Consider the following 56,318-nt stretch of genomic DNA (forward strand, 5'->3'; position numbering starts at 1 on the left):
ATCCTCCCAAAGCTACACGGGCTCTGCCGTAGCGGAACGCTACGGCAGAGCCCGTGTAGCTTTGGGAGGATTGACCCCGGGTTTTTAGAAGCTGTAGCCCAGGCCCATCAGGAATAGGTCGGCGTCGCGGTGGTAGTCGGAGACGACGCGGTTCCAGGTCACTTCGCCCACGACGCGCCGGGTCAGGTGGTAGCGGGTGGCGATGCTGATCAGGCCGGCCTTGTGCGAGCGCTGGCCGTCCGCGTCCGGTACTTTGGCGTTGAAGTAGAAGCCGGCGCCGGCGCCTATCTCGACTTTGGGACTCACGGAACGAATCAGCCACAGTTGGCTGGCCACGCCGTTGCGCTTGCTCTGCGCGGTGCTGCCTTCGTTGATGGCGGTGACGGTCCAGTCGACGTAGCGGCCAATCGCGCGGCGGTATTCCAGCGCGGCGATGGTGGCACGCTCGGAATCCAGGCTGTTGGTGATGCCCTGGCCGGCCATCAGGGTGATGGCTTCGTCGGTGCTCGGTCCTTCCAGGTGCAGTTTGTCGCCCTTGACGCCGCTGAACTGGTAGCCGACGCCCAACACCAGCAAGGTGGTGGAGTCTTTGCCGCTGCTCGGCGAGATGTGGTTCAGCTGGACCTGGTTGTACCAGCGGCTGTTCTCATAATGGTAGGTCGCCTGCAGGCTGTAGATGGCGGCCCAGCCATGGTCGTTGGTGTATTTGGTGCTGCCTTTGCTGTGCAGCTCGGTGGTGTCGAAGTAGTAGTACTGGCCGGCGCCGGCGCCGAAGTTCCAGCCCGGCTCATTGTAGCCGCTGCGCACCCATACTTGGCCGGCGACGCCGTCGCGGTGATGGTCGGTCGGGTGGCCTTCGTTCCAGTAGCTGAGGCTGAAGCCCAGGTAGTCGCCCACCGGATGGGTGTAGGCGACCCCGCCGGTAAAGGTGTTTTCCTTGGTTTCTTTGACGCGCAGGCCGCCGGCATAACCGGTCAACTCCTGCGCCGTAACGGCGCCCATGGCGGTTAGCGCGATCGCGCCAAGCAAAATACGCTTCATTAATGAATTGATTTTCAGCAAAAGGCCGAGTGTACCGGAAATCAAAAAAACGCGTTTTACAATACCGCAAAATGCGGTCTTGCCTTTGTGTTAAGGCTGGACGGCGACCTTGGTGATGTAATACTCGGTTTCACCGAAGCATTGACTTGGCACGCCCTTGTGCTGGGCGTAGGTGAGGATGACGCGCTTGCCGGTGGCGTTGGTCAGGTCGCGCGCCACGCTTTCATCGCGCACGCTGAATTCGAATTTCTCGGGGATCGCGCCCGGCATCGAGGTCAGCAGGATTTCGCCTTCCCAGGTTTTGCAGACCCAGCCGCGGCTGGAAAATTTCTGCAGATAGCCGGCGCGTTCGCCGTCCGAGTACGACACGTGCAGCATGACCCAGGTGTAGGCGGCCAGCAGCAACAGGGCGGCGGCCAGCAGGCCGATAACGTACAGGATGATGCGTTTGGAAGTGATCATAAGCGTTCTGGGTTAGGCAACGTTTCTCATCTTATCATGCGGCGTCGCGGCGTTTGTGCCGTACCGACGACCACAGCGAAATGGCGATGAAGGCCACGCCCGACAAGCCGGTGAACCACTCTGGTATATGGTATTTGACGCTGGCCAGCATGATCAGCGCCAACACGCCGATGGCGTAATGCGCGCCGTGCTCCAGATAGACATATTCGTCCAGCGTGCCCTTGTGCACCAGGAACACGGTCAGCGAGCGCACGAACATGGCGCCGATCGCCAACCCCAGCATGATGACCACCACGTCGCTGGTGATGGCGAAGGCGCCGATCACGCCGTCAAAGCTGAACGAGGCGTCCAGCACTTCCAGGTACAGAAAGCCGCCGATGCTGCCCTTGGCGACGCTGGCCAGCACCGGTGCCACGCCGGCCTCGGTGGTGTCGTCGTCGTCCTGCGGTTCGTCTTCTTCCAGCAGGCTGGAAATCCAGCCTACCGCCAGATAGACGATGACGCCCACCACGCCGGCCGTCAGCACCTTGTATTGTTCGGCGTTGTCGACCAGCGCCACGCAGCCGAACACCGCCGCCAGCGCCAGCAGCACCGCCAGGCTTTCGGTGCCGTGCTGGTTCAGTTTTTTCTCCATCCAGCCCAGCCAGTGCAGTTGCTTATGGTCGTCGAACAGGAAGTTGAGGAATACCAGCAGCAGGAAGGCGCCGCCAAACGCCGCCACCTCGGCATGGGCGCCGGTCAGGTAGCGCGAATATTCTTCCGGAGTGTTGATCGCCATTTGCCACACCGCCACCAGCCCCTGGCCGGTGGCGACCGAGACGATCAGCAGCGGGAACAGCAGCCGCATGCCAAATACCGCCACCAGGATGCCGACCGTCAGGAACAGCTTGCGCCAGAATTCATTCCAGTGGCGCAGCACCGAGGCGTTGACCACCGCGTTATCGAACGACAGCGACACTTCCATGATGCCCAGCACGGCGGTGATCCACAGCGCCTGCGCCAGGCCGCTGACACCACCATGGTTGTAGCCCCACCAGCCGGCCACGGCCATGAGGATGAAGGTGACGGCAAAGGAGATGCGGAAGTGTTGCATTGATTGTCTTTATTGAAATAGTGGCAATGGCTTGAATTTTATATTACTTGCTTCCGCCGCTGGGGAGGCATCTGCCATAATGTCGCCACAAAAATGTTAAGGATATAACGATGGACATCGCCTACCTCGTCACGCCGCTGGTCACCTGGATCACGGTGGGGCCGATCAAGTTTCTGATTAATAGCATCAAGGCGCGCCGCTGGGCGTTCAACCTGGTCGGCAACGGCGGTTTCCCGAGCAACCATAGCGCGGTGGTGTCCAGCATGGCGACCCTGATCGCGCTGCGCGAGGGCATCGGCCATCCGGCCTTCGGGGTGGCGGTCACCTTGTGCTTTATCGTGATTATCGACGCCAACAGCCTGCGCCAGCACGTCGGCAAGCAGGCGGCGGCGATCAACCGTCTGGCCAAGGATGACGGTAACCATAAGTGGCTGCGCGAGCGCATGGGCCACACGCTGGTGGAAATCGCCGGCGGCCTGTGCACCGGCATCGCCATCGGCCATCTCGTCAACGCCATCTTCGGCCGCGGCTAAGTCTTCCTCCGGGGCCGGCGACTGTCCGGCCCTGTGTCCCTGTGTCCGCCAACGGACATATCTCCCGCGCGGTTTTTACCGTTCATCCCCGTATTTGGCGTTTCAGCCACAAATTCTGCGGTTTGTCGCACTGTGATTGACCTGATAACGACGGTCAAGGATACTCTGCGCCCTGTAGTCTGGCTAATATTACAAAGCACCTCACGTGCCACTTCCTGGAGAACTTTATGTTGCGCAAAACCCTGCTTGCTCTCGCCATTGCCTCTGCCCTGGTTGCATGCGGCAAATCAGCCAAAGAGCCTGAAAAAGCCGGAGCCAGCGCGTCGGCTACGGCGGACGCGGGTAAGGACGACAAAAAGGTGACCCTGCAGATGGCGCCGGAAGATACGCTGACCGTCGAGTCGGACGCGCTGGCGTCCGGCCCGGTCATCACCGGCTCGATCCAGCCGGAGCGCCGCGCCGACCTGCGCGCTGAAGTGGCCGCTATCGTGGTGCAGGTGATGAAGGAAAACGGCGAACCGGTCAAAAAGGGCGATCCGCTGCTGCGCCTGGATGAAACCTCGATCCGCGACAGCCTGACCTCGGCCGAGGAAGCCACCCGCGCCGCCGAGCAGTCGCTGGCCCAGACCCAGCGTATGTACGAGCGCCAGAAAACCCTGCTGTCGTCCGGCATGGTGTCGACCTCGGCCATGGAAGACGCTGAAATCCGCCGCAACAACGCCCAGAGCGATCTGGCGGCGGCTCGCTCGCGCTCGGTGGCGGCACGCCAGCAACTGACCCGCACCGTGGTGCGCGCGCCGTTTGATGGCATTGTCAGCGAGCGCAAGGTGTCGAACGGCGATACGGCCCAGGTCGGCAAGGAGTTGATCAAGGTGATCGATCCGAACAGCATGCGCTTCGAGGGCATGGTTTCGGCCGACAAGATTGGCGTGGTCAAAGTGGGGCAGCCGGTGCTGTTCCGCGTCAACGGTTATCCGGACAAGCAGTTTAACGGCAAGGTCAAGCGTGTCGATCCGGCCGCCAACGCGGTCACCCGCCAGGTCGAGGTGCTGGTTGATTTCGCCGACAGCGTGCGTCCCGGCGTGGCCGGCCTGTATGCCGAGGGCCGGGTCGAATCGCAGACCAGCAACACGCTGATGGTGCCGCCATCGGCGCTGGTGCAGGCCGGCGACAACAATTATGTGTGGCGCGTCAAGAATGGCACGCTGGCCAAGGTGCCGCTGACCATCGGCACCCGTGACGAGCGCAGCGGCCGCTGGCAGGTGCTGGCCGGCTTGCAGGCTGGCGACATGGTGGTGCGGGTGCCGGCCTCCGGCTTCAAGGATGGCCAGAAGGTCGAGCTGGCGGCGCCGAAGGCGGTGGCCTCGGCGTCGAGCGGCAAGGTCTCGGAAAAATAATAGGGGATATCAGCCATGTTCTTATCGGATTTTAGTGTAAAGCGGCCCATCGCCACGATCGTGCTGATCGTCGCCATGATGTGCCTGGGCTTGATGGCGCTGAACAAGCTGCGCGTCAACCAGAACCCGGACGTGGAAGTCCCGTTCATCGTGGTCAACATTCCGTATCCGGGCGCGTCGCCGGAAACGGTGGAGCGCGAAATCATCAACCGCCTGGAAAAATCGCTGAACTCGATTACCGGCGTGACCGAGATTAACTCGACCGCGCAGGAAAGCTCGGCCAGCATCTTCATCAAGTTCACCTTCACCAAGAACTTGATCGAGGCGTCGGACGAGATCCGCAACGCGATCGCGGCGGTGCGCTACAAGCTGCCGACCGAGATGCGCGAGCCTATCCTGCAACGCATCGATCCATCGGCGCAGCCGGTGATGCAGCTGGCGCTGTCGTCCAGCACGCAATCGCATGCCGAGATTTCGCGCCTGGCCGAGGACAAGCTGGCCGATCGCTTCCGCAGCATCGACGGCGTGGCCGCGGTCAACATCGACGGTTCGCTGAAGCGCGAGCTGAGCGTGCTGCTGAAGGCGGAAAAACTGCGCGAGTACAACGTCTCGGTCAACGACGTGGTCAACGCGCTGCGCAACCAGAACACCAACGCGCCGGTCGGCAAGGTGCGCGGCGATCTGGATGAGAAGAGCATCCGCCTGGTCGGCCGCATCGAGCGTCCGGAAGAGTTTCAGCAAGTGGTGGTCAAGCGCAATGGCGACGAGCTGGTGCGCCTGGCGCAAGTGGCCACGATTCAGGATGGCTTTGCCGAGGTGAACAGCCTGAGCGTGCGCTCCGGCAAACCCAACGTCGGTATTTCGGTGACCCGCTCGCGCGACGCCTCGACCGTGACCGTGGCCAAGAAAATCCGCGAGATGTCCAAGGAAATGCAGAAGGAAATGCCAGCCGGCACCAAGCTGGAAGTGACCGAGGACGATGGCGAAAACGCCGAGTCCAGCCTCAACAACGTGATCGAGGCGCTGGTGTTCGGCGCCGGCCTGACCATTTTTGTGGTGTACGCCTTCCTGAACTCGTGGCGTTCGACCCTGATCACCGCGCTGTCGCTGCCGACCTCGGTGCTGGCGGCCTTCATCGGCGTCTGGCTGTGCGGCTTCACGCTGAACTTCATGACGCTGCTCGGCCTGTCGCTGGCGATCGGCGTGCTGATTGACGATGCCATCGTGGTGCGGGAAAACATCGTGCGCCACATGCAGATGGGCGCTGACCGCCGCACCGCCGCGCTGCGTGGCACGGCCGAGATCGGCATGGCGGTGGCCGCCACCACTTTCTCGATCATGGCGGTGTTCATTCCGGTCGCCTTCATGCCGGGCATCACCGGCGAGTGGTTCCGTCCGTTCGCGCTGACCGTGACCTGTTCGGTGGCGGTGTCGCTGCTGATCTCGTTCACCCTGGACCCGATGCTGTCGGCGTTCTGGGGCGATCCGCCGAATCACCATCACGCGCCGCGCAAGGGGATTGAAAAGTATTTCGCCAAGTTCAACAACTGGTTCGACCACCAGGCCGACCGCTACGGCAATGTGATCGCCTGGGCGCTGCACCACCGCCGCGCGATGGCGGTGATCGCGGTCGCCACCTTCGTGGCCGCGCTGGTCCTGCAGGGCAAATACGGCGGCGCCAGCTTTGTGCCGGCGTCCGACTGGGGCACCATCGCCATCGATGTGCGCACGCCGTCGTCGTCGTCGCTGGAATACTCGCGCCTGAAGCTGGAAAAGGCGGCCGTGATCGCCCGTTCGATCAAGGAAACCAAGGAAACCAATAGCTACGTCAACCTCAGCGGTGGCCGCATCTATGTGGACATCGGCAAGAAGACCGAGCGCAAGCGCGGCGCCATCGAGGTCGCCAAGGAATTGCGCGAGAAGCTGGCCGGCCTGGTGGGCGCCGAGTACACCGTGCTGGACGACCTGAGCAATGGCGCCCGCAAACCGGTGCAGATTGAATTCACCGGCACCGATTCGCGCAAGCTGATGGAAATCACCAACGCCTTCATGGACCGGCTGCGCAAGGTGCCGGGCGCGGTCGACGTCGGCCTGTCGGAAATGGATCCGAAAGACGAGCTGCAGATCGTGCTGAACCGTGGCCTGGCCAATTCGATGGGCATCGCCGCTGGCGACGCCGCCAACGCGCTGCGGGTGGCGTTTGCCGGCATCGAAGTCGGCGACTGGGTCGACCCGACCGGCGAATCGCGCGACGTCGCGGTGCGGCTGGCGCCGGAAGACCGCACCAGCGCCGAGAATATTGAGCGTCTGCCGATCAGCGTGGCCGGTACCAACCAGATGGTGCCGCTGGATCAGATCGCCAGCGTTACGATGGGCAAAGGCCCGTCCACCATCAAGCACAAGGATGGCAAACGGGTGATTTCTGTCAGCGCCAACGTCGAGGGCCGCTCGCCGGGCGAGGTGACCAATGACGCCATGAAGCTGGTCAAGGACATCGATTTCCCGCCCGGCTACGGCCTGGCGCTGGGCGGCGCCGGCAAGGACATGCAGGAAGTGTTTGGCGCCATGGGGATCGCGCTGGTGGCCGGCGTCGGCCTGATGTACCTGATTCTGGTGATGCAGTTTGGTTCGTTCACGGCGCCGATCGCGGTGATGCTGTCGTTGCCGCTGTCGCTGATTGGTGTGGTGCTGGGCCTGCTGGCCACCAACAGCACCATCAACCTGATGAGTCTGATTGGCGTGATTATGCTGATGGGCCTGGTGGCGAAGAACGCCATCCTGCTGCTGGACGCGGCGCGCAAGCGTCAGGAGGAGGGCTTTGGCCGCGAGGATGCGCTGATGTATGCCGGTCGCATGCGTCTGCGCCCGATCCTGATGACCACCTTTGCGCTGATCGCCGGCATGATGCCGGTGGCGATCGGGCTGGGTGAGGGCGGCGAGTTCTACCGTCCTATGGCGATCGCCATCATCGGCGGCACGATTACCTCGACCCTGCTGACCTTGCTGATGGTGCCGACTTTCTACGACAGCATCGAGATCAGCAAGGACCGCATGCTGGCCAAGTTCGGCCGCCGCGCCGAGCGCTGGTCGGCCGCGCCAGCCCTGCTGGTGACGCTGATCGAAGCGCTGCTGACGCTGACGTTGCTGCGCTTCTGCTACCGCATGGTGATGAAGCTGGTGCACAAGCTGACCGGCCGTGGTGGTCCGCAGCCGCCAGCCGAGCTGCCGGAGGAACAACGAAAGATTGCATAAATTGATAGTTGGTTAAACAAGAAAGGAGCCCATGGGCTCCTTTTTTACGCCCTGAGTGCAGAGCATCTGCTCGGTTTCAAGATTTTAATTAGTATTCGCGCTCTAACGTCTTGCCTTCTGGATTCTTTTATTTGTGTAGTATGCTGCTGGCCTTCCCGTACCAAATTGGCTACCGGACCCAAAAAAACCATTTATAAAGCGAGACTTTCATGCAGCACAAATATCTCCCTCTGATCATTGCCGCCGCGCTGAGCGCGGTTACCGCCGGCGCCCAGGCATCCGGTTACCGCTTCGGCTCGCAGAGCGTGTCCGGCCAGGGCACGGCCGACGCCAACGGCGCCGAAGCCGCCGATGCATCGACCATCTTTTACAATCCGGCCGGTCTGACCCGTCTGGATGGTACCCAGATCAGCGTTGGCGCTACCGCTGTTGTGCCTCACTCGACCTTTACCGATTCGGGCTCGACCCACTTCACCGGCGCCTCGACCGGCAACGTCTCGGCCAGCGGTTACGTGCCGGATGTGGTGGCGGCGCCATCGATTTACGCCAGCAAGAAGCTGAACGACCGCTGGACCGCCGGCTTTGGCATGTTCGTGCCTTATGGCGCCCAACTGGACTACGGTAACAGCTGGAGCGGCCGTTACGCGCTGAGCAACATCAAGCTGGAAGCCATCACGCTGAACCCGTCGGTAGGGTTCAAGTTGAATGAACATCATGCGTTTGGCTTCGGCATTGACGCTGAGTTCATGAAGGCCAAGCTGGGCCAGGCGGTGGACGTGCCAGGCTCGGTGGCCGCGCTGTCGACCGCCGCCAATGCCGCCACCGCGGCCGCGCTGGTCAAGCAGATCGCCGCGCTGGGCGGCAATCCGGCATTGCTGTCGACCGCCGGCGATGGCCACGGTTCGATGGACGGCCAGGACTGGGGCTGGGGCTTCAATCTGGGCTATATGTACACGCTGGACCAAAACACCCGCTTCGGCCTGGCCTATCGCTCGTCGATCTCGCACCAGCTGAAGGGCAGCACCGTGTGGGACTTCTCCAGCGTGACCAGCGACCCTATCGTCAACAAGATCCTGGCCGCCGCTTCGCATAAAACCAATGGCGCCGCGCTGGTGACCCTGCGCACGCCGGAAACCGTGTCGGCCAATGTGTTCCATCAGTTCGATGCGAAATGGGCCGGCATGGCGGACGTGACCTTCACCCGCAACAACCGCATGGGTGATCTGCTGATCCAGTTCCCTGGCACCAGCGAAGGCGCGGAAGTGATCCGTCAGCAGTGGAAAAACACTGTGCGGGTCTCGCTCGGCACCAACTACGCCTACAGCCAACAGCTGACGCTGCGCGCCGGTATCGCTTACGACCAGTCGCCGGTGAAGAATGCCGAGCTGACTCACCCAGCGTTGCCGGACAGCGACCGCATGCAGTATTCGGTGGGCGCGAACTGGAAGCTGAGCCCACGTTCGTCGATCGATCTGGCGTACAGCTTCCTGGACTTCAAGGATGCGCCGATCAACTACACCAACCAGTGCAACCCACTGTCGACCAGCTGCACCGGCAACGGCGAAACCACGCGCGGTACCTACAAGACTTACATGTCGCTGATCGGTATCTCGTACAACTACAAGTTCTGATTCGTCAGCAACGGGTAAAAAAAAAGGGCCATCGGCCCTTTTTTTACGTCTGCTGCTTAGTTAGTCTTACGCCGCCTTGCGGTCGCTGTCGATCGCCGGTTCGGCGTCGCTGTTGAATACCGCCAGATCGGTCTCGCCCAGCACGCGGCTGGTGACGGCGCCGGCGGTGACCGAGCCGCTGACGTTGAGCGCGGTGCGGCCCATGTCGATCAGCGGTTCGATCGAGATCAGCAGGCCGGCCAGCGCCACCGGCAGATTCATCGACGACAGCACGATCAGCGCGGCAAAGGTGGCGCCGCCGCCGACGCCGGCCACGCCCACCGAACCAATGGTGATGATGGCCAGCAGCGGCGCGATGAAGCTGAGGGTGAACGGATCGATGCCCACAGTCGGTGCGATCATTACCGCCAGCATGGCCGGATAAATGCCGGCGCAGCCGTTCTGGCCGATGGTGGCGCCAAACGAGGCGGCAAAGTTGGCGATGCCTTCCGACGTGCCCAGGCGCTGGCTCTGGGTCTGCACGCTCATCGGGATCGCGCCGGCGCTGCTGCGCGAGGTGAAGGCAAAGGTCAGCAGCGGCAGGATTTTCTTGGTCCAGCGCAGCGGGTTCAGGCCGAGGCCGCTGACGATCAGCAGGTGCACGCCAAACATCAGCAACAGCGCGCTGTACGAGGCCAGCACAAAGTCGATCAGGTGCAGGATGTCGGTGTAGCTGGAGCTCGACACCACTTGCGCCATCAGCGCGAACACGCCGTACGGAGTCAGGCGCAGCACCAGCGTGACGATGCGCATCACGATCGCATGCGCGACCTGGATGAAGCGTTCGAACGAGGCAAAGATGTCCGGTTTCTTGTCATGGATGCCGGTGGCGGCGATGCCGATGAACACCGAGAAGATCACCACCGCGATGGTGGAGGTCTTGCGGCCGCCGGTCATGTCGAGGAAGGGATTGGACGGGATAAAGCTCAGCAGCATGCTCGGCAGCGAAATCGCCTGCGCGGTCTCGACCTTGCCCTGCAGGTAGACGCCGCGCGCGATGTCGGCGGCGGAGGCGGTCAGGCCGACCGCGCTCAGGTTGAACGCCTTGGCCATCAGAATGCCGAGGCCGGCCGCCACCAGGGTGGTCACCATCAGCGTGCCGACGGTCACGGCGCTGATCTTGCCCAGCGAGTTGATGCCCTTCAGCTTGAGGATGGCGCCGATGATGGACACCATAATCAGCGGCATCACAATCATCTGCAGCAGCTTGACGTAGCCGGAGCCGACGATGTCCAGATAATCGCCGGTGGTCTTGACCTCGGCCGAGCCGGCACCGTAGATGGCTTGCAGCGCCAAGCCCAGCAGAACTCCCAGCCCCATGCCCGTGAACACCCGCACCGAGAACGAGGCATGCTTGCGCTGCTGTGCGTACAGCAGGCCCAGCAAGGCCAATGCCGCCACCAGATTGAGAATTACGTTGATCGCCATTGCTATCCCTTTAACTACTAAGTTGTGACCGATCGTGCATTTTATCTGTGATATGGGGTTGTATATACGCGTTTTAGCGAATATTTAGTGATAAGACTATGCAAAATTCATATATAGACTGTTGTAAATTCTTTGCCATTTGGAAATTTTCTTAAACTATTTTACTTGTCGGCGTACAATTTACTTTCCGTTACTTATCTGGAGCGTCACATGGTCGGCACAAACATGAAAGTTGGTACCCGGCTGAGCCTGGGGTTCGGTCTGGTGCTGACCCTGCTATTGCTGGTTGCCCTGCTGGGCGTATACAACATGAGCATGATCCATGACAAGCTGGACAGCATCGTCAACCAGAATACGGTCAAGACTCAGCTAGTCAATGATATGTCGGAGTCGGTGCATGTTGTCGCCCGGGTGTCACGCAGCGTGGTGCTGCTGAATGACGTGGCGGCGATCCGCTCCGAACTGGAAAAAGTCACCAAGGCGCGCGCGGTCTATAACGCGGCGGTCGAGCAATTGGCGAAGATGCCGGCCACGCCCAAGGGCGTCGAGATCCGCGATCGCATCGCCGCCCAGGCCAAAACGGTGCGGCCGCTGAATGACAAGGTGTTCGAGCTATCGCTGCTGAACCAGGATGCCGAAGCCACCGAGCTGCTGATGAAGCAGGCCGGTCCCGCCACCCAAGTCTGGCAGGAGGCCATGGATGAATACGCGGCGCTGCAGAAAGCCACCAACGAGACCGACGCGGCGGAGGCGCGATCCGCCTACCAGTCGGCGCGCACGCTGATGCTGGTATTGAGCGGGCTGGCGATTGTGGCCGGCGCGGTGGCGGCGGTAACGATTGCGCGCGGCTTGCTGCGCCAGCTGGGCGGCGAGCCGGATTACGCCGCCGCGATTGCCGGCCGGATCGCCGCCGGCGACCTGACGGTGCAGGTGGATACCGCCAGCAATGATCAGCACAGCATGCTGCACGCGATGAAGCAGATGCGCGACGCGCTGGCCAGCATCGTGGCCGAGGTGCGCACCGGTACCGAAACCATCGCCTCGGCGTCGACCCAGATCGCCAGCGGCAACCAGGATTTGTCGGCGCGCACCGAGCAACAGGCCAGCTCGCTGGAGGAAACGGCGTCGTCGATGGAGGAGCTGACCAGCGCGGTGCGCGCCAATAACGACAACGCGCGCCAGGCCAACCAGTTGGCGCGCTCGGCCTCGGAAGTGGCGCAGCAGGGTGGGGCGACGGTGTCGCAGGTGGTGGATACCATGGGTGCGATCAACGAATCGTCGCGCAAGATCGTCGACATCATTTCGGTGATTGATGGCATCGCGTTCCAGACCAATATCCTGGCGCTGAACGCGGCGGTGGAAGCGGCGCGCGCTGGCGAGCAGGGCCGTGGCTTTGCTGTGGTGGCGTCCGAGGTGCGGACGCTGGCGCAGCGTTCTGCGTCGGCGGCCAAGGAAATCAAGGAGCTGATCGGCGATTCGGTGGAAAAGGTCGAGGCCGGCAGCAAGCTGGTGGCGCAGGCCGGGCAGACCATGGAGCAGGTGGTCGCCAGCGTGCAGCGCGTGACCGACATCATGGGTGATATTTCCACTGCCGGCGATGAGCAGAGCGCCGGTATCGAGCAGATCAATCAGGCCGTCAGCGAAATGGACACGGTGACGCAGCAGAACGCGGCGCTGGTGGAGGAGGCGGCTGCGGCGGCCGAGGCGATGCAGAACCAGGCGGCCAATCTGGAACGGGTGGTCAGCATCTTCCGGCTGGATGGTGCACAGCGCGTGGCGCCGGCCGCACCCCGGTTGAGCGCGGCCCAGCCCGCCCGGCCAGCCGCGCCGAAGCTGGCGCGCGCCGCAGCGCCCGCGCGTGCGCCGGCCAAGCCGCCAGCGCGGCTGAAGGCCAGCACTGCGGCCGGCGGCGATGGTGATTGGGAAGAGTTCTGATTCTGACTATAATCGTGGCAGGCCCGGCAATGTTGCCGGGCACTTTTATGGATACGCCGCGATGAAAGTTTTGTTTGCCCTGATGTTGGTTTCGACGGCCGCCCTGGCCGATGATGCTGCGCTGTTGAAGTGCCGCCAGCTTGAGGACGGCCCAGTGCGCCTGGCCTGCTATAACGCCATTCCGCTTGGCCAGCCGGCCAGCAACGCTCCCGCAGTCGTCATCACCGCACCGCCGGCCGCCAAACCCGATCTGGTGCAAAGCTTCGGCCGCGAAGCGCAGGCGGAACGACTGCAAACCATTGAATCTTCCATCGTCGGCGAATTTGACGGCTGGGTGTCGAATCAGCGCATTCGCCTGGCCAATGGCCAGGTGTGGCGGATTGTCGATGGCAGTGACGAGATGCTGTCGCTGACCAATCCCAAGGTCAAGCTGGAACGCGGCGCGATGGGCGCCATCTACATGGACATCGACGGCGCCAAGACCTCGCCGCGTGTCAAGCGGGAGAAGTAAGCCAGATATCGAAACTGGTCGCGCCGTCACCAGTGGCGGCCAGCCGGTAGGCGAAGCCGTGCCGGTTCAGCACTTCGCGCACGAACAGCAGGCCGATGCCCTGGCCGCCTTTCTTGGTAGTGAAGAAGGGCGTGAACAATTGATGCGCCGGCACCTCGCCCAGCAGGTTGCCGCTGTCGATCACTGACAGCCGCGCACCCTGCGCTTCGCGCGCCAGCACGAAGCTGACTTGGCGCGTCGCGCCGGCGCCCATTTCCACCGCTTCCATCGCATTCTTCACCACGTTTAGCAGCGCCTGTTCCATCAGGTGGCGGTCCATGGCGATGGCGGGTACCTCGTCGCAGCGCTGCCATGCCAGCGTGATGCCACGGCTGCGGCAGGGCTCTCGGTAAAGATAGAGGATGTCGTCCATCAGCTCGCGCACGATGACCGGACGCGGCTCCGGCGCCGGCATCTTCACCACCCGGGTGAAGCGTTCGATGAATTCGCCCAGGCTGGCGTTGCGGCGCTGCACGGCGACAATCGCGGTGCTGAAGTCTTCGCCGTCGCGCTCGGCCAGCTGGTTGCGGTAGTACAGCAGCGAGTCCAGTACCGAGCCGGTGGCGGCAACGGTGTTGTTGACCTCGTGCGCGAGTACGCGGATCAGTTTGTCGTAGGTGGCTTTTTCCGAGCTCTCCAGTTCCTCGGTCAGTTCTTCCACCAACAGGAAATGACGGGCGAAACCGCGATCGTAGAATTGTCCACGTTGGCCACGGTAGCGGCGACCATCGGCATCGGCCAGCAATTGGCTGTCGCCCAGCGGCAGCGCGTCCATTTGGGGCAGCAGGGTGCTGTCGTCGCCGGTCGTCGTGCAGTCGGCCAGCGTTTTGCCTTTTGCGTTGCGCAGGCCGGGCAGCGCCTGGGCGCTGGCGTTCAGCAGGCTGACGCGGCCGTCAAAGTCGAACACGATGACGGCGCTGGGCGTCGCTTCCAGCAGCTTGTCGAGGAAGCCTTGCTGCTCGCCGATCTGCAGACGCTCCTGGTACAGCGCGCCCAGCATGGTGTTGAACAGCTGGACCAATTCGTTGAGTTCGGCGTCGGCGCTGTGTTGCAGGCGGGCGGCGTAGTGCTGGTCTTGCAGCAGGTCGTGGAAGTGACGGGTGTAGCCCAGCGGTTCCAGCGCGCGCCGCAGCAGCCGGATGCCCAGCCACAGGCTGAGCGCGATCAGTGCTTCCAGGCCCAGCATCAGTACCGGCTGGGTGCTGAACAGCACCACGGTGATCGCCAGGAACAACAGATGGGCCGCGATCAGATAGGCGTACAGCCGCCGCCGCAAGCTCATGCGCGCTCGGTCTCGTCCGGCGCCGTGCCGAGGCCGTGGCGTTCAAGCCGGCGATACAGCGCGGTGCGGCTCAGCCCCAGCGTCTTGGCGACGCGCGAGATATTGCCCTGATGCTGCTCCAGCGCGTGCGCGATCATGTGCCGCTCCACCTGTTCCAGCGTCATGCCATCGACCCCTAGCCGCTGCGCGCCAGCGGCGCCGCCGTGCTCGACAAAATCCGCCTGCCGCAACTCGCTGCGGCCGACCAGCAGTAGCGTGCGTTCCAGCGTCTGCTTCAGCTGGCGGATATTGCCCGGCCATGGCTGCGCGCTCAGCCATTCCAGCGCCTGTGGCGTGATGGTGGCCGCCGGCAGCCCGTAGCTGCCCGCTACCTCGGCGAGGATGTGCCGTGCCAGCAGGGGAATATCGCTGCGGCGCTCGCGTAGTGGCGGCAGCCGGATCGTGATCAGGTTCAGGCGGTAGAACAAGTCCTCGCGGAACTCGCCGTTGGCCACCAGCTCCGCCAGCTCGCGGTTGGTGGCTGATACCACCCGCACATCGGCGCGCTCGGTGCGGCTGGCGCCGACCGGCTGGTAAGTCTGGTCTTGCAGCACGCGCAGCAGCTTGACCTGATCCGATCGGTTCAGTTCGCCTATCTCGTCGAGAAACAGCGTGCCCTCATGCGCGCTGGCGATATGGCCTTTGCGGTCGTGCTTGGCATCGGTGAAGGCGCCGCGCACGTGGCCGAACATCTCGCTCTCAAACAGCGACGAGGTAATCGCGCCCATATTGATCTTGACGATGGCCTGGCCGGCGCGCGCGCTGTTGCGGTGGATCGCATCCGCGATCAGCTCTTTGCCGCAGCCGCTTTCGCCCAGGATCAGCACCGGCGCGCGGGTGTTGGCGACCTGGCCGATGGTCGACAGCACCTTCAGCAGGCCCGGATGCTCGCCGATGATGGCGCTGAAATCAAACTGCGCATCCAGCGCCTGGCGCGAGGCGCGGCCGGTTGGCGCCGCTGTTTCCAGCGTGGTGCGGATCAGCTCCGCCAGCTGGGTGTTGTCCCACGGCTTGGTGAAGAAATTGGCGGCGCCGGCCTGCATGCCGCGCACCGCCAGCGCGATCGAGCCCCACGCGGTCATCAGCAACACCGGCAGCGCCGGCTGGGCGGCACGGATGTCGGCCAGCAGTTGCAAGCCTTCCTCGCCGCTGGTTTGCAGCGAGAAGTTCATGTCCTGCAGTACCAGGTCGACCGGTTGCCGCGCCAGCACGGCCAGCGCCTGCTTCGGATCGTCGGCGCACAGCGCCTGGTAGCCGGACTGCTTCAGCAGCAGGGCCAGCGAGACTTGCACCGCGCTGTCGTCGTCGATAATGAGTATGCGTTGAGGTTCCATGGTCTATTCGTAGTGCAGCGCCTGGGTCGGACTGAGGCGCGCCGCGCTCCAGCCGGGGTAGAGCGAACACAGCAAGGATAGCAGATAGATCACTGCCGCCGATAGCAGCACCGCGCCCACGAACACCGGCCAGTTCAGGGCGTCGCCCATCACCTGGGTCAGTGGCAGTTGCACCAGCAGCACCAGCGCGATCAGCATGGCGCCGCTGCTCAGCAGGATTTGCTCGGTGGCGATCTGGCGGTAGATGCTGCCGGTATCCGCGCCCAGCGCGCGGCGCAGGCCGATTTCCGGGATGCGCTGGGTGGTGTTTTGCCACAGCACGCCGAACAGGCCGAACGCCACCATCACCAGCAGGAAGGCGGCAATCACCGACAGGATCACCAGCGGCAGCGTCTGGGTGCGCATGATCGAGTCGCGCGCATCCGCCAGCGGCTCGGCCAGATAACTCCAGTCACTGCGGATCTGTTTCAGACGCGCGCTGAGCTTGGCTTCAAACACGCGCGGCGTGCCGGGTTTTATCTTCAGCATGATGTTGTTCGCAGCTTCCTTGCCGACCCCCGGCACCCAGCGTGGCAGCATGAAATAGACCGGGTCCATATACTCGCCTTGCGAGCGGAACTGCTCCACCACGCCGACCACGCGGTAGCGTACCGGCGCCTCTTTTTCGCGCGGCAGCAAGTAAAGCTGGCCGATCGGGTCTTTGCCGGGGAACCATTTATCCGCCAGCTTGCGGTTGATGACCACCGGGGCCGCGTCGGCGCCGTCATCGACTTTGGAGAAGAAGCGGCCGGCCACCAGCCGCATGTCCGTGGTGGCGAAGAAATCGTCGGAGACCGCCATGCCTTCGATGTTCAGCTTGGCACTACCATCCGGCAGCGTATATTCCTCGCTCCAGCGCGACATGACATAGGTGGAGAAGGAGCTGAACGCGACCGATTCCACTTCCGGCAGTTCCAGCAGGCTGCGCTTGATGTTGTCGAAGATGGCGGGATCGTTCGGCAGCTCGCCACCGCTCGACAGCATGGCGACCGCCCATTGCGTGCGCCAGTTGTGGCCGACCGGCAGCTGATACAACTGCCAGTGGCGCAGGCCGAAGGCGGCAATCGCGAACACCACCATGAAGGCCAGCAGAATTTCCAGGCTCAACATCATGTTGCGGCCCTTGCGTTTCCAGATCAGTTTAAGCAGATGGCGCAGCATTATGCAGTTCCTTTCAGTGCGTGGACCGGGGCCATGCGCGACATTTTCCAGGCCGGAATGACGCCCGACATGACGCCGAACACCAGCGCAATCAGCAGACCATAGCCGAAGATGGCCAGGTTCAGATGGATTTTCAGATAGGGCAGCACGCTCCAGCTTTCCATCCACCACAGCACGCCGGTGGCGCAGGCCAGGCCGATGGCGCCGCCGATCAAACACAGCAGCACGTTTTCCAGCACGAGCTGGACCACCAGCTGACGGCTGGTGGCGCCGAACGCCTTGCGCACGCCGATCTCGCTGCTGCGCTCCAGGATGCGGCCCATGTTCAGATTAATCAGATTCAGCGCCGGCAGCGTCATGAACAACAGCATCAGCACTACGATGATGGACAGCAGCTTCGGCGCGTCGCCATCGTCGGCCTGGCTGTCCAGCAGCGTGCGCGAGAACAGCGCCAGCTTGGAGTCGCCCCAGAACTGGGTCTTGTTGAACTGGTTGGGGTCGTCGTACTGCACGCGCTTGGCGGTTTCGATGATTTCGCGCTGCAGCGCCGGCAATTCCGCCGCCGAGGGCGCCATCATGATGGCGCTGAAGGAGCCGAACATCTGGCTCTTGTAGCCGGTGGAAGGCTGGCTGGTGAGCGGTACCCAGATGTCGGAAATGGCATTGACGTGCAGCTCATCCTGCACCACGCCGATCACGGTGAAATCCTGTCCCATGGCGTTGAATTTCTGGCCCAGATAGGCTTGGCCGGGGAACAGCTTGCGCGCGGTGGATTCGTTGATGACCGCCACCATGCGGCCCTGCGCGACGTCATCCTTGTTGTACAGCCGGCCTTGCAGCAGCTTGAAGTCGAGGATTTGCCAGTATTCGGCATCGGTCTGGCGCATTTGCAGGCTGCTGACGCGGTCGGGCTGATACACCGAGATGGTCAGCGCCAGGCCGGCGGCCGACACCACCTCCGCGTGTTTCAGCGGTTTCAGGTATTGGTCGACCACTTTGTAGCCCAGCGTGCCGCTGCGCCAGCCCGGCTTGTTGGTATGCGAGGAACGGTACAGCAGCATTTGCACGTAGCGATCGCTGCGGCCTTCGACGCCGGTCGGGTAGAAGGTGTTTTGCAGCAGCGCGGTGACCACCATCAGCACCACCAGCGTCAGCACGATGCACAGCAGGTTGATCGCGGTGAACAGTTTGCGGCGCATGAAGACCTTCCACGCCGTCATCAAATAATTTCTGAACATGCGGGCTCCTTATGCCACCAGCTGGCCGTCGAACACGCGCACGATGCGGCCGGCCTGTTTGGCTTCCTGCTCGTTGTGGGTGACCATGACGATGGTGGTGCCCTCGCTGTGCAGCTTGAGCAGGAGGTCCATGACTTCCTGGCCCATCTTGCTGTCGAGGTTGCCGGTGGGCTCGTCGGCCAGCAGCACTTGCGGTTGGCCGACGATGGCGCGGGCGATCGCCACTCGTTGCTGTTGGCCGCCGGACAGCTGGTTCGGGTAATGGTCCAGGCGCGCACCCAGGCCGACTTTTTCCAGCGCCTCGCGCGCCAGCCGCTGGCGCTTCTTGTTGGAGATATTGCGGTACAACAGCGGCAGTTCGACGTTGTCGATCACGCGCAGGTCGTTAATCAGGTGGAAGCTCTGGAAGATGAAGCCGAAGGTGTTGTTGCGCAGCTTGGCGACGTATTTGTCCTTGTATGAGGCGACCGGCGCGCCGGCCACGTCGATGCTGCCGCTGCCGGGTTCGTCCAGCAGGCCGATCAGGTTCAGCAGCGTGCTCTTGCCGCAGCCGCTGGGGCCCATGATGCTGACGAATTCGGATTTTTCGACGTGCAGGTCGATGTCTTTCAGCGCCAGGGTTTCGACTTTGTCGGTCTGGTAGGTTTTGCTGACTTTGTTCAGGCGTATCACAGGGTTCTCCTTTATTGGGCGACGCGGACGCTGTCGCGTTCCTTGTAGCGGCTGGTGTCTGAAATGATGAGTTGATCGCCGGCGCGGGCGCCGGACAGGATTTCCACGGCCTTGCCATCGCTGGCGCCGATATTCAGCGTGGTCTTGCGGGCGATGCCATCGCGCACCACGAAGATGTCCTGCGGGCCGCGGCCGTTGAAGGCGGGGCCATAGTCGGCCAGCAGGGTATGTTGTTTTTGCTCCGTGATGATGTTGACCTCGACCCGCAGCTTGTTGCGCAGTATGGCGTGATGCGGCTCGGCCAGCGTGACCAGCAGCTTGACGGTGCCGTTCTGGATTTCCGGCAGCACGGTCTGCACTTCGCCCTTGAGTTTGACATTGCCTTGTTCCACCAGCACTTGCTGGCCGGCGCTGAGCGCGCGGGCGTGGAAGTCGGACAGCGAGGCTTCGACCTTGTAGTTGTTCAGCTCGGAGACCTTGGCCACCAGCTGGCCGGTGGCGACACTGGCGCCTTCGTCGGCCAGAAGCCAGGTCAGCATGCCGCCGAACGGCGCGCGCACCTGGGTTTGCGCCAGTAGTTGCTGCTGTTCGGCCAGCTGCTTTTGCAGGATGCTTTTCTGCAGCCGCGCGCCTTCGATATTGCTGTTGGTGACGCGCTTGTTGTCGTCCAGTTGTTCGTGGTGTTGGCGCAGCTGGATTTCGTTGCGCTTGACATTGAGTTCGGAGGTCAGCAGGTCTTCGGCCGAGACGCCGCCGGCCTTGCGCAGGGTTTGGTTGCGGCTGAGGCGCACGCGGCTGGCTTCCAGGTCGAGTTGCAGCAGTTCGATGGCGCTGAGCAGTTGCTTGCGTTTCTGTTCCATTTCCAGCGTCAGCGCGAGGATGCGGTTTTCCTGTTGTGCCAGTTGTTCCTTGATGCTGTCGACCGCCAGCTGGATGGTGCGGCTGTCCAGTTCCAGCAGCAGTTCGCCGGCCTGCACTTGCTGGCCGAGCTTGGCATGGACCTTGGCGACGCGGGTCTGGATCGGGCTGGATACCAGTTCTTCATGCACCGGGATGACGATGCCGGAGGCGTTGATGGTGTTGGCGATGCTGCCGCTGTGGACGGTGGCGATGCTGACGTTGCTGGCATCCACGCTGGGGCTGACGGCGCGGTTGATGGCCCAGGCGGTGAGGCTGAGCGTGGCGAGCAGGGCCGCGACGACGATGACCGTCTTGCGCTTGCGGCGCGTAATGATATGAGGGCTGATAAGCGTATCCATACCACCCATAGTGCAAGCCGCGTGCCACACCATTGAGGCAGCTCTAAACCCATACAAATCAACGACCTAAGCTGAGCCAGCCTCCCCCGCCATTGCCCGCCTGCGCGCACCACCGTCCGGATACGGACACCCTCTTTGAAAGGATGAATCATGGAATCACTACAGTTTCTCGCTTGGATAATTGTACATATTGCGGTGCCAATCTTTGCTCCAATCGCTTTGCTGCCTTTATTGGCGATAGGCCAAAGGTTCCGCTCCTCTGCCAAGGAGGTCGTCTATAACGCGGTCAAGAATGGCCAACTCCTGTGGGCCGGGATCGCGATGAGTGCCGGTGCCTGCTACGAGATAGGCATATACTTGGAACACGCTTCTGCACTGGGCCGTCCGTTTGCCTGGATCGGTTTCACGCTGTGCATATTTTTCATCACATTTTCTGCGGTATTGGTCATGCTGGGGGCGATAGATGGCCTTGATGACGCTCCGCATGCGAAAGTGGCAGAGCCGACCAGAATAATGGTGGTCTCGATTTTTCTCACTACCGCGTCCGCAGTGCTATTTGGCTTTGCCCATTACCTGATTGAGCTCACCTGAGGGAGGCTGTCATGAATAAATTGCTTGATACCTTTTTTGAATACGTGGCGGTGCGCGAGCAACGAGAGCGAGTGATGACGTGGATAGGCGTGAGCTCGTTAGTGATGGCAATAGGCTACGCCGTCGCGGTAGTAGCCTACGTGAACCTGCGCTAGGCGATGCGCTTGCTCATGTTGGTGTAGCCGAAACTGAGGCCATCGATGCGGAACATGTCGGCAATCTCGCCGGTCTGCTGGAAGCCGCTGCGGCGGTACAGCGCGATGGCCGGCGAGTTCGTTGACAGCACTTGCATGTCGCCCCACGCAAGCCCCGCGCCACCCATACCCGCCGCCATCCAGCGGCGCCGACCGCGACCTGCGAAAGCCATCCCATCCGGCCGGTGTCAGTGCTTCGATGTGCATGTTTAACTGTGGGAAATTTCCAACGATTGATTTATACCAATGTGGTAGGGTGATGTCCATGGTCACGTGGAGGAGATATGCGTTCGATATGGATAGCTACCCTGTTGATTCCCCCCCTGCTGGCTCAGGCCGCCGATGAAAAAGACCAGATCATCACCGACCGTCCCGATTTCGTCGAATCCAGCAACGTGGTCGGTGCCGGCCGCTTTCAAATCGAAACCAGTGTCGCCATGGACCGCAACAAGGCCAACGGCATCAAGGAGCGCAGCTATTCCACGCCGACCCTGCTGCGCTTCGGCCTCAGCGACAACCTCGAAGCCCGCATCGAAACCGACGGCCGCATGCGCGTCATCACCGACGACCTGAACACCGGCACCCACAGCACCGAAAACGGCTACGCCGACGTCTCGCTCGGCGTCAAATGGCACGTTGCTGACGAGCAAGGTGCACGGCCTTCGATGGGCATCCTGGCCCACGTTGACCTCGACAGCGGTTCCGGCCCGTTCCGCGCCGCCGGCCGTGGCGGCTCGCTGCGCCTGGCCGCCGAATGGGAATTGCCGGACGAGATGGGACTGGGCATCATGCCCGGCATCGCCTGGCAGCACAACGACAATGGCGAGCGCTACACCAGCGGCATCTTCGGCATCGTGCTGGGCAAGAACTGGAGCGAGCGCTGCCGCACCTTCATCGAATACTCGGCGCCGCAAATCGCCCGCAGCGGCAACGGCGGCATGGTCACCACCTTTGACGTCGGCGCCTCCTACCTGCTGACCGACACGATGCAAGTCGATACCGCGCTGTCACGCGGCCTGAATAAAAACACCCCGGACTGGAGCTGGACCGTCGGCCTGTCCTTAAAATTCTAAGCTGGAGATCGGATGCGACTCACAATCAAGCAACGCTTGTTATTGATTAATCTGGCGACGCTAGTGTTCGTCAGCCTGGTCGGGGCGGTCGGCTACTACGCGGTGTACGTGCTGGACAACTCGATGGATGCGATCAGCAGCAACAGCTCGGCCATGAAGGACCAGTTGCAGGCCGACCAGGCCCACGATGCATTGCGCGCTGACGTGCTGGCCGCGCGTCTGGCCGCCGAGAAAAACGACCCGGCCGAAGTCAAGGAAGTGCGCACCGATACGGCGGAACACATCGCGCTATTCCGCAAGCTGATCAAGGAAATGGACGGCGCCAGCACCGACGCCGAAGTCAAGCAGGCCATGGATAAGGTGCGGCCGGATGTGGAGCGCTATCTGAAAAGCGCCGAGGAAATGGTCGAGCTGTCGTTGAGCAATCCGCCAGCGGCGCAAGCCAAATTCGGCGCCTTCATGGACAGCTTCCGCGTGCTGGAAAAAAGCATGGCCGCGCTCAGCGACCTGATCGAAAAAAATTCCGAACACACCAAGGAGGGCGGCGACGAGGCGGTGGTGAAATCGCGCATCCATATCATCGGCTTCGGCGTGCTGGCGGTGGTGGTGTCGCTGGTGGTGGGACAGATGCTGGCGCGCTCCATCCTGCAGCCGCTGGGCGAGGCGGTCGGCTTCGCGGCGCGCGTGGCCAAGGGCGATCTGTCGACGCAGATCACGGTGGCGGACGATGACAGCACCGAAACCGGCCAGCTTAAGCGCGCACTGCGCGACATGAACGTCAGCCTGCACGGCATCGTCAGCGAAGTACGCGGCGGCACCGATGCGATCGCGCTGGCCTCGCGCGAAATCGCCACCGGCAATCTGGATCTGTCATCGCGTACCGAGGAACAGGCCAGCTCGCTGGAGGAGACCGCGTCGTCGATGGAAGAGATGACCTCGGCTGTGCGTCAGAACGCCAGCAATGCTGGCGAGGCCAACAAGCTGGCCGCGTCGGCGGCCGATGTGGCCACGCGCGGCGGCGCGGTGATGGCGCAGGTCGTCGAGACCATGGGCGGCATCAGCAGCTCGTCGCAGAAAATCGTCGACATCATCGCCGTGATCGAGGGGATTGCGTTCCAGACCAATATTCTGGCTTTGAACGCGGCGGTGGAAGCCGCGCGTGCGGGCGAGCAGGGACGCGGCTTTGCCGTGGTGGCATCCGAAGTGCGCAGCCTGGCGCATCGCTCCGATGCCGCCGCCAAGGAGGTGCGTCAACTGATCGAGTCGTCAGCGGCCCAGGTGGGCGAGGGCAGCGCGCTGGTCGGCCAGGCCGGCGGCACGATGGAGGAAATCGTCACCAGCATTCAGCGCGTGACCAGCATCGTTGGCGATATTGCCAACGCCAGCCGCGAGCAGGAAATGGGCATCGATCAAGTCAACCAGGCGATCGGCACCATTGACAGCGCCACCCAGCAGAACGCCGCACTGGTCGAGCAGGCGGCCGCTGCCGCCGGCGCGCTGGAGGAGCAGGCCGCGCGGCTGGCTGAGGCGGTCAAAGTCTTCCGATTGGTTTAACCGTGCACCTTGGCGATGGCCTCGACCGCGTTTTGCGCGGTGCGGCGGCGCGCCAGTGCGGCCAGTGCCTGTTGCAGGTTCAGGCGGCGGGTGGTGACGGTACGTCGGATCAGTTGTTTAAGCTGCTGCGAGTGCATGACGGGCTCCTTGATTAGTCAGTGACAGTGGCGATGGTTTGCGTTGAGGGGAGCGCGCAGCCTGCGCGCTGAGGTGTGATGCGGGACGTTGGTCCGCCGCCAGCCTGAACACGCCGACCAGCTGTACCAGTTGATGTGCCTGATCCTGTTGCGCTTCTGCTGCTGCGGCGGCTTCTTCCACCAGCGCGGCGTTCTGCTGCGTGACGGTATCCATTTCAGTGATGGCGTGGTTGATCTGTTCGATGCCGGCTTCCTGTTCGGTGCTGGCGTTGCTGATTTCGCCCATGATGTCGGTCACCGATTTGACGGCGGCCACGATGCGGTCCATGGTGGTGCCGGCCTGGCTGACCAGCTGCGTGCCGGCGCCAACCTTGCCGACCGAGTCGTCGATCAAGCCCTTGATTTCCTTGGCCGCCGCAGCCGAGCGCTGAGCCAGCACGCGCACCTCGGAGGCGACCACGGCAAAGCCACGGCCCTGCTCGCCGGCGCGCGCGGCTTCCACCGCCGCGTTCAGGGCCAGGATATTGGTCTGGAAAGCGATGCCATCGATCACACTGATGATGTCGACTATTTTCTTGGACGATTCGTTGATCGCTTCCATGGTCTGCACCACGTTGGCGACCACGGCACCGCCTTCGACCGCAATGCTGGAGGCCGACTGCGCCAGCGTATTGGCCTGTCGGGCATTCTCGGTATTTTGCTTGACGGTGGCGGTCAGCTCTTCCATCGACGAAGCGGTCTCTTCCAGCGCGCCGGCTTGTTGCTCGGTACGGGTGGACAAGTCCATATTGCCGGAGGCGATTTCGGTGGCGGCGTTGACGATGGAATCGGCGCCACTGCGCACTTGGCCGACGATCTCGGCCAGGCTGTCGCGCATGCCCTGGATCGCAAACAGCAGACTGTGCTCATCGCCGGCGCGCAGCTGAATCTGCACGGCCAGGTCGCCGCTGGCGATTTGGCCGGCAATGGCGGTCACATCGGTCGGTTCGCCACCCAGCTGACGCAACAGCTGACGCGAAATCAGCCAGGCCAGCGCCGCGCCCAGCGCCAGTGCGACCAGGCCCAGCGCGATCGCCAGATTGCGCGACTGGATATAGGTTTCCTCGGCTTCAACGCGGGCTTTTTCCATATTGGCGCTCTGGTGCGCGATCAGGGCGTCGATGGCGTCCATATAGGCCAGCTGCAGGGCGCGCATCTTGCCCAGCATCTGGTCGACGGCGCCGTTGATGTCACCCTCGCGACGCAGGCGCAGCACTTCATCCAGCGATTCGTTGAACGGCTTGCGCGCTGCTTGCACGGCATTGAAGAAGTCGCGGCTCTCGCTGGTCTTGATCATGTCGCTCAGCTTGCGCATGGCGACGTCGTTTTCCTTGCGCTTTTCCATCACGGTGGCGATTTCCTTGGCCGCCTTGGCTTCATCGTGGATCAGCAGCGCATTGCGCAGCGAACGGGCGATTTTGTTGTTGTGATTCATGACCTGCTGCGCTTGCAGCACTTTGGGATAGGACTCGGTAACGATGTCGTCGGTGTTGTCGGCCAGTTTGCCCAGGCTGTAGATGCTGAGGCCGACCGTGATGGCCAGCATCAACAAGACCGCGCCAAAGCCCAGTCCCAGCCGGGTACTTACCTTCAGATGCTTGATGTTCATGTGATATTCCGTTTCGTCGAGAAAATTTCTCGCGTTCCGGGGGAACGTTGGCGGGAATAAGGCCGGAGAGGTGAGGCGACCGCTGGTGTTGGGCAGTCAGAGATGCGTTGGATTATCACCAATATACACACATTGTTCCCGTAAGGCAATTTGTTTGCCTAAAGATGCGGCAGTTCAACCACATGCTGGGGCATGGTAGCGATTCCAGTTAAACTTGGCATTCTGTTCACTATATTCAGGAATGGCGGAGACCAATGACTACAACGAGTTCCCGGCTGGCGGTGATTGATGCGCTGCGCGGCTTTGCAATCGTGTCGATCATGCTGTTGCACAACATCGAGCATTTCGACTTTTATTTTTCGCCGGCGGGCTTGCCGGCTTGGCTGAAGGCGATCGATCAGGTGATCTGGGACAGCCTGTTCTTTCTATTCGGCGGCAAGTCGTATGCGATTTTCGCGTTGCTGTTCGGCATGACTTTCTACATCCAGCACCACAACCGGGAACTGCGCGGTGAGGATTTCCGTCCCCGCTTCGCCTGGCGACTGGTGTTGTTGCTGGCGTTTGGGCTGTTCAATTCCATGTTTTATCACGGCGATATTCTGAGTATTTACGCGGTACTCGGATTGGCGCTGATTCCAGTGGCGCGCTTGAGTAGCTGCTGGGTATGGGCGATTGCGGTATTCCTGCTGTTGCAGCCATATGCATGGCTCGAAGTGTTGCAGGCATTACCGGACCCGAATGCGAAATTACCCGATCCCGCTTCCTGGGTTTATTTCGGACGCGCCAATGATTATTTCGCTCATGGTTCGGCATTTCAGGTTTGGACCGGTAATCTGACGAATGGAAAAATTGGCGTCATCCGCTGGAGCTGGGAAAATGGCCGGATATTCCAGATTCCTGCTCTATTCATGATCGGCATGTTGGCAGGACGGCATGGCGTATTTGTGGAAGGGAATCAGGCATTCTGGCGCCGGGTTTTATTGTTGGCGGTGCTGGCGTTTATTCCGTTTTATGCGCTGAAGACCTGGCCGGAGCTGTGGAAAGTAGGAGATGCATTACAGCGGCCACTGCTGGTGATTATTACTTCGTGGTCGAATGTGGCATTTATGGCGGTACTGGTTTCCAGCTTCTGCCTGCTGTTTTATTCGCAGCGCTGGCTGGCGGTATTTTCCCCACTGGGACGCATGAGTTTAACCAGTTATGTCGTGCAATCGATTATCGGCACGTCGATTTATTATGGCTTCGGTCTCGGCATGTATCAGTACACGGGCGCTAGTTTCGCCCTGGCGATCGGCGTCGTGCTGGCGCTGCTGCAGCGGCAGTTCAGCGTGTGGTGGCTGGCCCGTCACAGCCAGGGACCGCTTGAAACCGTCTGGCACAGACTGACGTGGCTCGGCAGCCATGCTAAAAATTAGCACGAATACACCAGAATTGAGCTTGTGAAGGGCGGCCGGCAGGGTTGCCGGTCGTTGCGTTTATTCATCGTCGGGAGTAATCCAGCTGATGCGGCCGTGGCCAGCTTCATTCAGCCGGACAATCAGCGCGTCGGCGGCTGTATCGGGCAGGCTGAATTCGAACTGCACATGATCCTGATGCTGTACATTATTCAGCACGGCGCCAGCCAATTCAATTTCGCGGCGAATCAGACCTTCCATCGCATAAGGAGCGCTGCAAATCAATAAGCGCTGTTTGATAATCGCGATTTTATCGGCCTTTAATAATGCCTGTGCCACACTGTCGGTATAAGCGCGCACCAGTCCGCCGGCGCCCAGTTTCATGCCGCCGAAATAACGCACCACGGTGGCTAATACGCCTTCCAGATCCTGGTGACGTAATACATCCAGCATGGGACGGCCGGCGGTTCCACTGGGTTCGCCATCATCGACGGCGGCGGATTGGCCGCCGGCTAATAATGCCCAGCATACGTGGGCGGCGCCTGGATGTTGTTCCCATAATTCGGCCACCACTTTTTGTGCGCTGGCGCGGTCTGGCATCGGCTGGACGCAGGCGATAAAGCGGCTTTTTTTAATCAACAGTTCGTGATGAACTGCCGAGTTTATGGTCTGGGGCATGGAGAGATTTCCGGCAATACGGCGGTGTAAAACCGCCGTATGGTGCCAGAAATCAGGTGCGAGCGCTATTGCGCTGTTTTCGGCGTGGGCCAATCCGCACCACAAGGACGGTATAATCCGAGCCGACTCCATCCTTCTGAAATGCCATGAATTCATCCTCTCCTGCACCCCACATCACTGACGGCGATCCGGGCGAAGATGACGAGTTATTGCGTCAATTGGGCCTGCCAGAGCGCGGCATTACTTTGGCGCGGGCCGAGGGCAGGGTGTTTCTGCGCGTGACTGGGGTTGTTGAATACGCCGGCCGCCGCGTCTCTTATGATCTGGTGCCGACTCAGGGCGTGCTGGCCAAGCCATCCAAATGGCGCAAGATGGACAGCGACACCCGCGCCGCCCTGCTGCGCGAGCGCACCAGTGAGGCGATGGCGGATGAACTGCACGCCTTTACCACCGCCTTCGTCCAGGAACTGGCCGACGCCTGCGACGATTGCGATATGGACGCCGCGCCCTTCCTGCAAGCCTTGTCGGACATGCAAATTTCCGAACCGGCCGGGCTGGTGTTCGACCGCATCCGTGCGCGCCTGACGCACGCGGTCGAGCGCGATATGGAAGAGCAGCACGCCGAGCGCACCCGCCAAAGCATCAACCTGGCCGAATATCCAGCCTCGTTTGACGTGGCGCGCCGCATCAAGCGCAAATTCATCGCCGTGCTGGGGCCGACCAATTCCGGCAAGACCCACATGGCGATGGAAGCGCTGGGCAAGGCGCCGAGCGGCGTCTATCTGGCGCCGCTGCGTCTGCTGGCGCTGGAAAACTACGAGCGTTTGCAGGAAATGCAACAACATGGCAAGCCGCTCAAGGTGAGTCTGGTGACGGGCGAGGAGCGTCGGCTGGTGCCGGGCGCCACCCACGTCGCTAGTACGGTGGAAATGCTGGACACGCAAACCCCGGTCGACGTCGCTGTCATCGACGAAATCCAGATGCTGGCAGACCGCGACCGTGGCGCCGCATGGACCGCCGCCGTCTGCGGCGCGCCTGCCAAGGTGGTGTACCTGGTTGGGGCGCCGGAAGCGCGGCGCGCGATCGAAGTGCTGGCGGCGCGGCTGGAGTGCGAGCTGGAAGTCCATCTGCTGAAGCGCAAGGGACCGTTGTCGGTCGAACCGACAGCAGTGCGCAAGCTGAGCAGTCTGCGCCGTGGCGACGCGGTGATCTGCTTCTCGCGCCGCGAAGTGCTGATGTGGCGCGACATGGTGACCGAGATGGGACTGTCGGTGGCCACGGTGTACGGCAATCTGTCGCCGGAAGTGCGGCGCGCGCAGGCCCAGCGCTTCCGCGAGGGCGCGGCTGATGTGGTGGTGGGCACCGACGCCATCGCCATGGGGCTGAACATGCCGATCGCGCGCGTGGTGATGACCACCAGCGTCAAATACAACGGCTATGAAGAGGAAGAGATTCCGGCCGCGTTGGCACGCCAGATCGCCGGCCGGGCAGGGCGCTACGGCGTGCACGAGGAAGGGTTGGTGGCCGGCTACGACAACGAGACCCACAACGTGATCCGCTCGCTGTTGCGCGAAAAGCCGGTGCCACTGAAAACCACCGGCTTCGCGGTGGCGCCGACGCTAGAGCATTTGCACCGGATTTCGTCGGTGACCAATGAGCATGGGCTGGCCAAGCTGCTGAAGCGCTTTGTGCACAATATCGACGTGCCGGATGGCTTCTTCTATCCACGCATCACCGAAGACCAGTTTGAGCGCGCGGCCTGGCTGGATACGCTGGAACTGACGGTGGCGGAGAAATTCGCACTGTCGCTGGTGCCGATTTCGTCCAAAGTGCCGTCGTTGCAGAACGCGTGGGAGAACTGGGCCAAGTCGCTGGCGCACAAGAAAATCACCCATCTCAAACCGGGCGACACGCCGCTGCATTACATGAACCTGCAGGAAGTGGAAGATGCGTGCCGGCTGTATTCGGCCTACGCTTGGCTGGCCTACCGCCAGTCGGAATACTTCCCCGACACCGAGCTGGCGCAACGCCTGTCGCGCGACGCGTCGGAGCGGGTGGATGCGATCCTGCAGGATCAGAACTCGGCGGCACGCAAACGCCAGCCGCGCAAGTTCCGCCGCTGATGTTGCGCTGATTATTCGAACTTGAAGCTGCAGTCGGCAGTGGAGCAGGTCAGCGACAGCAGGCCGGCCGGGAATAGTACCGGTTCCTCGCGGCCTTCGCCGTCGTCATCGCCCAGCCAGAAGTGGACTTGCTGATCGTCGACATAGATTTCGACGTCGATGCTTTCGCCCACCTTGAACTTACGCTCCAGCGGGTGCTCTGCACCGCGCGGCTGGCCATCGGCTGCGGCCAACTGGCTGTAAGCCGTTATTTGCTTGTCGCCACGCTGGACGAAGGTCAGGCAGGCCGCGTCACTCGGCGTTTCCGCCTGCACGCATAGCTTCATGAACGGTGCCCATTTGTCGTGCCGCTGCGGGTTATCCAGCTTGAGCTTCAGGCGGCGGATTTTATGCGGATCAAAACGGTAATAGCTGGTGTTGTAGTAGCCGCCCTCGAGGCTCAGTTGGAGTGTGTTGTCCTTGATGGCCGGCGGGTCTTCCAGCAGGTCGTCATCGATCTTGTCCGGGACTTTCATCTCGGCCTTGGCGCACCAGCGCTCGGCCGCTTCGGCGTCCTTGGATTGCACACTGCGGATGCAGAGTTCGCGTAGTGCCTTGTCCTGATTGTTGGCGGCGAATAGCTGCAGCTGCTCAAGACTGCGGTCACGCCACAGCACGGCTTGCGGTGGGCTGTGGTCTTCCTCGTCCGGCGCGGTGGGCTGGCTGGACTGTTCGCTCATCATTTCCTTCAGCTTTTCCAGCGGCAGCGGGGTTGGATTGTCGTGGATGTAGAGCATGCCCTGTTTGATCTCGATGGAGGACATCAGCTTGTCCTTTTCCAGCGTGGCATAGCCGTCGGACAGCAGCTTGCCCAGCGCGTAGGAATAAATATCCTGCGCTTCTTTCTCCACCGCCTGCTGATCCTTGTCCTTGCCATTCTTGCGCGCGAACAGCAGCGCGATGTGGCGCAGTGTGCTGGTCGACATTTCCGCCTTCAGCTTGACCTCCAGCTTCTTCAGCATGTCTGCCTCGGACAGCAGGTCGGCCGCCGTTGCGCCCGGCAGCGAGGCGGTGCCGCTGGCGCGCAGCTTGCCGCCGCCAAAGCTGGCACTGAGGTCAAGCAGTTCGACATTGGCGCCTGGCTGCGCCAGCATTTGCAGCAGCGATGAAATCCCCGGTTTATCCGCCTCGAAGTCGTCCAGCTTCATGCCGCGCTGGCGGAAAGCCAGGTGCACATCGTCCACCTGAATCTCGCTGGCGATGGTGGCGTGCTTGATGCTGATCTCATGCTGCTGTTCCGGCTTGTTCTTGGGCGGCGCGTAGGTCTCGCGGAAGCTGAAGTCTTTGAGGTTCAGGCTGCCGGCGGGCGTGAGGTTGTCGTATTTGACCTCGCCAAACTGGAACAGCCGATACCCCAGCGTGGAACCACGCTCCTGGCGCGCCGTCAGCGCAATATCGCGGAACACCAGGTTGTGATCCAGACCGTGGAATTCGACCTTCGGCCACTTGCCGGAGCTGATGGCGCCAGTGTCATCGACGCTGACTTGCACCGGCAGCGCGCTCCACGACGCCTGATCGTCATCCAGCTTGTAATCGGCGGCTGGCAGCGTGAAGGTGTACTTTGTCACCTTGCCAGCGGGGCCGGCGCGCTGGATCGTCAGCGGCTGCTCAGTGCCGAACACGGCGCGGAATGCCGCTTTCTCGGCGGCGGTAGGCGGGGTGGCGCTGGGGAGATCCAGCCGCACCGGCTTGCCTTTGCCCGGCTCCAGCCGCCGGTTCAATTCGGCCTGCAGCGCATCAAACGCAATCGTGACTTCCGGCGGCGCGCCATTCAGTGGAAAACTGGCGGCCAATGCGCCGCAACTGAAACAGGTGACCGCAATGGCGGCGAGAATAGATGTCTTCAACGGGAAGCCAGGGTAAAGATGAAATATTGCAATAATACAATGCAATATGCCCAGTAGGGATTTTGAATTGACAGGATGATATCTTTGTGGGATGTTTCGTTTCCAATTTGAGACTCAGTGCCCACGATGTCAAACGACTCTTCCGCTATGTCCCGGCGCCCTCGGGCAGCTTACATTATCGCCTTGGTATGTTTAGTCACGGCGTTATTGCAACTTGCCGCCGGGGTAGTGATACTTAAGACGCTGTCAGCTTCGGAAAGCGTCTCACCCGGGTTGAGCTTTTTGCCGTTGGCTATTTCCGTTGTGTTGAATCTGGGCACTGCTTGCGCCGTCTACCTGATGCGTGTCGAAGCGCTGGCTTGCTTTGCTTGCTTGCTGGCGAGGTTGTTGGCTCGTATGTTTAGCCACTCGATCCAGCTTGAAACTATGCTGGATCTGATACTTCTTGTTGCCTTGATATATTTCACGCTGCGGCTGTTCAAAGCGGGGATGGGCTGGCGACCTCTGCTTGTGATGCTCTTGCTCGGTGCGGCCGCCGGTCATCTGACCGTGTTGCTTGGCAATTTGCCTGCCTACTGGATGTTGGTGGGGACCGGTAGCGTATCGTTCTTTGCTGCGTTGCTGACATTGATCGGCTGCGTGGCGTTGTATGTCGCCGTGCTGATGTTGCACGCGCATCCGCAGCGGGCAAAGAAACTTTTTCTGATTGCTGCGCTTGGCTCTGGGATGTCGCTCTCGGCCTGGGATCTGCAATACGGATTTTCGGCGCCGCTCTGGTTGGGCGTCGCGCTGGCCCTCATCGGCTTTGGGCTGGCGCACCGTTCGAAAGCAAGCTGAGCATGTTGAATCTTGGTAGGCCCGTGCGGGAATCGAACCTGCGACCAACGCATTAAAAGTTCGCTGCTTGCAACTCCTCAGCCTGCCAGACCTTTTTGCAGCAGCGCGGCGACAACAGTGTTGAGATCGGCGCCTTGTTCGGTTGCCAGGGCGTTGATCTGAGCTACCAGGTCGCTATTGAGTTTGACGGCAAATGGCACCAGGCCCAGCGCCTGATCGAGACGTCGTTGTTCGCGGCGGTCAACGACGACAGCTGCCTTGCCAAATTCTGCACCACCAGGAACGACCATCTTGCCCATCAGTTTCTTGGCGTCGCTTTTTGCCATTCCGGTCTTTTTCATGAGGGTTCTTTCGTGGGGGCGTGTGAAGGGGGAGGAGAAAGTAAAAAAAGGTTATACGCCAAAGCGGATAACCTTTTTCTATACTTTTGAATTCTTGGTAGGCCGTGCGGGATTCGAACCTGCGACCAACGGATTAAAAGTCCGCTGCTCTACCAGCTGAGCTAACGACCCAAGGGCCGGAATTGTACTGCACCGCGCTCAGAAATTCAAGTCACCGCCCCATGAAGGTGGCCAGGATGGCCAGCGACAACAGGCAGCCCATAAGCAGCGAACCCAACACGTAGGTAAAAATGTCGTTTGCCTTGTCGTCGAGGATGATTTTCAAAAGAAATTTTCTCATGGAGAATCCTCCTTGTGGTGCGGTCGTTTAGTCTAGCACCGCCCTAGTCTGAAATGCACAAGTGGGTAGAAATAGAGCACCACCGCTATTGCCGCGACCGACAGCAAGATGACCTTTTTTTGACTTGGCTGTCCTTGCGCAGCGCGGTAGGTATTGATGCCAATAAAAATTGCGATGAAAAAGGCGCCCACCATGGAAAAGCCAATCGCCCAGGAGGCGAACTCTTGTTGGTCAGGGTTCGTGACGTATCCGGTGAACGCATCGTAACCAGTCGACGCCAACATCCCCAGCGTCACCCAGAACAGTTGTCCCGCCTCGACAGATTTCTTTAGCATTCTGATGAAAATAGCCCAACCGTCTGTTGCAGTCGCGACTGCGGCGATGACCAGGAAGGGCAGACAAGCCGGAACCAGCGCGTTGATGGCGTACCAGCCCGCGTGTTCTTGCAATTGCTGGAGGTAGAAAATGCTCATTGCCGCAAGCTAGCACGCCTCACTCAGAGGCCGCTCGTATTAGATCAAACATTCTTACATGTTCGACACGTGCGCCACCAATGCGGAAACCTCAGCTATGATATCGCCCTTGTCGTCAAAAGCCCCTAAAAATACGCGCTTTTGCCGCTTAAATTGTTGGCAAGGAATACGAATGAAAGTAGTTGCAGGAACTGCGGCGAGCGCCCAGCAACCGCTCGCTACGCAGTTTGGCTTGATTAATCTTCTGAAAGCGGGCGCTGCCCAGCTGATCGTGCTGCACCATTTGGCCTTCTACGGTCCGATGGCGGACTACGTGCGTCCGATTTTTCCGGCCCTGATCGACTGGCTCAGCGATAGCGCCCGCATCGCCGTGCAGGTATTTCTGGTGATCGGCGGCTTCCTCGGCGCCAAGTCGCTGGCGCCGTCGGGTTTTGCCGGCCATTCCCGCCCGATGTGGGCGATCTGGCGCCGCTACGCCAAGCTGGCGCCGCCGTTTCTGGCGGCGACGCTGGTGGCGGCGGTCGCCTCGGCCTGGGCCAGCGAGTGGATGTCCCACGATTCGATTTCGGCCCCGGCCACCCTCAGCCAGCTGAGCGCGCACGCGCTGCTGCTGCATGGCGTGCTGGGCTATCCGTCGCTGTCGGCCGGCGCCTGGTATGTGGCGATCGATTTCCAGCTGTATATATTGATGGTGGGCGTGCTATGGCTGGCCGGCATTGCCGAGGGCAAGCGTCCGCTGGCCTGGCTGATGCCGATGACGGTGGCGGCCGGCATCACGATGTCGTTGCTGCACTTCAATCTGGACGCCGATTGGGATAACTGGGCGCCATATTTCTTCGGCAGCTATGGTCTGGGCGTGATGGCCTGGTGGGCCAGCGATCCGCGCCGCAAGCCCGGCGTGGCGGTGATGTTGCTGCTGATGGCGCTGCTGCCGGCGGTGATCGGCCTGGTGCTGGAATTCCGCAGCCGCATCGCGCTGGCGGCGGTGACGGCCTGCGTGCTGTTCCTGTTCGGCCGCGAAAAGACCGCTTCCACCGGCCTTGGCTGGTCGCTGATCAACGGCATCGGCAAGATTTCGTATTCGGTCTTCCTGATCCATTTCCCGATTTGCCTGATGGTGAACGCTACCTTCACCCATTTTGTACCCGCCGAGCCACAGTGGCAGGCGCTGGGCATGTTGACCGCCTGGACCTCCAGCCTGGCCGCCGGCGCGCTGTTCCACCGCTGGGTGGAAGAGCCGCTGGGCCGCTGCATGCAGTACCTCTCAGAACAGCTCTCCACAGAGGGCGACAGCCGCGCTTTGCCAGCCCGTAGCAGCGGCGTTTCGCTGCGCTGATTTCCTCTTTCTTTGCCATTCCAGACTCCGCCGCGTCAGCCCTGACGCGGCGGAGTTATACGTTTTTTGCATGCCTTTTCACAAAGAAGTGATAACTTGGCATTGTTGCCCCAGGCGTAAGATAACTTCGTGTAGTCGCGGTAACGATTCCACGCGATTGCATTCAGCTGTTGTCATTTATAAAAAAACCAACTGGAGACTACAAATGGCATTGCATAGCACTCACCTGCGCCGGACCGTTATGGCCGCGCTGATCGCTGACCTGTTGCTGGCTACCGGCGCCCAGGCACAGACTACCGATAATCCCGTCGATTCCTCGTCCACCGTGGTGGTTAGCGGCATCCGCGCCTCGCTGTCGTCGTCGCTGAATACCAAGCGGCTGCAAGATGGCGTGGTGGATGCCGTGTCCGCCGAGGACGCGGGCAAGTTCCCCGACACCAACATCGCCGAATCGCTGCAACGCGTGACCGGCGTGCAAATCCAGCGCAACGGCGGGGAAGGGCGGTATATCTCCGTGCGCGGTCTCGGGCCGGAGTTCAACAACGTGCTGGTCAACGGCCGCACCATGACCAGCGACACCGGCGGCCGCGAGTTCTCGTTCGACCTGCTGTCGTCGGACCTGATTTCCAAGGCGCTGGTGTACAAGACGTCGCAGCCTTTCTTGCCCGAAGGCGGCATCGGTTCCACGGTGGATATCCAGACCGCGCGTCCGCTGTCCGGCAAGGCCGGGCACAGCTTTGTGGTCAACGGTTCCGGCTCCTACGATTCCAACTCGGAAAAGAAAACGCCCAACCTGAGCGGCATGTATTCGTTCGCCAATCCGGAGCGCACTTTTGGCGTCACGGCCTCGCTGTCCTACACCGACCGCGCCTCCAAGCAGAACAAGGCGATTACCGACGCGTGGAACTACCGCGACGTCTCGCTCATCAACGGCAACCTGAATTCCACCGGCCTGACCATGGCCGACGTCACCACCAAAAAGCTCTACATTCCGCAAAGCTTTGGCTTCCAGGCCGAGGATGAAAGCCGCAAGCGCCTGGTCGGCAACCTGACTGTGCAGTTCAACCCGTCGCCGGACTGGAAACTGACCGCCGACGCACTGTACTCCCACCTCGACCAGCGCAACAAGGTGATCGCCTTCAGCGACTGGATCAACCCGGTGGTGCTGGGCGCGACCGTCAACGGCAGCGACCAGATCACCAGCTTGCTGCGTCCGGGCGCGACCTTTTACGCCAACAATCCCGAGCTGGCCGGCAGCGGCAAGTTGCTGGGCGAGGTCAATTCCAACGACATGATCGTCAAGGGTGGCGACCGCCTGTCGATCACCAGCGCCTTCGGTCTGAATTCGAAGTGGACGCCGTCGCCGGACTGGAAGGTGGAGGGCGATGTGTCGACCTCGCGCACCACGTCCAGCTCGCCGGATATGTGGGTGGTGGCTGGCATGGTGCCGAAGAATGGCGACGTGATTACCTTTGGCAGCACGCCATCGATCGTGTTTGGCGACGGCATTGCCGATCCGACCGCAGTGCGCGCGCACGCGGTGTCGAACGGCGACGTGCGCAACAAGGACCAGCTGTACGAAGGCCGCCTCAACCTGTCGTGGAAGCATGAGGCGGGTTACTTCCAGGGCATCGATAGCGGCGTCGGCTATTCGCAGCGCAAGGTATCGCGCACCGAGTGGAACAGCGATTCGTGGAATACCTACAGCGGCTACCATCTGGCGCTGCCATCGTCGCTGTTCACGGTGACGCCGTTCGAGAACTTCCTCGGCAACGGCGCCCAGGTGCCGAACGCTTACCTGAGCTTTGATCCCTACGCCTACATGGCTTACCTGAACCAGCGCTCGACGCTGACCCAATCCAACGACCCGGCGTTATACCTGGACACCTCGGTCTATCCGAACGGCCCGATGGCGATTGATTACACCAAGCCGTCGACCTGGGCGGTGAAGGAAAAGGTCAGCAGCATCTTCTTCGACAGCAAATGGGAAGGCGATCGCTGGTCGGCCAATGCCGGCCTGCGTTTCGTGCACGTGCAGTCGTCGTCGTCCGGCACCAGCCGGGTGCTGCTGTCGGCCACCAAGAGCCCGAACGACACCACCTACATCCTGAACTACGGTCCGATGAGCACGCTCACGGTGGACAACAGCTATAACAGCGTGCTGCCATCGGCCAACGTCAAGTTCGACCTGACGCGCGAGATGCTGCTGCGCCTGGCCGCGTCGAAAACCGAAACCCGGCCGACGCTGAACCAGATGGGCGTGACCAACTCCTACGGCGGCCGCTACGGCGACGTGCAGACCGGTGGCGGCAATCCCTACCTGAAGCCGATGAAGTCGAACAACTACGACATCTCGTGGGAATGGTATCTGTCCAAGACCAACTATGTCAGCGCGGCGCTGTTCCAGAAATACGTGCGTGACTTCCTGGAGAGCCGGCTGGTTGACGTCACGCTGCCGCAGTATCCGGGCGAAGTGGTGCATGACACCCGCGTGCGCAACGGCCAGAAGGGCAAGATCAAGGGTGCCGAAATCGCCGGCCAATACGCCTTCGACAATGAAGTGTCCTGGCTGCGTGGCTTCGGCGTAACCGCCAACTACACCTATGTCGACGCCAGTGCCACTCGCGAGGCCGACAGCGGCTTGGCGGATTGCGGCTATCCGGGCTTGTCGCCACAGTCGTACAACGCCTCGCTGTTCTACGAGAACAGCAAGTTCCAGGCGCGCGTCAGCTACAACTGGCGTAACCACTTCTCTGTCGATTGCGGCGGCGGCAGCACCCAGCCGCGCAACCGCGCCGCCTATGGCCAGACCGATGCCAGCCTGCGCTACAACCTCACACCGACTCTGAGCCTGTACGCCGACTTCATCAATCTGAACAACGCGCGCACGCACGAATACGCGCTCAACGAAACCCAGTTCCTGACGCTGGAAGACGTCGGCCGCCGTGTGAACCTGGGTTTGAGGGCATCCTTTTAATCATCTTTACGATAAAAAACGCCAGCCCGCAGGCTGGCGTTTTTGTTTCCGTCGTGGCGGTTCAGGCTTTGCGGCGTTTGGCGGCGAAGCCGATGGCGCTCAGGCCAATCAACAGCATGGCATAGGTTTCTGGTTCCGGTACGGCGCCAACGGCCAGCAGTTCGTTGGCGGTCAGGCGGTAGTAGTCGCCGTTGTTCGGGTCCAGGTTAGGGAAGGTGTTGTTGGCGATGATATTGCCGCTGGCGTTGATGGCAATCATGTTGATCCCGTAGCCATCGTCGGCCAGCAGGGTGGCGCCGGCGTCCAGGGTTGGGTGGGAAAAATTGGAGTTATTGAAATAGGTCAGCGTCCCCAGGTTGACACCGGTGAAAATCGCGCTGGGGGCGGTCTGCACCAGCAGGCCGCTGACGTAGCCGTTGCTGCCGACGTTGACCAGTGGCGCGTAACCGCTGTTGGTGATGCCGCCAGTAATGCTCCAAGGGTCACTGAAGGCATAGGTGTTGATCACCAGACCGCCGCCGTTATCCACGTACTGCTTAAGGATGTCGCCCAGGCCGCTGGGATTGGCTGGTGGATAGTTGGTGAACGCCAGTACCGCGCTATATCCCGAGAGGTCGCCTATCATCGGCGTACTGGACGCGGTGTTGTAGTAGTTCACGCTGCTAAACAGACCGGTGCCCATCAGGCCCGAGGTGATGGTGTTATCGCCGTCCGCTCCTAGCACCAGCACGGATGGGCCACTGGCAAACGCCGTGGCACACAGCATGGTAGATACGAACCCCAGCAGAATCTGACGCAAGTTTCTCATTTTTGTCCCCTTTTATTCAGTGGTTTTTTGGGATTGGTTCAGATGAAAGATTAATAAATGAGTTATTAAAATTGCATCTATTATGATGATAGTGATGAAACTAGTTTTAGTAAAGTCACAGCTGAGCGCTGTGGCTTTAAAACAAAAAGTCACGTCAGGGCTTGGTTTTTGGGCGAACTATGCTTATCAGGCAGGCATTGCCTGATGCACATCGCAAATTGTTAACGTTTCCATTTACAAATTACAAAATAAGCAATAACATCGCCCCACCGTTATCCTTGGGGCATGTTATGAGAGAAAAATTTGTGAGCGCTCGGAAAGTAGCGCCGGGTTGGATGTTGGGCGCCATGCTGGCGCTGGCCGGTTGTGGCGGCGGCGGTGGCGGTAGCGCCACGCCTGCCCCGGCCCCCAACGCGGCACCCAAGGCTGTGCTGGCGCTGGCGGCCGACGCCGGCACACCGTCGATCGGCTACGAAGTGTCGCTCAACGGTGCTGGCAGTTCTGACCCCGAATCCGGCGCCCTGAGCTATAGCTGGACGCTGCAATCCAAACCGGTCGACAGCGCGGTCGCGTTGGCGTCGTCGAATGCGTCCACGGCCCGCTTCACCCCGGATCGCGGCGGCAACTACGTGGTGCGGCTGCGCGTGACCGACCCGGCCGGCGCGTATGCGGAGCAGGATCTGACGGTGGCCGTTACCAACCACGCGCCGGTGGCCGTGGTCGACAAGAGCGCGCTGACGGTGCTAAGCGGCGGCTCCACCACCCTGTCCGGCGCGCTGAGCTACGACGAAGATGGCGACGCGCTGACCTACAACTGGACGCTGGACAGCAAACCGGCCGGCTCGACGGCTGCGTTGTTACAGCCCGCCTCATCCGATATCAGCTTCACGCCGGATCTGCCGGGCAACTACACCTTGTTGCTGAAAGTCGGCGATGGCAAGCGCCCGGTCAGCGCCCGCGTCGACGTCAAAGTGCTGGCGCAGCTGAGCGGCACGGTGTCGCTGCCGTTCACGCCGCTGGTGGCACGCTACAGCAAATCGCTGGACAAAGTAGTGATGGTGTCGTCCGGACCGGACGCGCTGCGAATTGCTGATCCGTTCAGCGGCGTCATCAAATCGGTGGTGCTGCCGAGCGCCTACAAGGCGATGAGCGTCAGCCCCAACGGCAAGTTGGCCGCCGTGCTGCATGAAGGCGCGTTGACGCTGGTGGATCTGGACACCGCCAGCATCGTGCGCACCGCCGCCACCAATGGCTCGCAGACCGAAGTGATGCTGACCGACAGCGGTCTGGCCTACCTCAGCGGCCAGACCGGTGGCCAGTGGTATTCGCCCTCCGTGTCCGCGCTCAACGCCCGCACCGGCGAAGCCATCGTGGCCGGCGACAGCATCGGCTTCGGTTACTTCTACGGCACCGTGCACGGCATCTATTCGCCGCTGAGCCAAAAAGGCTTTGCCGTATCGACCGGTCTGTCGCCGGTGGACATCAACTACTTCACGACCGACGTCACCACCGGTGCCGTGGTCAAGTATGGCGACTCGCCGTACCACGGCGACTACCCGATCGGCTACGCGCTGTTCCTGTCGTCGAAAGAGGATCTGGTGTTCACCTCGGCTGGCAACTACTTCCGCACCGATACGCTGACCTATGCCGGCCAGCTGAATCTGACTGGCACCATGGTGTCGCTCAGCCAGTCGAAGGATGGGCTGGAGACGCTGGCGATTGCGGCAGCCAATGGCAGCTATCCGGATTATGCGTCGACCTATCCGGCGGCGTACAAGCGCTACACCGGCACGCTGATGCTGTACGCCAGCGACCTGAGCTTCCCATCGATTGACGGCCAGACCAGCTACGGCCGCGAAATCTTCCACAGCGCCGGCGGCAGCCACGTCGCGCTGGTGCAGACGGGCAGCGCGGTGCAGAATGGCAGCGGCTTGAAGTTCTACCTGATCTATCGCTGATCGTTCAACTACTAACGTCGAGTCACGCATCTTGCGGGGCTCGACATTTGTATATGACTACTGCGCCAGCTCTAGCCATTCACCGGAAATAGTTTGGAAATCGCTGTAACTCAACTTCGCCGAGTTAAATTTACCGTTTGCGCAAATGGTTGATAGCGAAGCGGAGAACTCCTCATCCAGGGCAATGAGTGCGTCTGCAGAAGAGAGGCGAGGTAGCTGTCCGCGCGAAGAATTCAGCCATTCTCTTAGCTTCTCGATTACCTCTGGGATGGAATTGTTGTGGGCCGCGATGTCTTGGCCGGCTCCAGTTCAGTACGCGATATGTCGTGAATGCCCAGCCTGCAGTTGGAGATAAGTTGTTTGATTTTTTCTAGTCTGACTTGCCCTGAGTCCCGGTCCTCCAGGGCAGATCTTGGTGTGAAGCCGCATGCTGCCACACTAAATACGATAGACCAAAGTAATGGACGATAGGCATCATCAAAGGGACAGTTCACAAAGACAGCAGTTTCAAAAGATGGATGGGGCATCATTTTTTCTGCAACATCGCAGCATAGACCGCTTCTCGGATAACGCTGATGGGGCGGCTGGTTTTCAGTTTCGCAGGGCGCAGGACTTGGCCTGCCGAGTTCTGGATGATCACCTTATCTGAGCGCCCTTGTGATCTGGCCGCCAGGACAGCTTGCATTTTCGATGCGTATAGTTGCGAGCCGTTTGCGCTGGAAACTTCCCATTGACCGCCGATTTTAGGTCTTACATGAATGACTTTCTTACTCATTATTTCCTCCGCGTGCAGAACGTCAGACACTCCAGTGTAGGCCGTGATCGTCGTTGTCTTGTGTGAGAAATCAAGGCATCACCAAAAATGCAGCGAGTGAAGTGGTGCTATTGGACTCTCCATTAATGTGCACGCTTCCGCCGGAAAAAATTCCAGGCAGCCTCGGCGACCTCCAGGTCGGCATTTTGCAAACCGGTGAGCCAGTTGATGAAGCGCGGATAGCGCTTCAGGCGACTCGGCTCCGCATGGCCGGCGCCATCGATGCGGTACAGGCTGACTTGTAGTCCGTCTGCGGCCTGGCCCCAGGTGTAGCGGGTGACGCTGGTTTTGCCCCGCACATCGCTTGCCGCGAGCTTTACCACTTCCGGTGAGTCTGGCAGACCGGCCAGTTCGCGCCAGACGTGTACGCTATCTTCAATGCTGCGCACCGGTTCTGCGAACCACAGCGCGTACCAAGGCTTGCCGCCGTGATAGCGAATCAGCGGATCGGCTGTGCAGCCAAAGATCAGCGCCGACAATGGCGTCTTTGGCATCTCGCTGCGGCCGGGGGGAGGCATCCCGGCCAGCACCACCGAGAATGCCGCCAGCTTCTGTGGAATCGCCGTGGCCACCGCGTACGCCATCCAGCCGCCGCGTGAGACACCCATCAGATAAACGCGGGCTGGGTCGACATCGTAAGTGGCGATCGCATGGTCTATCAGTGCGTTGATGAAGTCCACATCGTTCTTCTGGCGCTGGCGCGCATCGGATGCGAAGCAATCGCTCCAACCGCCTTGCCCGGCATCCGGTGCGATCACCACCAACTGCTCGCGCGCCGCAATCTCCAGCCACAAAGACAACGGGGAGGGTGGAAACGCCAGGCCCAACACTTGCTCTGCTGACGCACCGGCACCATGCAATACCACGACCAATGCTCGTCCGCCCGATGTTGGGGCGGGCGGCGCCGCCAGCAAATAGCGGCGACGTCCTTCGGGCCGGTTGAGTGTCATGGGTAACGGGGTGAGGCTGGGACCGGCGCTATTAGTGGCTCCCTGAAAAAATGCTTGGATACTCGCTTTCACACTGTCTCCGGTAGCGGGCGGCTCGAAATCTTAAACCTCCGATAAAATCTGAACGGCCGATGTACGCCGATGGGATCTGATATGACTGGCAGCATAAACCGCTTTTGGGGAAACAGTGTAAGCGTATAAGCCCCGCTGCCAAAGAAGCAGAAGCGAATACTATCGGATTGTGTTAAATCCAGGTCTGAGAAAACACCTGAGGCGTACATGTGGTACATGTGCGCCTCATCGACGACTTCCAGATTGGCGTCCAGCAGGTAGATATTGAGCCCTTCTTCGAACGGGACATCATCCGTCAAGAACAGCAGCACATGCTCGTGCCATTTCAACGCAGCTTCGAAGATCGCGCCCCCGACGAATTTTCCTGTCGCTAGGCCAGCAACCACGATCTCGCTGACCGGGGCGGTGTCCGATGTCGGCGGAGTGATGGTTTGAGTTCCGTATTCGGGCGCCTGAACTAATTTCATGAGGGCGGGACAGCATCATTTAGCCGTGACGTGATAGAGCCGCCAAAGTCACTGCGGTCATGCCTATCGACCAGCTAATGCCGAAGATCAGCGCAAGCAAGTCATGAAACCTGTCGCTGACAAGTAATCGATGTAGGGCTTTTCTCATGGGAGACCTCCCTATTTGATGCCCGGCTTGAGTTTCGCAGTCAGCAAACGTGGTGTGGAGCGCGGGATTGAACCGGCTCGGGAGCTTGAGCGTATCCTGGGTTTGCCCGAAACGTCACTCGCTTCTTCCCGCAGCGGTTTGTCTTCAAGACGAAAGTGCCTGAAAAACTTGAGGTCTCGACTTACGCCGCTTGGGTCGGACAAAAACGGTAGCGCAAACTCTTGTTCGCTTAGGAGTACCATGCACCACAAGATGCCCCCGAAAAAGCGAAACGTGAGCGTGTCTGGGGAATGTAATGCTAGTTCTGCAAAAGTGCCGGTGGAATACATCGCGCCGAGCACGGCTGCATCGATCTGCGCCATGTTGACGTCAAACATATAAATTCTTAGTGATTCTTCGAATGGAATGTCATTTGTGAAGAATGCGATGCGATAGCCTCGCCACTCTACGGCCGCTTCCAGTATCGCTCCAGTCACGATGAGGCCGGTTGCTGCTCCGTTCAGTAGCAGTTCTGAAGATGCCAATTCGGTATCCGTGTACGGGGACGAGAGCCGTGCCGCGAACTCTGAAGTCGAAAGTAATCTCACGAGTTTGCCCTACCAAATAAAGCCCGAGCCAAAAGCGGCTAGCACGCCTCCAGCAAAGGCACCTATTGTCACACATACCGGCGCGCAAGGGCCGCACGCCAAACCGGCAAGCGCGCCGGCCGCTATGCTGCCACCGATTCCTGCAGCGTTGGTAACGAGTTCTCGCTTTACCGCAGCAGACTTGTCGCGAGCGGTAAGAACGTTGTACGTGGATAGCGCCAGCGACAGCACAATCACACCACGTCCCGCATAGGATAGTCGTCGCACATTGCGCGTGACGCTCGGATCGGATCTGCCAGCGGAGGCCACAACTTCGGCGAACACACTATTTTGCTTTGACAGGCTGAACTTGGTGAAGTCAGCATTTTTCCCGTACAACTTCTGAGCTTTTTCGGCGATCAAGGCGTTAAGGCTGCGGCCTTCGGCTTTCCTGCGCTGCGCCCAAGCGCGCCCCGCCGGCGTGGTGCGCGAGCGGATGAGTTGCATAATGACGTTACGGGTAGTTTGGGCCTGCTCTGCTGCTTGCGCCCAAGATAGCTTGCCGTTGGCGACTTCGCTGCGAAGGCGATCTGACATGGCCTTGATCTCGCGCGCGTAAATACGGCGCGCGGTCGAGTCGATTTGCAGATGTACGCCCGCACTGGCGGCAGTTGCTTCCAGCGATTTGATCGCATTCTCGAATATTTCCTCTTCTTGCATTTTCATGTGGCCTCCTTAGGGACCTGCCAAGCGTACTGCGGAGCAGACTGGAGGTAGTTGAAGTGGCGCAAGTTTGAGGCGGTGATAAACGCGAGAATTTGAAGATAATAAAAAGCCACCCGAGGTGTTTTTTATGGTCTTGGTCGGCCGTGCGGGATTCGAACCTGTGACCAACGGATTAAAAGTCTTCGAAGCAGCCGACATTGGCTCACTGCGTCGCAAGGAGCCCCTTGGTCGCCTCAAACATACTTATGTCTTCAATCGGTCCTGCGTTGGGCTGCTAATATATCTGGTATCACTGATTTTAAAGGTTTTATATTCACATGTCTTATATGTGAAATTTCAGATTTTGCTTTTCTTACAGTGATAGGCTTTGGAGGTAATTCGTAACCTGTCATAATTTTAAGAGCAGCCTCTTTCGTGAAATATCGAAGAGTTTGTTTCTGAAGAACCACTTTAGTTGGGCTCAACGACCTCGCTAGTAATAATGTGTACGCTTCTTTTTTTTCGGTTACATTCAAACAGTTGATTTGATCAACTTTTAAAAAGGCTTTAGCGATATGCTCCCAAATTCTTATTTCTGGTTCTGGGTTTTCGTCGCGAGAGAAAGAGTCATAGCAACTTTCTTCGCATTCCGGAAACACCTCTCGAAGAATGGCATTGATCGTAGATATTCTTTCTTTTTGAAGTTTGCTTAGTGTGCTAGTTCCAATAGGAAGTTCGCTGAGCTCGTCAAGAGGGATTGTTAGGATTTCGCCATACTTTTCTTGGTACTGATCACTTGGAGGTAACTCCGGCTCTTCGACTGTGATCAAATCCACTGTAATGATCGGGCGCTCATGTTGGCGATCAATATTTATTTCTGAGCAAACGTCGAAAACTACTTGTCGAGCTGCAGTAGCAGAAATTCTAAAAAATTCTCTGGAGTCATTTACGCGATAGGCTGCAAGACGGCGATGGACTTGGCGTTCTGCAACGCGACAGTCTGCAACACTACACGCAAACAGCACGTCGAATGGTTCCGGTACCCCGGTAGCTCCGCTGTATATCTGCTTTGCTCGAGCACTTGCTTTTTTATTTGTCATCCCAATCTTTAAGACATTTTGCTGAAAAGATCGGTTTTTTAAAATGTATAGTTGGCTGGCTTCCATATTGTTTCCGGTGAGATTTGGGAGGAAATATACTCTCTAATATGTATTTTCTTGAAGATGAGCAATGTTAATCGTGAATCAAAACACTTTTGGCTAGGCCTCAAGGCAATATAGATAACTGTGTTTATGTACAGTGTAATCCAGGGTTGATTTACTGGCTAGCAAAGGTTGATTTTTGTGCCACTAGTAAGGAGGGGGACTCTCGTTTGGTTGCTGCAGTGAGGTGGCGCGGAGAGCTAGAAATGGATCAGAAACAAAAAAAGCCCACGAACCGAAATTCGTGGGCTTTTCTGAGATATCTTGGGAGGCCGTGCGGGGCCGAACATGCAGCCAACGGACTAGAAGACCGCTGGTCTATGATGCGCTAGTATTTTTTGACTGCAACCCGTCAGCTCGGTCATACAGATGAGCCAATTTGCCGCCGCGTGTTCTGGGCGGCTAGCGCGCCTTTTTCTTTTGTGTCTGGCGTTGTTGTTGCTTGCGCTGAGTTTCGTTTTTGTTTTGCTTGGCCTCGTAGAGTGCGACGGCGTCCAGTTTGGCTTGGGCGAAGGTGCGCAGTTCTTCTTTGTCGTCGTGGACGACAAAGTAATCGTTGGCCTGGGCGTCGACCACCAGCTTGATCGCGGCCTGGTCGTCGAGGTTGTACAGTTCGGTGAGGAGCGTGGTTACTTCGTCAAGGAATTCTTCGTAAGTCATGGCGCACTTTCTATTCGGGAAAACAAAAAAGCCAACCCACAGGTTGGCTTTTCTGATGAATCTTGGTAGGCCGTGCGGGATTCGAACCTGCGACCAACGGATTAAAAGTCCGCTGCTCTACCAGCTGAGCTAACGACCCTTAGGTATAAAACCTAGGCAACTTTCGGAATGGTAGGCCGTGCGGGATTCGAACCTGCGACCAACGGATTAAAAGTCCGCTGCTCTACCAGCTGAGCTAACGACCCCCGAAAGAAGCGAGATTATAGGGGGAAGCTGCTCAGCTGTCAAATACCCTGCGGTAATTATTTGCCGTTCAGGCGATCCTTGGCGGTGGCTGCGGCCGGCGAGTCCGGATACTGCTTGATCAGGTCTTGCAGCGTTTTCTTGGCGGCCTTGTCTTTCAGCTCGGTCTGGCAGCTGGCGATGTTCAGCATGGCGTCCGGCGCTTTCGGGCTGTCGGCGTAGTTCTTCAGCACCACCAGCTGGGCGGCGATCGCGGCCTTGCAGTCGCGCTGCGCGTAGTAGGAATTGCCCAGCCAGTACTGCGCGTTGGCGGCGTAGCTGGAGCCCGGATAGCGCTGGACGAATTCCTGCAGCGCGGTGCTGGCGGCTTTGTAGTCGCCGGTCTTGAACTGTTGCATCGCCGCGTCGTAGCCGCGCTGCTCGCCCGGATCGACCTGGGTCGACTTGCCGTCGATGGTGACTTCGCGCGGTTCCAGCTTGCGCAGACGGGCGTCGAGGTCGACGTAGAAGTCTTTCTGGCGCTTCTGGGCCTGCGCCAGGTCGTTGGCCAGCACTTCGATCTGGCCGCGCAGCTGGTTCAGTTGCTGCAGCGTGGCGTCGTTCTGGTTCAGCAGGTCCAGCGTGCTGGACTTGTCGGATTTGGTGTCGATGCGGGCTTGCAGGTCGGTGCGCATGGCTTCGACTTTGGCGCGCAGGTCGAGCAGGGCTTTGCGGGCTTCGTCGTCGTCGAACAGGCCGGCATGGGCTTGCAGCGGCAGCCAGATCGTCGCGGCCAGCAGGGCGGCGCTCAGGCCGGATTTGGAGAATTTCTTCATGTCGGACACTTTCACACAAATCTAAAAGGAAAACGGGGCAGGGCGCGGATTCGAATCCGCGCGCCGCCCCGTATTATGCCTGTGACCCGGCAAAAAGGTAGTGCTTTTGATTACTTGTAGACGATGTCAGCACGACGGTTTTGTGCCCATGCTTCTTCGTTCGAGCCGGTGGCTTTTGGTTTTTCCTTGCCCAGCGAAACGGCTTCGATCTGCGAATCCGACACGCCCAGCGTGGTCATGGCTTTGCGCACGGCTTCGGCGCGTTTCTGGCCCAGTGCCAGGTTGTACTCGGCGCCACCGCGTTCGTCGGTGTTACCTTGGATCAGGATCGAACGGTTTTTGGTCTTGACCAGGTAGGCCGAGTGGTTTTCCACCACTGGCTTGCCGTCGGCGCGCACGGCGTAGCTGTCGAAGTCGAAGTAGATGCTGCGGTTGGCCAGCACGCCTTTTGGATCGTCCAGCGGATCCAGCGATTTGGTTTCAACCGGGGCCACGGTGCGGGTGTCGGCTTGTGGTTGTACGGCTTTTTCAACCGGACGCTCCACCACTGGTGCTGGCTCCGATACTTTGACCGGGGTCGAGCAGGCGGACAGGATGGCGGCGGTGGTGACGGCAAAGGCTAAGCTGCTGAGTTTACGCATATTCATTCTCCTAGTAGTGAATCGTATTTACTGCATGAACGGACCCCAGGTGGGCTCCTTGATATTGCCCGCCTGAGCGGTCAGACGTTGCTTGACACGTCCGTCCACCGACACCACGGCCAGCGATTTGCGGCCGCCCACACGGGTGGCATACATGATGTATTTGCCGTTGGGGGCAAAACTTGGCGATTCGTCGTCGGTGGCGTCGGACAGGCGCAGTTCCTGGCTGGTGGTCAGGTCCAGCACGAACAGCTGGTAGTTGCCGTCACGGCGCGAGATGTAGGCCAGCGTCTTGCCGTCCGGCGAGATGCGCGGGCTGGTGTTGAAGCTGCCGGCGAAGGTGACGCGTTTGGCTTCGCCGCCATCCGGATTCATGCGGTAGATTTGCGGGCCGCCGCTGCGGTCGCTGGTGAAGTAGACGCTTTGGCCATCGGCCGACCATTGCGGTTCGGTGTCGATGCCGGCGCTGTTGGAGATGCGGCGCAGTCCGCTGCCGTCGACGTTGACGGTGTAGATCTGGGTGTGGCCGTCTTTCGACAGTGATACCGCCAGCTTGTTGCCGCTCGGTGCCCAGGCCGGCGCCGAGTTGTTGCCTTTTTCGTTGGCCACCACGGTGCGGGCGCGGGTGATCAGGTTTTGCACGTAGACCACCGGTTTTTTCTGTTCAAACGACACATAGGCCACCTTGGTGCCGTCCGGCGCCCACGATGGCGAGATGATTGGTTCGTTCGAGCGCAGCGCCAGTTGTTCGTTTTCGCCGTCGGCGTCGGCCACCATCAGCTGGTAGCTTTTGTTGCCTTCCTGCTTGACGTAGGAGATGCGGGTCGAGAACGCGCCGCGGATGCCGGTCAGCTTGAAGTAGACGTCGTCGGCGATCAGGTGGGCCGACAGGCGGGTGAACTGGGCGGTGACGGCCTTGTCCAGGTTGGAGACCTTGGCTTGCTTGAAGGTGTCCAGCAGCTTGTAGCGCACGTCGTAGCGGCCATCGGCCAGCGCGTCAACGGTGCCGACCACCAGCGCGTCGGCGCCCTTGGCTTTCCAGCCGCTGTAGTCGATGTTGTTGACGTCGTCGATGACGCCGGCGTCGATGATTTTGAAGGCGCCGCTGCGCTCCAGATCGGCCTTGATGATTTCGGAAATCTTCTGTGGCGACACGCCTTCATTGGCGAAGCCGGCAATGGCGACCGGGATCTGGTTGCTGCCAACGCCGGAAATCTCGATCCGCATCTGGGCGTGCGCGCTACCCATGGTGGCGGCGATCACCAGACCGGTGTACAGCATATTCAGTTTTTTCATATCAGTGCATTTCCTTCAGCTTGAAGTCGAGGGTAAGTTCGCGCTCTACCGTACCATCTTTTTTCTTGGGGAGTGGTGACGATTTGGCAATCGCGTTTTCAATCGCATTATCGTAGGCAGTCGAGCCGCTGCCCTTCACCTTGCGCACGCCGATGATTTCACCGGTCGGCAGCTGGGTGATCACGTAGCTGGCGGTCAGGCTGTCATCTTCGGAGCTGTACACCAGGTTGCTCTTGATCTTGGCCTTGATCGCTGCCGCGTAGCCGCCGTCCACCCGGCCGCCGGTCGACTGCGCGGCGGTGCCGGTGCTGCCCTTGGCGGCGCTGCCGGTGATGCGGCTCATTTCGGCGGCGAAGGCTTTTTCGCGCGCGACCTTCTCGGCTTTCTCTTTCGCTAGTTTCTCAGCTGCGGCTTTCTTTTGCGCCTTCTGTTCGGCCAGGTCTTTTTCGCGTTGTTCCTGCGCGGCGTCGTCCTTGGCCTTCTGCTCAGCCTTTTTCTTGGCTTCCAGCTTGGCCAGGCGGTCGTCTTCCTCTTTCTGCAGACGAGCTTGCTCCAGCTTTTCCTGTTTCAGCTTCTCGGCTTCTTCCTGCTTTTTCTTCTTGATGCGCTGCAGGGCGATTTCAGGATCTTCCTTCGGCACCGGCGGCGCTTCCACCGGCGGTGGTGGTGGCGCTTTCTCTACCGGCTGCGGTTGCGGCTCCGGCTCGGGTTCCGGCTGTGGCGGTGGCGTCGGCGCGGCTTCCTGCACCTTCATGTCCCAGATTTCGGCCTGGACTTCGACCGGGTCATTGTTTTGCCAGCTGACGCCGATCCACAGGAACAGCAACAACACGGCGTGCATCGCCACCGCCAGCGTGATCGAACGCCAGCTGTCATGTTGTCGCGGAACCTTGTAGGGGCCGCCTGCGGTTGCGGGTTTCATCGTTTGCATTTACTTGGTGGACAGGCCCACGCGGGTGATGCCCAGTTTCTTGGCTTCCGAGATCAGCTGGATCACGTCGTCGTACTTGCTATCCTTGTCGCCGGCGATCAGCACCGGATAGTCGGGATGGTCGTTGTGGATGGTGCGCAGCTTGCGCACCAGCGCGTCGCGGTTGGGCGCGGTTTCCGGCGCGTCTTCATCCTTGCCTTTGACGCCGATCGACAGCGCGCCGTTCGGCTTCAGCACGATCTGCACATAGTCGCTTGGCGGCTTGGTGGATTTTTCCGCGCGCGGCAGGTCGACCACGCTTGGATCGTTGGCCGACGGCATCACCATGAAAATAATCAGCAGCACCAGCATCACGTCGATGTATGGCACCACATTGATTTCGGACTTCAGCTTGCGGGTGCGGCCACCACGCATGCCGCTGGAAAAAGAGGAGCCCATAATGTTTAACGCGATTGACGTTGCAGAATGTTGGAGAACTCTTCGACAAAGCTCTCAAAACGGATCGCCAGGCGGTCCACGTCGTACGAGAAGCGGTTGTAGGCGACAAACGCCGGAATCGCCGCGAACAGGCCGATGGCGGTGGCGATCAGTGCTTCGGCAATGCCGGGCGCGACGGCGGCCAGCGTGGCTTGCTGCACATTGGCCAGGCCGCGGAAGGCGTTCATGATGCCCCAGACCGTACCCAGCAGACCGATGTACGGCGACACCGAACCGACCGAGGCCAGGAAGGCCAGGTGCGATTCCAGCGCATCCATTTCACGCTGGAAGGCGGCGCGCATGGCGCGGCGGGCGCTGTCCAGCACGGCGCCGAGGTCGAGCTGTTCGCGGCTGGCGGCGTAGGCCGCTTTCGATTTGATGAACTCACCCATGCCGGCTTCGAAGATGCGGGCCAGCGGGCCGCTGCTGGCGCGGTCCTTGCCGGCGTTCTGGTACAGCGCGTGCAGGTTGCCGCCGGCCCAGAAGGTCTTCTCGAACTCGATCGTCAGGCGGCGTGCCGATTTGATCGCAAACAGCTTGCCGAAGATATAGGTCCAGCTGGTCAGCGAAATGACGAACAGCAGCGCCATGATCAACTGCACGATCAGGTGCGCATTGGTGATGAGGGACAGGAAGGAAAGGTCTTGGGTGACGTTCATTGTTTATCAGTCGGTTTGGGTGGTGATACTGGTGGTGCGCATTTTGTCGGCCACGATGGCCGGAACGGCGCGCGGCCGCAGGGTGGAGTCGACGCAGCCCACTTTGACACGCGCCGTGTTCAGCAACTGTTCGCCGCGCCACGCTTCCTGCTGGAAAACGATGGATGCGCGGCCCAGCTTTTCGATCTTAACCGTTAATTTTAGTTCATCATCCAGCTTCGCGGGCGCATGATAGTCGGCGGCCACGCTTTTGACGACGAACAGGGTGTCATGTTGTTCCAGCAGGGTTTGCTGGTTGACGCCGAGCGCGCGCAGCCACTCGGTGCGGGCGCGCTCAAAGAATTTGAGATAGTTTGCGTAATAGACGATACCGCCGGCGTCGGTGTCTTCGTAATAGACCCGTACGTTCCAGATGAAATCTGCTGGCATGTTGTTTTGACTGCTAATGTGATTGAGCAACATTCTACGCGATATTGTTGTTTTGGTTGAATATTATCAACTGTGGCGCGCAACGGGCCCGAACGACAGTAAAGCGGTTTCCTTGCTGGCCGCCAAGCATTGTAACAATGCTTTACGAAATTGTTTCCGGGCTGTGAAGAAACTAAGCCTCGCTTAATTCAAGCGAGGCTGGCCCATGTTATTGCTCGCGCTTGATGTTGAGCGCGCCGTAGCCCTGGCAGGTTGGCATCATGTCGATCCGGTTGATGTTGACATGCGGAGGGAGGGTGGCGATCCAGTATGCGGTGTTGGCGATGTCTTCAGCGGTCAGCGGGGTGGTGCCTTCGTAGACCTTGGCGGCGGCCGCATCATCCTTCAGGCGCACGTTGGAGAACTCGGTGCCGCCGCACAGGCCAGGGGCCAGGTTGGTGCAGCGCACGCCGGTGCCGGCCAGGTCGGCGCGCAGGTTCTGGGTGAACTGGTTGACGAAGGCTTTGGTGGCGCCGTACACATTGCCGCCCGGGTAAGGGGTGGAACCGGCGATCGAGCCGATGTTGATCACGGTGCCGCTGTTGCGCTCGACCATGCCGGGCAGGATGGCGCGGGTCATGGCCACCAGGCCGCTGACGTTGGTGGCGATCATGGTGTCCCAGTCTTCCAGCGACGAGGTGTGGGCCGGCGTGACGCCCAGCGCCAGGCCGGCGTTATTGATCAGCACATCGATCTTGCGCCACTCGGCCGGCAGGCCGTCCAGCGCGGCCTGGATCGAGGCGCGGTCGGTCACGTCCAGCACAATCGGCCGCACCGATGCGCCCAGCTCGGCCGACAGCGCCTGCAGGCGGTCTTCGCGCCGGCCGCTGATCAGGACTTGATGGCCGTTGCTGGCGAAAATGCGGGCCATGGCGGCGCCGAAGCCGGCGCTGGCGCCGGTGATGAAGACGATCATGATCTGTCCTTTGAAGTGAGTGGAAAAGTTGGACAAAATTGTAGCCGCAAACGGCGCGCGAGGTTGTCTTGCCTTAACTGCAACTCATTTTCTTGCTCAAATCTGGCGCATCAAATACAATTTGGGTTCCATTACGTCTCACGTAACTGGCGAAAAGCTGGAGTGATTATTAAAAATGCACCATAATGGTGCATTTTGGTCGATCAGCGAAAGGTGGGCATCCACCGGGAAACGTGAGATTTCAACAGCCGTTCGCCTGGGCAGCCCTCGATGGAAAGCACGAAGAGGCTGCCGGTCCGCTATGGCTTCTCTCTTTCGATCCAACTGCCAGAAACAAGTTACTCATTCGATTGGAGTTTTTTCATGTTCGCAAAAGATCATACCCTCGCCAGCGTTGACCCGGAGCTGTTCGGCGCCATTCAAAACGAAAACACCCGTCAGCACGATCACATTGAGTTGATCGCATCGGAAAATTACACCTCGCCAGCCGTGATGGAAGCGCAAGGTTCGCAACTGACCAACAAGTACGCCGAAGGCTATCCGGGCAAACGCTACTACGGTGGCTGCGAGTACGTCGACGTCGTCGAGCAACTGGCGATCGATCGCGTGAAAAAACTGTTCGGCGCCGAAGCCGCCAACGTGCAGCCTAACTCGGGCTCGCAAGCCAACCAGGGCGTGTTCTTCGCCGTGCTGAAACCAGGCGACACCATCATGGGCATGTCGCTGGCCGAAGGCGGCCACCTGACCCACGGCATGCCACTGAATATGTCGGGCAAATGGTTCAACGTGGTGTCCTACGGCCTGACCGCTGAGGAAGATATCGACTACGTCGCCATGGAAGCGCTGGCCAAGGAACACAAGCCTAAGCTGATCATCGCTGGCGCCTCGGCGTTCTCGAAAAAGATCGACTTCGAGCGTTTCGCTGCCGTCGCCAAAGCGGTTGGCGCTTACTTCATGGTCGACATGGCGCACTACGCTGGTCTGATCGCCGCCGGCCTGTATCCTAACCCGGTGCCGCACGCTGACTTCGTCACCTCGACCACCCACAAATCGCTGCGCGGCCCACGTGGCGGCATCATCCTGATGAAGGCTGAGCACGAGAAAGCCATCAACTCGGCGATCTTCCCTGGCATCCAGGGCGGCCCGCTGATGCACGTGATCGCTGGTAAAGCCGTGGCCTTCCTGGAAGCGCTGCAGCCTGCGTTCAAAGAGTACCAGCAGCAAGTGGTGAAGAACGCCGACGTGCTGGCCAAGACCCTGATCAAGCGCGGCCTGCGCATTGTGTCGGGCGGCACCGAGTCGCACGTGATGCTGGTGGACCTGCGTCCGAAGAACCTGACCGGCAAGGAAGCGGAAGCGATTCTGGGTTCGGCCCACATGACCTGCAACAAGAACGGCATTCCTAACGACCCACAGAAGCCATTCGTGACATCGGGTATCCGTCTGGGCTCGCCTGCGTTCACCACCCGTGGCTTCAAGGAAGCGGAAGCGGAACAAGTCGGCAACCTGATCGCTGACGTGCTGGACAACCCGCACGACACGGCCACCATCGAGCGCGTGAAAGCGGCGGTGAAGGTTCTGGCTGACAAGTTCCCTGTCTACGCCAAGTAAGTAACACCCGTCGTCCCGGCGGTCGCCGGGACGACGTTAACTAAAGCGCTTCTATGAAATGTCCGTTTTGCCAGCACGAAGATACCCAAGTCCTCGATACCCGCGTATCGGAGGAGGGGGATGCTATTCGCCGGCGCCGGCGCTGCGGAAAATGTGATAAACGATTTACCACGTATGAGCGCATCGAGCTGGTGATGCCGTATGTGGTCAAGAAGAATGGCAGCCGTACCGAGTATGCCTCGGCCAAGCTGCGCGGCAGCCTGGAGCTGGCGCTGCGCAAGCGTCCGGTGGCGGCGCCCGCTGTCGATGCGGCCATCGCGTCGATCGAGGAAAAGCTGCTGACCAGCGGTCAGCGCGAAGTCGAAACCGGCTACATCGGCGAGCTGGTGATGCAGGAATTGAAGCGCCTCGACAACGTGGCCTACATCCGCTTCGCCTCCGTCTACAAGAACTTCGAGGATCTGGCCGAGTTCCAGAATGCGATTGCCGAAGTCGGCCAGGAGCGCAAGGCTCCGCGCAAAAGCTAGCGCGCTGCTGGCGCACTTTTGATACACCTCATACTCTCTGCTATAGCCGCTGCTAACTTCTAACGCAGTCTCCCCGACTTGCGGAGGTGTGCCATGCGCGCACGCGGCTTTACTTTGCTGGAAATTCTGATTGCGGTGGTGGTGCTCGCCTTGGGCATCATCGGCGGCGTGGCGTTGCAACTGGCAGCGCTGCGCACGCGGCATCAGGCTGCGCTGCTGTCGCAAGCCACTCAAACTGCTACCGCGCTGGCGGAACGCATGCGCGCCAATCCGAAACAGGCCGGCATTTATCTCACTTTGAATTACGACGCGTTGGCCGAGCCTGCGCCTGCCGCACCGGCAACGCTGTGTGCTGGCGCCATCTGCGGTGCCGATCAATTGGCATTGTCCGATCTGTACGACGCCAAGCTGCAGGTGCAGCGCCATCTGCCGGCGGGCCGCGTGCTGGTGTGCCGTGATGCCGACTTGTGGAGCGGCGGCAAGTTGCGTTGGTCGTGTTCGGGCGGCGCGGTGGCGCCGCTGGTGGTCAAGGTGGGATGGCGTGGCAAGCGTCCGGATGGCACGCCGCAGACGGATGAGGATGGCCAGTATCTTCCCGGGGTGGCGTTGGCGGTGGGAGCGATGCCATGAAAGCGGGCTGGAGTATCGTCGAATGCATGATAGCGATCTCGCTGGGCATGCTGGTTACCTTGCTGGCGGCCGGCTTGCTGCAGGCATCCTCCGGCAACTATCGCAATCACAACGACCAGCAATGGGTCAGCGACGGCGGCCGCGCCGCGCTGGGCTTGATGGCGCAGGCGATACGGCAGGGCGCTTACCTGAACTGGGATAGCGAGTTGGCGCCGGCCGAGCTCGATCCGGACACGACGTCTTCCATTGATGGGCGGGATGCCGCCAGCATCAGCCAGAGCAGCGATGGCATCAGCAAGCCGCTATCGCCAGTCGCGCATGGCAGCGATGTGCTGGCGCTGCGCTTTGTCGGCGCGGACGATGGCGCCACTGTCAATTGCGGCGGCTTCAAGGTGGCGAGCGGCACGCGTGGCTGGAGCATCTTCTATGTGGCGGCCGATGCCAACGGCGAGCCCGAGCTGCGCTGCAAGTATCGCGGCGCCGCTGGCTGGGGCGCGGATGCGTTGGTGCGCGGCGTCGATTCGTTCCAGGTGCTGTACGGCGTCGATACCGATACGCCGATGGATGGTGTGCCCAACACCTATCTCAACGCCAGCGCAGTGCGCGCGCTGGACGACCCCGGCGATCCCGATTTCAACCGCAAGACGTTCTGGAAGCGCGTGCGTAGCGTGAAGCTGGCGCTGCTGCTGCACGGCACCACCAACTCGCGCGCGGATACGGTGGACACGCAGTTCGATCTGTTTGGCGCGGCGTATGCGGATGCGCATCCGGAAGATGTTGGCGTGCG

General features: G+C 60.4%; 54 protein-coding genes, 3 tRNA genes and 1 riboswitch (1 of these 58 running past the window's edge). Of the genes, 20 read left to right on the forward strand and 37 right to left on the reverse strand.

The features are described 5' to 3' along the window. Positions 1-84: 84 nt before the first annotated feature. From GJ699_RS30360 to GJ699_RS30370, 3 genes are all read right to left on the reverse strand, one after another. Positions 85-1,041: a hypothetical protein gene (locus tag GJ699_RS30360; RefSeq protein WP_229262372.1), complete on the reverse strand. Its 957-nt coding sequence runs from the start codon at positions 1,039-1,041 to the stop codon at positions 85-87. Positions 1,042-1,131: 90 nt separating this feature from the next. Then, positions 1,132-1,503 (reverse strand): DUF8785 domain-containing protein, encoded by a 372-nt coding sequence (locus GJ699_RS30365; protein WP_154383168.1) that lies wholly within the window; start codon positions 1,501-1,503, stop codon positions 1,132-1,134. A 34-nt stretch (positions 1,504-1,537) separates the two neighbouring features. Then, positions 1,538-2,596 (reverse strand): DUF475 domain-containing protein, encoded by a 1,059-nt coding sequence (locus GJ699_RS30370; protein ID WP_154383169.1) that lies wholly within the window; start codon positions 2,594-2,596, stop codon positions 1,538-1,540. A gap of 110 nt (positions 2,597-2,706) precedes the next feature. Between GJ699_RS30370 and GJ699_RS30375 the strand changes: the two genes are divergently transcribed. The 4 genes from GJ699_RS30375 (at position 2,707) to GJ699_RS30390 (ending at position 9,409) form a co-directional block, all read left to right on the forward strand. Further along, complete coding sequence (locus GJ699_RS30375) at positions 2,707-3,129, forward strand: divergent PAP2 family protein (protein ID WP_154383170.1); 423 nt, start codon at positions 2,707-2,709, stop codon at positions 3,127-3,129. Between the two features lie 227 nt (positions 3,130-3,356). Then, complete coding sequence (locus GJ699_RS30380) at positions 3,357-4,526, forward strand: efflux RND transporter periplasmic adaptor subunit (protein WP_154383171.1); 1,170 nt, start codon at positions 3,357-3,359, stop codon at positions 4,524-4,526. Positions 4,527-4,541: 15 nt separating this feature from the next. Then, positions 4,542-7,778 carry an efflux RND transporter permease subunit gene (locus tag GJ699_RS30385; protein ID WP_154383172.1) on the forward strand — a complete coding sequence of 1,079 codons (3,237 nt, stop codon included), beginning with the start codon at positions 4,542-4,544 and terminating at the stop codon, positions 7,776-7,778. Positions 7,779-7,987: 209 nt separating this feature from the next. Then, complete coding sequence (locus GJ699_RS30390) at positions 7,988-9,409, forward strand: OmpP1/FadL family transporter (RefSeq protein WP_154383173.1); 1,422 nt, start codon at positions 7,988-7,990, stop codon at positions 9,407-9,409. Positions 9,410-9,475: 66 nt separating this feature from the next. On the opposite strand, the gene GJ699_RS30395 is transcribed toward GJ699_RS30390, so the two are convergent. Beyond that, positions 9,476-10,876 carry an L-cystine transporter gene (locus GJ699_RS30395; protein WP_154383174.1) on the reverse strand — a complete coding sequence of 467 codons (1,401 nt, stop codon included), beginning with the start codon at positions 10,874-10,876 and terminating at the stop codon, positions 9,476-9,478. 225 nt (positions 10,877-11,101) lie between these two features. On the opposite strand from GJ699_RS30395, the gene GJ699_RS30400 reads away from it, so the two are divergent. Continuing rightward, the gene (locus GJ699_RS30400; RefSeq protein ID WP_308495545.1) at positions 11,102-12,811 is read left to right on the forward strand and encodes a methyl-accepting chemotaxis protein; all 1,710 of its coding nucleotides are present in this window, start codon (positions 11,102-11,104) and stop codon (positions 12,809-12,811) included. Positions 12,812-12,872: 61 nt separating this feature from the next. Further along, positions 12,873-13,322, forward strand: a complete 450-nt coding sequence (locus GJ699_RS30405; protein WP_154383176.1) for a hypothetical protein — start codon at positions 12,873-12,875, stop codon at positions 13,320-13,322. Here the strand turns inward: GJ699_RS30405 and GJ699_RS30410 are convergent. The 6 genes from GJ699_RS30410 to GJ699_RS30435 are packed head-to-tail and all read right to left on the reverse strand — an operon-like array spanning position 13,306 to position 20,385. After that, positions 13,306-14,643, reverse strand: a complete 1,338-nt coding sequence (locus GJ699_RS30410) for a sensor histidine kinase (protein WP_154383177.1) — start codon at positions 14,641-14,643, stop codon at positions 13,306-13,308. The genes GJ699_RS30405 and GJ699_RS30410 overlap by 17 nt on opposite strands. After that, complete coding sequence (locus GJ699_RS30415) at positions 14,640-16,016, reverse strand: sigma-54-dependent transcriptional regulator (RefSeq protein WP_154383178.1); 1,377 nt, start codon at positions 16,014-16,016, stop codon at positions 14,640-14,642. The genes GJ699_RS30410 and GJ699_RS30415 overlap by 4 nt, the downstream gene beginning before the upstream one ends. Positions 16,017-16,019: 3 nt before the next feature. Next, positions 16,020-17,216: an ABC transporter permease gene (locus tag GJ699_RS30420; RefSeq protein ID WP_154383179.1), complete on the reverse strand. Its 1,197-nt coding sequence runs from the start codon at positions 17,214-17,216 to the stop codon at positions 16,020-16,022. Next, positions 17,216-18,454 (reverse strand): ABC transporter permease, encoded by a 1,239-nt coding sequence (locus tag GJ699_RS30425; protein WP_154383180.1) that lies wholly within the window; start codon positions 18,452-18,454, stop codon positions 17,216-17,218. Before GJ699_RS30425 ends, GJ699_RS30420 begins: the two co-directional genes overlap by 1 nt. A 9-nt stretch (positions 18,455-18,463) precedes the next feature. Next, a complete protein-coding gene (locus tag GJ699_RS30430; RefSeq protein ID WP_371867719.1) occupies positions 18,464-19,126 on the reverse strand; it encodes an ABC transporter ATP-binding protein in 663 nt (220 codons plus the stop codon). 11 nt (positions 19,127-19,137) lie between these two features. Further along, complete coding sequence (locus tag GJ699_RS30435; protein ID WP_154383181.1) at positions 19,138-20,385, reverse strand: efflux RND transporter periplasmic adaptor subunit; 1,248 nt, start codon at positions 20,383-20,385, stop codon at positions 19,138-19,140. A 150-nt stretch (positions 20,386-20,535) separates the two neighbouring features. Between GJ699_RS30435 and GJ699_RS30440 the strand changes: the two genes are divergently transcribed. Both GJ699_RS30440 and GJ699_RS30445 read left to right on the forward strand, forming a co-directional pair. After that, positions 20,536-20,976: a hypothetical protein gene (locus tag GJ699_RS30440; RefSeq protein WP_154383182.1), complete on the forward strand. Its 441-nt coding sequence runs from the start codon at positions 20,536-20,538 to the stop codon at positions 20,974-20,976. Between the two features lie 11 nt (positions 20,977-20,987). Further along, a complete protein-coding gene (locus GJ699_RS30445) occupies positions 20,988-21,131 on the forward strand; it encodes a hypothetical protein (RefSeq protein ID WP_154383183.1) in 144 nt (47 codons plus the stop codon). Here the strand turns inward: GJ699_RS30445 and GJ699_RS30450 are convergent. Beyond that, positions 21,128-21,343, reverse strand: a complete 216-nt coding sequence (locus tag GJ699_RS30450; protein ID WP_154383184.1) for a GNAT family N-acetyltransferase — start codon at positions 21,341-21,343, stop codon at positions 21,128-21,130. The two genes, GJ699_RS30445 and GJ699_RS30450, sit on opposite strands and share 4 nt — an antisense overlap. A 111-nt stretch (positions 21,344-21,454) precedes the next feature. Between GJ699_RS30450 and GJ699_RS30455 the strand changes: the two genes are divergently transcribed. Beyond that, positions 21,455-22,243, forward strand: coding sequence for a transporter (locus GJ699_RS30455; RefSeq protein ID WP_154383185.1), 789 nt, complete (start codon positions 21,455-21,457; stop codon positions 22,241-22,243). Between the two features lie 12 nt (positions 22,244-22,255). Continuing rightward, complete coding sequence (locus GJ699_RS35175; RefSeq protein WP_154383186.1) at positions 22,256-23,797, forward strand: methyl-accepting chemotaxis protein; 1,542 nt, start codon at positions 22,256-22,258, stop codon at positions 23,795-23,797. On the opposite strand, the gene GJ699_RS30465 is transcribed toward GJ699_RS35175, so the two are convergent. Further along, positions 23,794-23,934: a hypothetical protein gene (locus GJ699_RS30465; RefSeq protein WP_154383187.1), complete on the reverse strand. Its 141-nt coding sequence runs from the start codon at positions 23,932-23,934 to the stop codon at positions 23,794-23,796. The genes GJ699_RS35175 and GJ699_RS30465 overlap by 4 nt on opposite strands. Then, positions 23,915-25,582 (reverse strand): methyl-accepting chemotaxis protein, encoded by a 1,668-nt coding sequence (locus GJ699_RS35180; protein WP_154383188.1) that lies wholly within the window; start codon positions 25,580-25,582, stop codon positions 23,915-23,917. Before GJ699_RS35180 ends, GJ699_RS30465 begins: the two co-directional genes overlap by 20 nt. Before the next feature lie 254 nt (positions 25,583-25,836). Between GJ699_RS35180 and GJ699_RS30475 the strand changes: the two genes are divergently transcribed. Beyond that, entirely contained in the window at positions 25,837-26,997 is a 1,161-nt protein-coding gene (locus tag GJ699_RS30475; protein WP_154383189.1) for a DUF418 domain-containing protein, read from the forward strand. A gap of 60 nt (positions 26,998-27,057) precedes the next feature. Here the strand turns inward: GJ699_RS30475 and GJ699_RS30480 are convergent, their stop codons facing one another. Next, positions 27,058-27,654 carry an IMPACT family protein gene (locus GJ699_RS30480; protein ID WP_154383231.1) on the reverse strand — a complete coding sequence of 199 codons (597 nt, stop codon included), beginning with the start codon at positions 27,652-27,654 and terminating at the stop codon, positions 27,058-27,060. A 146-nt stretch (positions 27,655-27,800) separates the two neighbouring features. Between GJ699_RS30480 and GJ699_RS30485 the strand changes: the two genes are divergently transcribed. After that, complete coding sequence (locus GJ699_RS30485; RefSeq protein ID WP_154383190.1) at positions 27,801-29,777, forward strand: helicase-related protein; 1,977 nt, start codon at positions 27,801-27,803, stop codon at positions 29,775-29,777. Positions 29,778-29,788: 11 nt separating this feature from the next. Here GJ699_RS30485 and GJ699_RS30490 read toward each other — a convergent pair whose 3' ends face one another. Beyond that, on the reverse strand, positions 29,789-31,663 hold the full coding sequence (locus GJ699_RS30490; RefSeq protein ID WP_154383191.1) for a DUF945 family protein: 1,875 nt from the start codon (positions 31,661-31,663) through the stop codon (positions 29,789-29,791). A 207-nt stretch (positions 31,664-31,870) separates the two neighbouring features. Between GJ699_RS30490 and GJ699_RS30495 the strand changes: the two genes are divergently transcribed. Next, entirely contained in the window at positions 31,871-32,500 is a 630-nt protein-coding gene (locus tag GJ699_RS30495; protein ID WP_154383192.1) for a hypothetical protein, read from the forward strand. A 77-nt stretch (positions 32,501-32,577) separates the two neighbouring features. On the opposite strand, the gene GJ699_RS30500 is transcribed toward GJ699_RS30495, so the two are convergent. The 4 genes from GJ699_RS30500 to GJ699_RS30510 form a co-directional block, all read right to left on the reverse strand. Then, positions 32,578-32,841, reverse strand: coding sequence for a hypothetical protein (locus GJ699_RS30500; protein ID WP_154383193.1), 264 nt, complete (start codon positions 32,839-32,841; stop codon positions 32,578-32,580). Positions 32,842-32,936: 95 nt separating this feature from the next. Beyond that, positions 32,937-33,012: transfer RNA gene (locus GJ699_RS30505), tRNA-Lys, on the reverse strand. Positions 33,013-33,052: 40 nt separating this feature from the next. After that, positions 33,053-33,181: a hypothetical protein gene (locus GJ699_RS35055; protein WP_267877754.1), complete on the reverse strand. Its 129-nt coding sequence runs from the start codon at positions 33,179-33,181 to the stop codon at positions 33,053-33,055. A 32-nt stretch (positions 33,182-33,213) separates the two neighbouring features. Continuing rightward, positions 33,214-33,654, reverse strand: coding sequence for a hypothetical protein (locus tag GJ699_RS30510; protein WP_154383194.1), 441 nt, complete (start codon positions 33,652-33,654; stop codon positions 33,214-33,216). 172 nt (positions 33,655-33,826) lie between these two features. Between GJ699_RS30510 and GJ699_RS30515 the strand changes: the two genes are divergently transcribed. Both GJ699_RS30515 and GJ699_RS30520 read left to right on the forward strand, forming a co-directional pair. Further along, complete coding sequence (locus GJ699_RS30515; protein ID WP_154383195.1) at positions 33,827-34,990, forward strand: acyltransferase family protein; 1,164 nt, start codon at positions 33,827-33,829, stop codon at positions 34,988-34,990. A gap of 205 nt (positions 34,991-35,195) precedes the next feature. Next, on the forward strand, positions 35,196-37,967 hold the full coding sequence (locus GJ699_RS30520) for a TonB-dependent receptor (protein WP_154383196.1): 2,772 nt from the start codon (positions 35,196-35,198) through the stop codon (positions 37,965-37,967). A 61-nt stretch (positions 37,968-38,028) separates the two neighbouring features. On the opposite strand, the gene GJ699_RS30525 is transcribed toward GJ699_RS30520, so the two are convergent. After that, positions 38,029-38,775 carry a PEP-CTERM sorting domain-containing protein gene (locus GJ699_RS30525; protein ID WP_229262373.1) on the reverse strand — a complete coding sequence of 249 codons (747 nt, stop codon included), beginning with the start codon at positions 38,773-38,775 and terminating at the stop codon, positions 38,029-38,031. A gap of 305 nt (positions 38,776-39,080) precedes the next feature. Between GJ699_RS30525 and GJ699_RS30530 the strand changes: the two genes are divergently transcribed. Then, positions 39,081-40,733 carry a PKD domain-containing protein gene (locus GJ699_RS30530; RefSeq protein ID WP_154383197.1) on the forward strand — a complete coding sequence of 551 codons (1,653 nt, stop codon included), beginning with the start codon at positions 39,081-39,083 and terminating at the stop codon, positions 40,731-40,733. A 526-nt stretch (positions 40,734-41,259) separates the two neighbouring features. Here the strand turns inward: GJ699_RS30530 and GJ699_RS30535 are convergent. From GJ699_RS30535 to GJ699_RS30615, 17 genes are all read right to left on the reverse strand, one after another. Then, on the reverse strand, positions 41,260-41,508 hold the full coding sequence (locus GJ699_RS30535) for a DUF2188 domain-containing protein (RefSeq protein ID WP_154383198.1): 249 nt from the start codon (positions 41,506-41,508) through the stop codon (positions 41,260-41,262). A 122-nt stretch (positions 41,509-41,630) separates the two neighbouring features. Next, positions 41,631-42,569, reverse strand: coding sequence for a CE1 family esterase (locus GJ699_RS30540; RefSeq protein ID WP_154383199.1), 939 nt, complete (start codon positions 42,567-42,569; stop codon positions 41,631-41,633). Next, complete coding sequence (locus GJ699_RS30545) at positions 42,566-43,036, reverse strand: hypothetical protein (protein WP_154383200.1); 471 nt, start codon at positions 43,034-43,036, stop codon at positions 42,566-42,568. Before GJ699_RS30545 ends, GJ699_RS30540 begins: the two co-directional genes overlap by 4 nt. Before the next feature lie 159 nt (positions 43,037-43,195). Beyond that, positions 43,196-43,708, reverse strand: coding sequence for a hypothetical protein (locus GJ699_RS30550; RefSeq protein ID WP_154383201.1), 513 nt, complete (start codon positions 43,706-43,708; stop codon positions 43,196-43,198). A 72-nt stretch (positions 43,709-43,780) separates the two neighbouring features. After that, entirely contained in the window at positions 43,781-44,476 is a 696-nt protein-coding gene (locus tag GJ699_RS30555) for a hypothetical protein (RefSeq protein ID WP_229262374.1), read from the reverse strand. 251 nt (positions 44,477-44,727) lie between these two features. Next, complete coding sequence (locus GJ699_RS30560; protein ID WP_154383202.1) at positions 44,728-45,621, reverse strand: GIY-YIG nuclease family protein; 894 nt, start codon at positions 45,619-45,621, stop codon at positions 44,728-44,730. Between the two features lie 438 nt (positions 45,622-46,059). Continuing rightward, positions 46,060-46,317, reverse strand: a complete 258-nt coding sequence (locus tag GJ699_RS30565) for a hypothetical protein (RefSeq protein ID WP_154383203.1) — start codon at positions 46,315-46,317, stop codon at positions 46,060-46,062. Between the two features lie 63 nt (positions 46,318-46,380). Further along, a tRNA-Lys gene (locus GJ699_RS30570) sits at positions 46,381-46,456 on the reverse strand. Between the two features lie 30 nt (positions 46,457-46,486). Further along, positions 46,487-46,562: transfer RNA gene (locus GJ699_RS30575), tRNA-Lys, on the reverse strand. Positions 46,563-46,619: 57 nt separating this feature from the next. Next, positions 46,620-47,375: a tol-pal system protein YbgF gene (ybgF, locus tag GJ699_RS30580; RefSeq protein ID WP_154383204.1), complete on the reverse strand. Its 756-nt coding sequence runs from the start codon at positions 47,373-47,375 to the stop codon at positions 46,620-46,622. A gap of 110 nt (positions 47,376-47,485) precedes the next feature. Then, entirely contained in the window at positions 47,486-48,016 is a 531-nt protein-coding gene (pal, locus tag GJ699_RS30585) for a peptidoglycan-associated lipoprotein Pal (protein WP_154383205.1), read from the reverse strand. A 27-nt stretch (positions 48,017-48,043) separates the two neighbouring features. Further along, complete coding sequence (gene tolB, locus GJ699_RS30590) at positions 48,044-49,312, reverse strand: Tol-Pal system beta propeller repeat protein TolB (RefSeq protein WP_154383206.1); 1,269 nt, start codon at positions 49,310-49,312, stop codon at positions 48,044-48,046. A 1-nt stretch (position 49,313) separates the two neighbouring features. Continuing rightward, entirely contained in the window at positions 49,314-50,234 is a 921-nt protein-coding gene (tolA, locus tag GJ699_RS30595; protein ID WP_154383207.1) for a cell envelope integrity protein TolA, read from the reverse strand. 9 nt (positions 50,235-50,243) lie between these two features. Continuing rightward, positions 50,244-50,681: an ExbD/TolR family protein gene (locus GJ699_RS30600; RefSeq protein WP_154383208.1), complete on the reverse strand. Its 438-nt coding sequence runs from the start codon at positions 50,679-50,681 to the stop codon at positions 50,244-50,246. A 5-nt stretch (positions 50,682-50,686) separates the two neighbouring features. After that, the gene (tolQ, locus tag GJ699_RS30605; RefSeq protein ID WP_154383209.1) at positions 50,687-51,379 is read right to left on the reverse strand and encodes a protein TolQ; all 693 of its coding nucleotides are present in this window, start codon (positions 51,377-51,379) and stop codon (positions 50,687-50,689) included. A gap of 6 nt (positions 51,380-51,385) precedes the next feature. Then, positions 51,386-51,808 carry a tol-pal system-associated acyl-CoA thioesterase gene (gene ybgC, locus GJ699_RS30610; protein WP_154383234.1) on the reverse strand — a complete coding sequence of 141 codons (423 nt, stop codon included), beginning with the start codon at positions 51,806-51,808 and terminating at the stop codon, positions 51,386-51,388. Between the two features lie 208 nt (positions 51,809-52,016). Then, complete coding sequence (locus tag GJ699_RS30615; protein WP_154383210.1) at positions 52,017-52,763, reverse strand: SDR family NAD(P)-dependent oxidoreductase; 747 nt, start codon at positions 52,761-52,763, stop codon at positions 52,017-52,019. Between the two features lie 132 nt (positions 52,764-52,895). Then, positions 52,896-53,032, forward strand: a riboswitch (ZMP/ZTP riboswitch). Positions 53,033-53,126: 94 nt separating this feature from the next. Between GJ699_RS30615 and glyA the strand changes: the two genes are divergently transcribed. The 4 genes from glyA to GJ699_RS30635 all read left to right on the forward strand — a co-directional run. Next, positions 53,127-54,374, forward strand: a complete 1,248-nt coding sequence (gene glyA / locus GJ699_RS30620) for a serine hydroxymethyltransferase (protein WP_154383211.1) — start codon at positions 53,127-53,129, stop codon at positions 54,372-54,374. 53 nt (positions 54,375-54,427) lie between these two features. Further along, the gene (nrdR, locus tag GJ699_RS30625; protein WP_154383212.1) at positions 54,428-54,901 is read left to right on the forward strand and encodes a transcriptional regulator NrdR; all 474 of its coding nucleotides are present in this window, start codon (positions 54,428-54,430) and stop codon (positions 54,899-54,901) included. 93 nt (positions 54,902-54,994) lie between these two features. Continuing rightward, complete coding sequence (gene pilV / locus GJ699_RS30630) at positions 54,995-55,531, forward strand: type IV pilus modification protein PilV (protein WP_154383213.1); 537 nt, start codon at positions 54,995-54,997, stop codon at positions 55,529-55,531. Next, positions 55,528-56,318: the 5' portion of a PilW family protein gene (locus GJ699_RS30635; protein ID WP_154383214.1), read on the forward strand. The gene runs 91 nt beyond the window's last position; 791 of the gene's 882 nt are visible here — the first part of the coding sequence; its start codon is at positions 55,528-55,530; its stop codon lies off the right edge, out of view. The genes pilV and GJ699_RS30635 overlap by 4 nt, the downstream gene beginning before the upstream one ends.

It is taken from the genome of Duganella guangzhouensis, from assembly GCF_009674535.1.
Classification (GTDB): Bacteria; Pseudomonadota; Gammaproteobacteria; order Burkholderiales; family Burkholderiaceae_D; genus Rugamonas; species Rugamonas guangzhouensis.

Coding starts and splice junctions, on each gene's coding strand:
- GJ699_RS30360 (WP_229262372.1), bottom strand. CDS start 1,041: ATGAAGCGTATTTTGCTTGGCGCGATCGCGCTAACCGCCATGGGCGCC.
- GJ699_RS30365 (WP_154383168.1), bottom strand. CDS start 1,503: ATGATCACTTCCAAACGCATCATCCTGTACGTTATCGGCCTGCTGGCC.
- GJ699_RS30370 (WP_154383169.1), bottom strand. CDS start 2,596: ATGCAACACTTCCGCATCTCCTTTGCCGTCACCTTCATCCTCATGGCC.
- GJ699_RS30375 (WP_154383170.1), top strand. CDS start 2,707: ATGGACATCGCCTACCTCGTCACGCCGCTGGTCACCTGGATCACGGTG.
- GJ699_RS30380 (WP_154383171.1), top strand. CDS start 3,357: ATGTTGCGCAAAACCCTGCTTGCTCTCGCCATTGCCTCTGCCCTGGTT.
- GJ699_RS30385 (WP_154383172.1), top strand. CDS start 4,542: ATGTTCTTATCGGATTTTAGTGTAAAGCGGCCCATCGCCACGATCGTG.
- GJ699_RS30390 (WP_154383173.1), top strand. CDS start 7,988: ATGCAGCACAAATATCTCCCTCTGATCATTGCCGCCGCGCTGAGCGCG.
- GJ699_RS30395 (WP_154383174.1), bottom strand. CDS start 10,876: ATGGCGATCAACGTAATTCTCAATCTGGTGGCGGCATTGGCCTTGCTG.
- GJ699_RS30400 (WP_308495545.1), top strand. CDS start 11,102: ATGAAAGTTGGTACCCGGCTGAGCCTGGGGTTCGGTCTGGTGCTGACC.
- GJ699_RS30405 (WP_154383176.1), top strand. CDS start 12,873: ATGAAAGTTTTGTTTGCCCTGATGTTGGTTTCGACGGCCGCCCTGGCC.
- GJ699_RS30410 (WP_154383177.1), bottom strand. CDS start 14,643: ATGAGCTTGCGGCGGCGGCTGTACGCCTATCTGATCGCGGCCCATCTG.
- GJ699_RS30415 (WP_154383178.1), bottom strand. CDS start 16,016: ATGGAACCTCAACGCATACTCATTATCGACGACGACAGCGCGGTGCAA.
- GJ699_RS30420 (WP_154383179.1), bottom strand. CDS start 17,216: ATGCTGCGCCATCTGCTTAAACTGATCTGGAAACGCAAGGGCCGCAAC.
- GJ699_RS30425 (WP_154383180.1), bottom strand. CDS start 18,454: ATGTTCAGAAATTATTTGATGACGGCGTGGAAGGTCTTCATGCGCCGC.
- GJ699_RS30435 (WP_154383181.1), bottom strand. CDS start 20,385: ATGGATACGCTTATCAGCCCTCATATCATTACGCGCCGCAAGCGCAAG.
- GJ699_RS30440 (WP_154383182.1), top strand. CDS start 20,536: ATGGAATCACTACAGTTTCTCGCTTGGATAATTGTACATATTGCGGTG.
- GJ699_RS30445 (WP_154383183.1), top strand. CDS start 20,988: ATGAATAAATTGCTTGATACCTTTTTTGAATACGTGGCGGTGCGCGAG.
- GJ699_RS30450 (WP_154383184.1), bottom strand. CDS start 21,343: ATGGCTTTCGCAGGTCGCGGTCGGCGCCGCTGGATGGCGGCGGGTATG.
- GJ699_RS30455 (WP_154383185.1), top strand. CDS start 21,455: ATGCGTTCGATATGGATAGCTACCCTGTTGATTCCCCCCCTGCTGGCT.
- GJ699_RS35175 (WP_154383186.1), top strand. CDS start 22,256: ATGCGACTCACAATCAAGCAACGCTTGTTATTGATTAATCTGGCGACG.
- GJ699_RS30465 (WP_154383187.1), bottom strand. CDS start 23,934: ATGCACTCGCAGCAGCTTAAACAACTGATCCGACGTACCGTCACCACC.
- GJ699_RS35180 (WP_154383188.1), bottom strand. CDS start 25,582: ATGAACATCAAGCATCTGAAGGTAAGTACCCGGCTGGGACTGGGCTTT.
- GJ699_RS30475 (WP_154383189.1), top strand. CDS start 25,837: ATGACTACAACGAGTTCCCGGCTGGCGGTGATTGATGCGCTGCGCGGC.
- GJ699_RS30480 (WP_154383231.1), bottom strand. CDS start 27,654: ATGCCCCAGACCATAAACTCGGCAGTTCATCACGAACTGTTGATTAAA.
- GJ699_RS30485 (WP_154383190.1), top strand. CDS start 27,801: ATGAATTCATCCTCTCCTGCACCCCACATCACTGACGGCGATCCGGGC.
- GJ699_RS30500 (WP_154383193.1), bottom strand. CDS start 32,841: ATGAAAAAGACCGGAATGGCAAAAAGCGACGCCAAGAAACTGATGGGC.
- GJ699_RS35055 (WP_267877754.1), bottom strand. CDS start 33,181: ATGAGAAAATTTCTTTTGAAAATCATCCTCGACGACAAGGCAAACGAC.
- GJ699_RS30510 (WP_154383194.1), bottom strand. CDS start 33,654: ATGAGCATTTTCTACCTCCAGCAATTGCAAGAACACGCGGGCTGGTAC.
- GJ699_RS30515 (WP_154383195.1), top strand. CDS start 33,827: ATGAAAGTAGTTGCAGGAACTGCGGCGAGCGCCCAGCAACCGCTCGCT.
- GJ699_RS30520 (WP_154383196.1), top strand. CDS start 35,196: ATGGCATTGCATAGCACTCACCTGCGCCGGACCGTTATGGCCGCGCTG.
- GJ699_RS30525 (WP_229262373.1), bottom strand. CDS start 38,775: ATGAGAAACTTGCGTCAGATTCTGCTGGGGTTCGTATCTACCATGCTG.
- GJ699_RS30535 (WP_154383198.1), bottom strand. CDS start 41,508: ATGAGTAAGAAAGTCATTCATGTAAGACCTAAAATCGGCGGTCAATGG.
- GJ699_RS30545 (WP_154383200.1), bottom strand. CDS start 43,036: ATGAAATTAGTTCAGGCGCCCGAATACGGAACTCAAACCATCACTCCG.
- GJ699_RS30555 (WP_229262374.1), bottom strand. CDS start 44,476: ATGAAAATGCAAGAAGAGGAAATATTCGAGAATGCGATCAAATCGCTG.
- GJ699_RS30560 (WP_154383202.1), bottom strand. CDS start 45,621: ATGGAAGCCAGCCAACTATACATTTTAAAAAACCGATCTTTTCAGCAA.
- GJ699_RS30565 (WP_154383203.1), bottom strand. CDS start 46,317: ATGACTTACGAAGAATTCCTTGACGAAGTAACCACGCTCCTCACCGAA.
- ybgF (WP_154383204.1), bottom strand. CDS start 47,375: ATGAAGAAATTCTCCAAATCCGGCCTGAGCGCCGCCCTGCTGGCCGCG.
- pal (WP_154383205.1), bottom strand. CDS start 48,016: ATGCGTAAACTCAGCAGCTTAGCCTTTGCCGTCACCACCGCCGCCATC.
- tolB (WP_154383206.1), bottom strand. CDS start 49,312: ATGAAAAAACTGAATATGCTGTACACCGGTCTGGTGATCGCCGCCACC.
- tolA (WP_154383207.1), bottom strand. CDS start 50,234: ATGAAACCCGCAACCGCAGGCGGCCCCTACAAGGTTCCGCGACAACAT.
- GJ699_RS30600 (WP_154383208.1), bottom strand. CDS start 50,681: ATGGGCTCCTCTTTTTCCAGCGGCATGCGTGGTGGCCGCACCCGCAAG.
- tolQ (WP_154383209.1), bottom strand. CDS start 51,379: ATGAACGTCACCCAAGACCTTTCCTTCCTGTCCCTCATCACCAATGCG.
- ybgC (WP_154383234.1), bottom strand. CDS start 51,808: ATGCCAGCAGATTTCATCTGGAACGTACGGGTCTATTACGAAGACACC.
- GJ699_RS30615 (WP_154383210.1), bottom strand. CDS start 52,763: ATGATCGTCTTCATCACCGGCGCCAGCGCCGGCTTCGGCGCCGCCATG.
- glyA (WP_154383211.1), top strand. CDS start 53,127: ATGTTCGCAAAAGATCATACCCTCGCCAGCGTTGACCCGGAGCTGTTC.
- nrdR (WP_154383212.1), top strand. CDS start 54,428: ATGAAATGTCCGTTTTGCCAGCACGAAGATACCCAAGTCCTCGATACC.
- pilV (WP_154383213.1), top strand. CDS start 54,995: ATGCGCGCACGCGGCTTTACTTTGCTGGAAATTCTGATTGCGGTGGTG.